This is a genomic window from Salinicoccus sp. Bachu38 (assembly GCF_038561955.2).
Classification (GTDB): Bacteria; Bacillota; Bacilli; order Staphylococcales; family Salinicoccaceae; genus Salinicoccus; species Salinicoccus bachuensis.
Genome location: NZ_CP138333.2, coordinates 1722012 through 1778075, shown reverse-complemented (window position 1 = coordinate 1778075; position 56064 = coordinate 1722012). Strand labels below are relative to the sequence as shown.

General features: G+C 49.6%; 52 protein-coding genes, 26 tRNA genes, 3 rRNA genes, 1 pseudogene and 2 riboswitches (2 of these 84 running past the window's edge). Of the genes and pseudogenes, 64 read left to right on the top strand and 18 right to left on the bottom strand.

Features of this window, described 5'->3' with window-relative positions:
• Together RQP18_RS09115 and RQP18_RS09110 are read left to right on the top strand one after the other, a co-directional pair.
• Positions 1–114 carry the 3' end of a hypothetical protein gene (locus RQP18_RS09115; protein ID WP_342387380.1) on the top strand. Its footprint begins 414 nt before the window's first position, so only the last 114 of its 528 coding nucleotides appear in the window; its start codon lies beyond the left edge, outside the window; it ends in the stop codon at positions 112–114.
• Between the two features lie 9 nt (positions 115–123).
• The gene (locus tag RQP18_RS09110) at positions 124–1056 is read left to right on the top strand and encodes an arsenic resistance protein (RefSeq protein ID WP_342387379.1); all 933 of its coding nucleotides are present in this window, start codon (positions 124–126) and stop codon (positions 1054–1056) included.
• Positions 1057–1382: 326 nt separating this feature from the next.
• Here the strand turns inward: RQP18_RS09110 and RQP18_RS09105 are convergent.
• Together RQP18_RS09105 and RQP18_RS09100 are read right to left on the bottom strand one after the other, a co-directional pair.
• A tRNA-Val gene (locus RQP18_RS09105) sits at positions 1383–1454 on the bottom strand.
• Between the two features lie 150 nt (positions 1455–1604).
• A complete protein-coding gene (locus RQP18_RS09100) occupies positions 1605–2063 on the bottom strand; it encodes a very short patch repair endonuclease (protein WP_342387378.1) in 459 nt (152 codons plus the stop codon).
• Positions 2064–2199: 136 nt separating this feature from the next.
• Positions 2200–2309: riboswitch (SAM riboswitch) on the top strand.
• A 67-nt stretch (positions 2310–2376) separates the two neighbouring features.
• Here RQP18_RS09100 and RQP18_RS09095 point away from each other — a divergent pair.
• The 5 genes from RQP18_RS09095 to acsA are packed head-to-tail and all read left to right on the top strand — an operon-like array spanning position 2377 to position 8548.
• Positions 2377–4176, top strand: coding sequence for a PLP-dependent aspartate aminotransferase family protein (locus RQP18_RS09095; protein WP_342387377.1), 1800 nt, complete (start codon positions 2377–2379; stop codon positions 4174–4176).
• 16 nt (positions 4177–4192) lie between these two features.
• Positions 4193–5206: an aliphatic sulfonate ABC transporter substrate-binding protein gene (locus RQP18_RS09090; protein WP_342387376.1), complete on the top strand. Its 1014-nt coding sequence runs from the start codon at positions 4193–4195 to the stop codon at positions 5204–5206.
• Between the two features lie 21 nt (positions 5207–5227).
• A complete protein-coding gene (locus RQP18_RS09085; RefSeq protein WP_342387375.1) occupies positions 5228–6076 on the top strand; it encodes an ABC transporter permease in 849 nt (282 codons plus the stop codon).
• A 10-nt stretch (positions 6077–6086) separates the two neighbouring features.
• Complete coding sequence (locus tag RQP18_RS09080; protein WP_342387374.1) at positions 6087–6842, top strand: ABC transporter ATP-binding protein; 756 nt, start codon at positions 6087–6089, stop codon at positions 6840–6842.
• A gap of 17 nt (positions 6843–6859) precedes the next feature.
• Positions 6860–8548, top strand: a complete 1689-nt coding sequence (acsA, locus tag RQP18_RS09075; RefSeq protein ID WP_342387373.1) for an acetate--CoA ligase — start codon at positions 6860–6862, stop codon at positions 8546–8548.
• A gap of 146 nt (positions 8549–8694) precedes the next feature.
• Here acsA and RQP18_RS09070 read toward each other — a convergent pair whose 3' ends face one another.
• From RQP18_RS09070 to RQP18_RS09060, 3 genes are all read right to left on the bottom strand, one after another.
• Positions 8695–9171: a DUF2975 domain-containing protein gene (locus RQP18_RS09070; protein ID WP_342387372.1), complete on the bottom strand. Its 477-nt coding sequence runs from the start codon at positions 9169–9171 to the stop codon at positions 8695–8697.
• Positions 9172–9247: 76 nt separating this feature from the next.
• Positions 9248–9469: a helix-turn-helix domain-containing protein gene (locus tag RQP18_RS09065; RefSeq protein WP_342387371.1), complete on the bottom strand. Its 222-nt coding sequence runs from the start codon at positions 9467–9469 to the stop codon at positions 9248–9250.
• A 9-nt stretch (positions 9470–9478) separates the two neighbouring features.
• Positions 9479–9955, bottom strand: coding sequence for a DUF2975 domain-containing protein (locus RQP18_RS09060; protein ID WP_342387370.1), 477 nt, complete (start codon positions 9953–9955; stop codon positions 9479–9481).
• A 189-nt stretch (positions 9956–10144) separates the two neighbouring features.
• Here RQP18_RS09060 and RQP18_RS09055 point away from each other — a divergent pair, with 189 nt between their 5' ends.
• The 5 genes from RQP18_RS09055 to RQP18_RS09035 all read left to right on the top strand — a co-directional run bounded on the left by RQP18_RS09055 (position 10145) and on the right by RQP18_RS09035 (position 16507).
• Positions 10145–11818 carry a choice-of-anchor I family protein gene (locus RQP18_RS09055; RefSeq protein WP_342387369.1) on the top strand — a complete coding sequence of 558 codons (1674 nt, stop codon included), beginning with the start codon at positions 10145–10147 and terminating at the stop codon, positions 11816–11818.
• A 220-nt stretch (positions 11819–12038) separates the two neighbouring features.
• Complete coding sequence (locus RQP18_RS09050) at positions 12039–13586, top strand: MFS transporter (protein ID WP_342387368.1); 1548 nt, start codon at positions 12039–12041, stop codon at positions 13584–13586.
• Between the two features lie 87 nt (positions 13587–13673).
• Positions 13674–15476 (top strand): beta-glucuronidase, encoded by a 1803-nt coding sequence (uidA, locus tag RQP18_RS09045; RefSeq protein WP_342387367.1) that lies wholly within the window; start codon positions 13674–13676, stop codon positions 15474–15476.
• A gap of 109 nt (positions 15477–15585) precedes the next feature.
• Positions 15586–16011: an Ohr family peroxiredoxin gene (locus tag RQP18_RS09040; RefSeq protein ID WP_342387366.1), complete on the top strand. Its 426-nt coding sequence runs from the start codon at positions 15586–15588 to the stop codon at positions 16009–16011.
• 121 nt (positions 16012–16132) lie between these two features.
• Entirely contained in the window at positions 16133–16507 is a 375-nt protein-coding gene (locus RQP18_RS09035; RefSeq protein WP_342387365.1) for a hypothetical protein, read from the top strand.
• Between the two features lie 34 nt (positions 16508–16541).
• Here RQP18_RS09035 and RQP18_RS09030 read toward each other — a convergent pair whose 3' ends face one another.
• Together RQP18_RS09030 and RQP18_RS09025 are read right to left on the bottom strand one after the other, a co-directional pair.
• Positions 16542–17918, bottom strand: coding sequence for a hypothetical protein (locus RQP18_RS09030; protein WP_342387364.1), 1377 nt, complete (start codon positions 17916–17918; stop codon positions 16542–16544).
• 146 nt (positions 17919–18064) lie between these two features.
• Entirely contained in the window at positions 18065–19105 is a 1041-nt protein-coding gene (locus RQP18_RS09025; protein WP_342387363.1) for an NAD(P)/FAD-dependent oxidoreductase, read from the bottom strand.
• 101 nt (positions 19106–19206) lie between these two features.
• Here RQP18_RS09025 and RQP18_RS09020 point away from each other — a divergent pair, with 101 nt between their 5' ends.
• A complete protein-coding gene (locus tag RQP18_RS09020; RefSeq protein WP_342387362.1) occupies positions 19207–19776 on the top strand; it encodes a DUF3267 domain-containing protein in 570 nt (189 codons plus the stop codon).
• Positions 19777–19838: 62 nt separating this feature from the next.
• Positions 19839–20906 carry a DNA polymerase IV gene (gene dinB, locus RQP18_RS09015; RefSeq protein WP_342387361.1) on the top strand — a complete coding sequence of 356 codons (1068 nt, stop codon included), beginning with the start codon at positions 19839–19841 and terminating at the stop codon, positions 20904–20906.
• On the opposite strand, the gene RQP18_RS09010 is transcribed toward dinB, so the two are convergent.
• Positions 20899–21930: an FUSC family protein gene (locus tag RQP18_RS09010; protein ID WP_342387360.1), complete on the bottom strand. Its 1032-nt coding sequence runs from the start codon at positions 21928–21930 to the stop codon at positions 20899–20901. The two genes, dinB and RQP18_RS09010, sit on opposite strands and share 8 nt — an antisense overlap.
• A 105-nt stretch (positions 21931–22035) precedes the next feature.
• Between RQP18_RS09010 and map the strand changes: the two genes are divergently transcribed.
• Positions 22036–22791 (top strand): type I methionyl aminopeptidase, encoded by a 756-nt coding sequence (gene map / locus RQP18_RS09005; RefSeq protein WP_342387359.1) that lies wholly within the window; start codon positions 22036–22038, stop codon positions 22789–22791.
• A gap of 77 nt (positions 22792–22868) precedes the next feature.
• Here the strand turns inward: map and RQP18_RS09000 are convergent, their stop codons facing one another.
• The 4 genes from RQP18_RS09000 to RQP18_RS08985 form a co-directional block, all read right to left on the bottom strand.
• Positions 22869–23063 carry a hypothetical protein gene (locus tag RQP18_RS09000; RefSeq protein ID WP_373446010.1) on the bottom strand — a complete coding sequence of 65 codons (195 nt, stop codon included), beginning with the start codon at positions 23061–23063 and terminating at the stop codon, positions 22869–22871.
• Positions 23064–23198: 135 nt separating this feature from the next.
• The gene (locus tag RQP18_RS08995; RefSeq protein WP_342387357.1) at positions 23199–23762 is read right to left on the bottom strand and encodes a beta-class carbonic anhydrase; all 564 of its coding nucleotides are present in this window, start codon (positions 23760–23762) and stop codon (positions 23199–23201) included.
• A complete protein-coding gene (locus RQP18_RS08990; RefSeq protein ID WP_342387356.1) occupies positions 23746–24789 on the bottom strand; it encodes a YihY/virulence factor BrkB family protein in 1044 nt (347 codons plus the stop codon). Before RQP18_RS08990 ends, RQP18_RS08995 begins: the two co-directional genes overlap by 17 nt.
• Positions 24790–24862: 73 nt before the next feature.
• Positions 24863–25186 carry a YtxH domain-containing protein gene (locus RQP18_RS08985; protein WP_342387355.1) on the bottom strand — a complete coding sequence of 108 codons (324 nt, stop codon included), beginning with the start codon at positions 25184–25186 and terminating at the stop codon, positions 24863–24865.
• Positions 25187–25343: 157 nt separating this feature from the next.
• Here RQP18_RS08985 and RQP18_RS08980 point away from each other — a divergent pair, with 157 nt between their 5' ends.
• From RQP18_RS08980 to RQP18_RS08945, 8 genes are all read left to right on the top strand, one after another.
• Positions 25344–25541, top strand: a complete 198-nt coding sequence (locus tag RQP18_RS08980; RefSeq protein ID WP_342387354.1) for a DUF1128 family protein — start codon at positions 25344–25346, stop codon at positions 25539–25541.
• A gap of 13 nt (positions 25542–25554) precedes the next feature.
• Positions 25555–26787 carry an aminopeptidase gene (locus RQP18_RS08975; protein WP_342387353.1) on the top strand — a complete coding sequence of 411 codons (1233 nt, stop codon included), beginning with the start codon at positions 25555–25557 and terminating at the stop codon, positions 26785–26787.
• Between the two features lie 73 nt (positions 26788–26860).
• On the top strand, positions 26861–27016 hold the full coding sequence (locus RQP18_RS08970) for a hypothetical protein (RefSeq protein WP_342387352.1): 156 nt from the start codon (positions 26861–26863) through the stop codon (positions 27014–27016).
• Positions 27017–27118: 102 nt separating this feature from the next.
• A complete protein-coding gene (locus tag RQP18_RS08965; protein WP_342387351.1) occupies positions 27119–27628 on the top strand; it encodes an acyl-CoA thioesterase in 510 nt (169 codons plus the stop codon).
• Between the two features lie 10 nt (positions 27629–27638).
• Positions 27639–28433, top strand: coding sequence for a RecX family transcriptional regulator (locus RQP18_RS08960; protein WP_342387350.1), 795 nt, complete (start codon positions 27639–27641; stop codon positions 28431–28433).
• Positions 28420–28722: a DUF1811 family protein gene (locus RQP18_RS08955; RefSeq protein ID WP_342387349.1), complete on the top strand. Its 303-nt coding sequence runs from the start codon at positions 28420–28422 to the stop codon at positions 28720–28722. Before RQP18_RS08960 ends, RQP18_RS08955 begins: the two co-directional genes overlap by 14 nt.
• A 4-nt stretch (positions 28723–28726) precedes the next feature.
• Positions 28727–30220: a hypothetical protein gene (locus tag RQP18_RS08950; RefSeq protein ID WP_342387348.1), complete on the top strand. Its 1494-nt coding sequence runs from the start codon at positions 28727–28729 to the stop codon at positions 30218–30220.
• Between the two features lie 10 nt (positions 30221–30230).
• Entirely contained in the window at positions 30231–30989 is a 759-nt protein-coding gene (locus tag RQP18_RS08945; RefSeq protein ID WP_342387347.1) for a hypothetical protein, read from the top strand.
• A 21-nt stretch (positions 30990–31010) separates the two neighbouring features.
• On the opposite strand, the gene RQP18_RS08940 is transcribed toward RQP18_RS08945, so the two are convergent.
• Positions 31011–31988, bottom strand: a complete 978-nt coding sequence (locus RQP18_RS08940) for a metal-dependent hydrolase (RefSeq protein ID WP_342387346.1) — start codon at positions 31986–31988, stop codon at positions 31011–31013.
• Positions 31989–32039: 51 nt separating this feature from the next.
• On the opposite strand from RQP18_RS08940, the gene mutY reads away from it, so the two are divergent.
• The 4 genes from mutY to RQP18_RS08920 are packed head-to-tail and all read left to right on the top strand — an operon-like array spanning position 32040 to position 36099.
• The gene (mutY, locus tag RQP18_RS08935; RefSeq protein ID WP_342387345.1) at positions 32040–33074 is read left to right on the top strand and encodes an A/G-specific adenine glycosylase; all 1035 of its coding nucleotides are present in this window, start codon (positions 32040–32042) and stop codon (positions 33072–33074) included.
• Between the two features lie 56 nt (positions 33075–33130).
• Entirely contained in the window at positions 33131–33676 is a 546-nt protein-coding gene (gene ntdP, locus RQP18_RS08930) for a nucleoside tri-diphosphate phosphatase (protein ID WP_040106366.1), read from the top strand.
• Positions 33677–33732: 56 nt separating this feature from the next.
• A complete protein-coding gene (locus tag RQP18_RS08925; protein WP_342387344.1) occupies positions 33733–35469 on the top strand; it encodes an ABC transporter ATP-binding protein in 1737 nt (578 codons plus the stop codon).
• Between the two features lie 15 nt (positions 35470–35484).
• The gene (locus tag RQP18_RS08920) at positions 35485–36099 is read left to right on the top strand and encodes a DNA-3-methyladenine glycosylase (RefSeq protein WP_342387343.1); all 615 of its coding nucleotides are present in this window, start codon (positions 35485–35487) and stop codon (positions 36097–36099) included.
• Positions 36100–36132: 33 nt separating this feature from the next.
• On the opposite strand, the gene RQP18_RS08915 is transcribed toward RQP18_RS08920, so the two are convergent.
• Together RQP18_RS08915 and RQP18_RS08910 are read right to left on the bottom strand one after the other, a co-directional pair.
• Positions 36133–37245, bottom strand: coding sequence for an FUSC family protein (locus RQP18_RS08915; RefSeq protein WP_342387342.1), 1113 nt, complete (start codon positions 37243–37245; stop codon positions 36133–36135).
• Between the two features lie 11 nt (positions 37246–37256).
• Entirely contained in the window at positions 37257–38549 is a 1293-nt protein-coding gene (locus RQP18_RS08910) for a glutamate-1-semialdehyde 2,1-aminomutase (protein ID WP_342387341.1), read from the bottom strand.
• Between the two features lie 144 nt (positions 38550–38693).
• On the opposite strand from RQP18_RS08910, the gene bcp reads away from it, so the two are divergent.
• The 3 genes from bcp (at position 38694) to perR (ending at position 40614) form a co-directional block, all read left to right on the top strand.
• Positions 38694–39143 (top strand): thioredoxin-dependent thiol peroxidase, encoded by a 450-nt coding sequence (gene bcp / locus RQP18_RS08905; protein ID WP_342387340.1) that lies wholly within the window; start codon positions 38694–38696, stop codon positions 39141–39143.
• Positions 39144–40088, top strand: a complete 945-nt coding sequence (locus RQP18_RS08900) for a D-2-hydroxyacid dehydrogenase (RefSeq protein ID WP_342387339.1) — start codon at positions 39144–39146, stop codon at positions 40086–40088.
• A gap of 82 nt (positions 40089–40170) precedes the next feature.
• Positions 40171–40614 (top strand): peroxide-responsive transcriptional repressor PerR, encoded by a 444-nt coding sequence (perR, locus tag RQP18_RS08895; RefSeq protein WP_342387338.1) that lies wholly within the window; start codon positions 40171–40173, stop codon positions 40612–40614.
• 37 nt (positions 40615–40651) lie between these two features.
• Here perR and RQP18_RS08890 read toward each other — a convergent pair whose 3' ends face one another.
• The gene (locus RQP18_RS08890) at positions 40652–41041 is read right to left on the bottom strand and encodes a DUF2614 family zinc ribbon-containing protein (protein WP_342387337.1); all 390 of its coding nucleotides are present in this window, start codon (positions 41039–41041) and stop codon (positions 40652–40654) included.
• A 401-nt stretch (positions 41042–41442) separates the two neighbouring features.
• On the opposite strand from RQP18_RS08890, the gene RQP18_RS08885 reads away from it, so the two are divergent.
• The 30 genes from RQP18_RS08885 to RQP18_RS08740 all read left to right on the top strand — a co-directional run bounded on the left by RQP18_RS08885 (position 41443) and on the right by RQP18_RS08740 (position 50814).
• Positions 41443–42996, top strand: a 16S ribosomal RNA gene (locus RQP18_RS08885).
• 159 nt (positions 42997–43155) lie between these two features.
• Positions 43156–43232 (top strand) — tRNA-Ile (locus RQP18_RS08880).
• 16 nt (positions 43233–43248) lie between these two features.
• A tRNA-Ala gene (locus tag RQP18_RS08875) sits at positions 43249–43324 on the top strand.
• 151 nt (positions 43325–43475) lie between these two features.
• A 23S ribosomal RNA gene (locus RQP18_RS08870) occupies positions 43476–46355 on the top strand.
• A gap of 81 nt (positions 46356–46436) precedes the next feature.
• Positions 46437–46551: ribosomal RNA gene (gene rrf, locus RQP18_RS08865) — 5S ribosomal RNA — on the top strand.
• Together the 16S, 23S and 5S rRNA genes with 25 tRNA genes alongside form the textbook arrangement of a ribosomal RNA operon.
• A 22-nt stretch (positions 46552–46573) precedes the next feature.
• Positions 46574–46649 (top strand) — tRNA-Val (locus RQP18_RS08860).
• A gap of 7 nt (positions 46650–46656) precedes the next feature.
• Positions 46657–46732: transfer RNA gene (locus RQP18_RS08855), tRNA-Thr, on the top strand.
• A gap of 15 nt (positions 46733–46747) precedes the next feature.
• A tRNA-Lys gene (locus RQP18_RS08850) sits at positions 46748–46820 on the top strand.
• 5 nt (positions 46821–46825) lie between these two features.
• Positions 46826–46907, top strand: a tRNA-Leu gene (locus RQP18_RS08845).
• Positions 46908–46913: 6 nt separating this feature from the next.
• A tRNA-Gly gene (locus RQP18_RS08840) sits at positions 46914–46988 on the top strand.
• A gap of 7 nt (positions 46989–46995) precedes the next feature.
• A tRNA-Leu gene (locus tag RQP18_RS08835) sits at positions 46996–47084 on the top strand.
• 23 nt (positions 47085–47107) lie between these two features.
• Positions 47108–47181 (top strand) — tRNA-Arg (locus RQP18_RS08830).
• A gap of 12 nt (positions 47182–47193) precedes the next feature.
• Positions 47194–47267 (top strand) — tRNA-Pro (locus tag RQP18_RS08825).
• Between the two features lie 14 nt (positions 47268–47281).
• Positions 47282–47357 (top strand) — tRNA-Ala (locus tag RQP18_RS08820).
• A 26-nt stretch (positions 47358–47383) separates the two neighbouring features.
• Positions 47384–47457 (top strand) — tRNA-Met (locus tag RQP18_RS08815).
• A 4-nt stretch (positions 47458–47461) separates the two neighbouring features.
• A tRNA-Ile gene (locus RQP18_RS08810) sits at positions 47462–47538 on the top strand.
• 22 nt (positions 47539–47560) lie between these two features.
• Positions 47561–47653, top strand: a tRNA-Ser gene (locus RQP18_RS08805).
• Between the two features lie 10 nt (positions 47654–47663).
• A tRNA-Met gene (locus RQP18_RS08800) sits at positions 47664–47737 on the top strand.
• Positions 47738–47758: 21 nt separating this feature from the next.
• Positions 47759–47834 (top strand) — tRNA-Asp (locus RQP18_RS08795).
• A gap of 14 nt (positions 47835–47848) precedes the next feature.
• A tRNA-Phe gene (locus RQP18_RS08790) sits at positions 47849–47924 on the top strand.
• An 8-nt stretch (positions 47925–47932) separates the two neighbouring features.
• A tRNA-Thr gene (locus RQP18_RS08785) sits at positions 47933–48008 on the top strand.
• A gap of 18 nt (positions 48009–48026) precedes the next feature.
• Positions 48027–48107, top strand: a tRNA-Tyr gene (locus tag RQP18_RS08780).
• 5 nt (positions 48108–48112) lie between these two features.
• Positions 48113–48186, top strand: a tRNA-Trp gene (locus RQP18_RS08775).
• Positions 48187–48189: 3 nt separating this feature from the next.
• Positions 48190–48265 (top strand) — tRNA-His (locus RQP18_RS08770).
• Positions 48266–48269: 4 nt separating this feature from the next.
• Positions 48270–48341 (top strand) — tRNA-Gln (locus RQP18_RS08765).
• A 6-nt stretch (positions 48342–48347) separates the two neighbouring features.
• Positions 48348–48421: transfer RNA gene (locus tag RQP18_RS08760), tRNA-Cys, on the top strand.
• Between the two features lie 15 nt (positions 48422–48436).
• A tRNA-OTHER gene (locus RQP18_RS08755) sits at positions 48437–48508 on the top strand.
• Positions 48509–48529: 21 nt separating this feature from the next.
• Positions 48530–48614 (top strand) — tRNA-Leu (locus RQP18_RS08750).
• A gap of 369 nt (positions 48615–48983) precedes the next feature.
• On the top strand, positions 48984–50162 hold the full coding sequence (locus RQP18_RS08745) for an alcohol acetyltransferase (RefSeq protein ID WP_342387336.1): 1179 nt from the start codon (positions 48984–48986) through the stop codon (positions 50160–50162).
• 43 nt (positions 50163–50205) lie between these two features.
• Positions 50206–50814, top strand: coding sequence for a DUF6320 domain-containing protein (locus tag RQP18_RS08740; RefSeq protein ID WP_342387335.1), 609 nt, complete (start codon positions 50206–50208; stop codon positions 50812–50814).
• 49 nt (positions 50815–50863) lie between these two features.
• Here RQP18_RS08740 and RQP18_RS08735 read toward each other — a convergent pair whose 3' ends face one another.
• A complete protein-coding gene (locus tag RQP18_RS08735; protein ID WP_373446009.1) occupies positions 50864–51037 on the bottom strand; it encodes a sporulation protein Cse60 in 174 nt (57 codons plus the stop codon).
• A gap of 109 nt (positions 51038–51146) precedes the next feature.
• Here RQP18_RS08735 and RQP18_RS08730 point away from each other — a divergent pair, with 109 nt between their 5' ends.
• Positions 51147–52835, top strand: a complete 1689-nt coding sequence (locus tag RQP18_RS08730) for a S9 family peptidase (RefSeq protein ID WP_373446008.1) — start codon at positions 51147–51149, stop codon at positions 52833–52835.
• 43 nt (positions 52836–52878) lie between these two features.
• Here RQP18_RS08730 and RQP18_RS08725 read toward each other — a convergent pair.
• A pseudogene (locus RQP18_RS08725) lies at positions 52879–53985 on the bottom strand (5-methyltetrahydropteroyltriglutamate--homocysteine S-methyltransferase).
• An 85-nt stretch (positions 53986–54070) separates the two neighbouring features.
• A riboswitch (SAM riboswitch) is annotated at positions 54071–54167 on the bottom strand.
• A 168-nt stretch (positions 54168–54335) separates the two neighbouring features.
• On the opposite strand from RQP18_RS08725, the gene RQP18_RS08720 reads away from it, so the two are divergent.
• From RQP18_RS08720 to RQP18_RS08710, 3 genes are all read left to right on the top strand, one after another.
• Complete coding sequence (locus RQP18_RS08720) at positions 54336–54866, top strand: YceI family protein (RefSeq protein ID WP_342387332.1); 531 nt, start codon at positions 54336–54338, stop codon at positions 54864–54866.
• Between the two features lie 154 nt (positions 54867–55020).
• A complete protein-coding gene (locus tag RQP18_RS08715) occupies positions 55021–55659 on the top strand; it encodes a YkyA family protein (protein ID WP_342387331.1) in 639 nt (212 codons plus the stop codon).
• A gap of 23 nt (positions 55660–55682) precedes the next feature.
• Positions 55683–56064, top strand: the beginning of a protein-coding gene (locus RQP18_RS08710) for a polysaccharide deacetylase family protein (RefSeq protein ID WP_342387330.1). Its footprint extends 503 nt past the window's final position; the window shows 382 of its 885 coding nt (coding positions 1–382); its start codon is at positions 55683–55685; the stop codon falls past the right edge of the window.

Below are 56064 nucleotides of genomic sequence, written 5' to 3'. Positions count from 1 at the left end.
GCGGACAGCCATCTGGATGACCATTCCATCAAATTCGGAATTCTTGTCCTCATGTACTTCATGTTCAAAGTCTATAAGCGGGAATCCTGGGATGTTGCCAATCTGCTGGCCTAGGGAGACATCATGAACAGCCTTGAAAAATATCAGCCGCTGATCCTGCTTACCGCTATACTTATGGGCATGCTGATGGGCGGCATCGACACCATCCAGCAGCATGCCGGCGCCCTCATCCCCCCTTTCCTCATGCTGATGCTGTATGGGCTGTTTCTGCTGATGCCATTGAAACGTGTATTCACTTCATTCAGAAAGGTGAAGTTCGTGCTCGTTTCCCTCGGCATCAATTTTTTATGGACCCCCGTCCTTGCCTATGTGATCGGCATGGTCTTCCTCTCGGACCATCCGTTGATATGGATCGGATTCGTCATGCTGACAGTGACTCCCTGCACCGACTGGTATCTTGTTTTCACCGGCCTGGCGAAAGGGGACACGGTGCTGTCGGCGTCCCTGCTGCCGATCAACCTGATACTGCAGCTGCTCCTGCTGCCTGCCTACCTCTATCTGTTCTTCGGATTTGAACAGGGCATCGGGCTGTCATTTTCAGGAATCATACAGAGTGTGCTGATTGTGGTGGGCATCCCCTTCGTGCTGGCACTGCTGACAAAGCGTGTCCTGCCTTCGGAGGGCAGGGTGGAGGGCTTCTTCGACACTTTCAATGTCATTTTTCTGGGGCTTGCCGTGACCGCGATGTTCGCTTCGGAGCGCGATACACTGCTCGGGAACTTTGACGTCGTGCTCCTGCTGCTGGGGCCACTGCTGCTGTTCTTTGCGATCACCTTCACGGTGGGCACCACAGCGGGCAGACTGTTCCGGTTCAGCCACAAGGAATCCGTCAGTCTGGTCATGATGACATTGGCACGCAATTCTCCGCTTGCACTCGCCATTGCCATCACTGCATTTCCGGATCATCCAGTGATCGCATTATCCCTCGTCATCGGGCCCATCATCGAGCTGCCGATACTGGGCCTTGCTTCTAGAATACTGATCAGACATAAATAAAAGGCAGGAAAAGAATTCCGAGTAGTCTAACGCAGTCGAACCTTTGAATGTAATACAGGAGAGGAGGTGCTCATCATCAAGTGGATTGGTTTAACTATAATGTTACTGGGCGCATTGATGTATTGGACCTCTGTAGCCAGTGGACCAGAGACCTTTTGGACCAGTGTGTCCATGGTGCTACTGTTTATTGGTGCTAACATACTGGCTGTTGGAAGCATAAGAGATAAGCGAAAGAAATAAAATTAAGTTATTGTTTTATCACTTGATATTCAAAAAATAAAAAAACATCCAGTCAATAGACTGGATGTTTGCGTTGTGGTGCTGGATGGTCTGTACTGGGATCGAACCAGTGACCCCTTCGATGTCAACGAAGTGCTCTCCCGCTGAGCTAACAGACCCTACTTTTATTTATCCGTCGGGACCCCGAAACAATAATTTCAACACCTGATGGACAAGTGCCTGTCTGATGGATCACGTTTTAAAAACTACATATTCAAATTTACAATGTTATCCCGGAATTGTCAATAATGAAATGGGGATTCCGGGCATTATTTTTTGCCTTTGGCGGCCTCGGACTTTGCCATTTCTATGAAAGCCGTCATCCTGTCCAAGGCCCCTTTGAAGTCCTCCTTGAATTCATGTTCCCACATACGCATGATATGCCATCCTTCTTTACGATAATGGGCATTCACTTCACGGTCCCGTTCCATGTTCCTCCCGAGCTTCCTGTTCCAGAATTCCTGATTGCTCTTCGGCCAGTTGCCATGGTCGGGGCACATATGCCAGAAACAGGAGTCGATGAAGATGACCACCCTGTATTTCTGGATTGCGATATCCGGAGACCCTTTCAACGTGCGTACATTCTTCCTGAACCGGTAGCCTTCAGCCCACAGGGCTTTCGTAACCCTGTTCTCGAGTTTCGACTGGGACCTGATCCGGCTCATCGTCCGCCTTCTCTTTTCTGTAGACATCATATCGGCCACTGTCGCCACCTCCCATCTTTCCATTCACCTACCCAGCTAGGGCGTTAAACATTCGTCATGAAAATTGATGGAGAGCAGAGTATTTTAAATTTGAAAAATGTTTTGACAAATATAATAATCCATAGTATTGTAGTATACATTATTAATAATACAGTTCTATCACTTATCCAGAGTGGCGGAGGGACAGGCCCTATGACGCCCGGCAACCATCAGGCAATCAAGTCTGATAAGGTGCTAATTCCTGCAGGAGATTTTCCTGGAAGATAAGAGGAGGCGGAGGCTCTCTTCTTATATAGGAAGAGAGCTTTTTTATTATTACAACCAGGAGGAGATTATATTGACAAAAAAAGAAAATGCAACTTATGACCTGGAGACGCTGTCGCTCCATGGCGGACAGGCGCCGGATCCGACAACAGGCGCAAGGGCGGTGCCGATCTATCAGACGACCTCGTACGTTTTCCATGACACGGACCATGCGGAGAGCCTGTTTTCCCTGGATGAACCGGGGAACATCTACTCGCGCATCGGAAATCCTACGGTGGAGGTGTTCGAAAAGCGCATGGCCCTTCTTGAGGACGGGGTGGCGGCAGTGGCGACTTCTTCCGGAATGTCAGCCATCACACTGTCCATACTGAACCTGGCAAGTGCGGGGGATGAAATCGTGGCGGGGTCGAACCTCTATGGCGGTACATACAATCTGTTTGCAGTCACTCTGCCCAGATACGGCATCAACGTCAAATTTGTCGATCCTGCCGACCCGGAAAATTTCAAGGCGGCGATCACAGGGCGGACGAAGGCTGTATTCGCCGAAACAATCGGCAATCCCGGACTTCAGGTCCTTGACGTTGAAGCAGTTGCCAAAGTGGCGCATGAAGCCGGCGTACCATTGATCGTCGATAATACGTTCGCCACACCGCACGTCTTCAAGCCGATTGAATGGGGAGCGGACATCGTCGTCCACTCGGCAACAAAATGGATCGGCGGGCACGGCACTTCCATAGGCGGGGTGGTCATCGATGGGGGGCGGTTCAACTGGAATACCGAAAAATTCCCGGAATTCACCGAACCCGATACGAGCTATAACGGCATCCGTTATGCTGTGGATTTCGGCACACTTGCCTTCATCACGAAAATCCGCGTGCAGCTGTTGCGGGACTTCGGGGCAAGCCTCAGTCCACAGAATGCCTTCCAGCTGATCCAGGGACTGGAGACTCTACATATACGTGTCGAAAGGCATAATGAAAATGCGCAGGAGGTTGCCCGCTTCCTGGAGGCCCATCCTGCGGTGGAGTGGGTGACATATCCCGGTCTGGAGAACCACCCGTCCCATGATATTGCGAAGAGGCAGTTCGAGAATGGATACGGTTCAATCATCACCTTCGGGATCAGGGGCGGAAAACCGGCAGGGAAGAAACTGATCGACAATGTCTCGCTATGGTCCCATGTTGCAAATGTCGGCGATGCGAAGTCACTGATCATCCATCCGGCGTCCACGACCCATCAGCAGCTGACGAAGGAACAGCTTGAGGAGACCGGCGTGCTGGAAGAACTCATCCGTCTGTCGGTGGGCATTGAATCCGTAAGGGATATCACAAAAGATCTGGGGCAGGCGCTGAAGAAGGCCACAGGAATCGGGGATGGATCAGCAGATGCGGCAGTCATCAATGACGAAGGGGTCATAAGATGGGCACTGGATTCCCCGACGGAGAAGATCATCGGAGAGAACGGAGAGGAGACGGTACGGCAGAAGACGCTGGCGGTGGTCGGATTGAGCGGCAAGGAAGCCAGACCGAGCTACCGCCTTGCACGGAAGATGCAGCGCCTCGGCTACCGGATCATTCCAGTCAATCCGAGGGAAACGGAGATACTCGGTGAAAAGGCCTATCCGGATCTCTCAAGCGTTCCCGATGCCATCGATGTCGTCCAAGTATTCAGAAGTCCTGAAGCGGCAATTGAAATAGCGAAGGAAGCGCTCGATGTGAACCCGAGGGTCTTTTGGCTCCAGGAAGGCGTCGTCTCTCCGGAAGCTGCGGAAATCGCAAGGGAAGGCGGCATACAGGTGGTGCATAACCGTTGCACATACAAAGAGGCACAGCGTCTGCGGGGCACGATTTCCACATACGCATGTGAAATATAGGATGGAGGTCATAAAAATGAAATCATCAATATTCAATCAGAGGGCATGGGCACTTATCGTGCTTGCCCTGGTGGCTGTCGTGGCCGGCTGTGGCTCAGGAGAGGCCGAATCGGCAGAGTCTTCGGGCGCTCCTGAGAAGATCAGACTGGACTATGCATATTACTCGCCTACAAGCCTCGTGCTGAAAGAGTTCGGATGGGCAGAAGAGGAATTCGAAGAAGAAGGGATAGAAATCGAATGGACATTGAGCCATGGAAGCAACAAGGCGCTTGAATTCCTGAATAGCGACAGTGTCGACTTCGGCTCGACTGCCGGTGCCGCTGCGCTGATGTCAAAGGCCAATGGTGCGCCGATAAAGAATGTATATATCGCCTCCAAACCGGAATGGACGGCTTTGGTGAAAACGGAGGATTCCGATATTGAAAGCATGGAGGATCTGAAAGGCAAAAAGGTGGCTGCGACGCTTGGCACCGATCCATACATCTTCCTGCTCAGGGCCCTGAATGAAGAAGGTGTCTCCCAGGATGATGTCGAGATTGTAAACGTTCAGCACAGCGACGGTGCCACTTCACTGACAAACGGCGATGTCGATGCATGGGCAGGACTTGACCCCCATATGGCCCGTCTGGAAGTTGAATCGGGTGCAGAGCTGTTCTACCGCAATCCGGATTTCAATACATACGGCTTCCTGAATGTAAGGGAGGATTTTGCATCGGATCACCCGGAATATGTAAGCCGTGTAATCGAAGCATATGAAAAAGCCAGGAAATGGATTCAGAAAAACCCTGAGGAGGCTGTGGAAATAATGGTGAAGGAAGCGCAGATCGAGCCTGAAGTGGCAAGGTTGCAGCTGGAACGCAACGATTTTTCAAACCCGGTTCCGGGAGCGGTCCATCAGGAAGCACTGATCGAATCGGGCAATATCCTGCAGGAAGTCGATGTAATCGATCCTGATGCGGATATAGATGCTCTGGTCTCCGACCTCATTGAGCCAAGTTTTGCCGAAGAGACGATAGAAAGTAAGGAATAGATGATTAAAGGAGTGAAGATGATGGAAAAAAGCGCTGGTCGATTCGTTGGGACGCAAGTTGCAGATGAAAGCAGTACGGACGCGAAGCGGGAACCCAGGGACAATAAAAGACTGCAGTCCATATTGCTCGGCAGTCTGCTGCCCGTTCTTCTTATTGCAGTGTGGGAAGTGCTGAGCCGCATCGGCGTCTTCCCTGCCTACCAGTTGCCTGCACCGACCACAATCCTTTCGACGATAAGGGAGATGGCCCAGGACGGCAGCCTGTACAGCCATGTCGGGATTACGACCTTCAGGGTGTTTGCGGGATTTGTCATAGGGACGCTATTGGCGATTGTATTGGGCTCGGTGGTAGGGTTCTATGAAAAGGCGGAGCAGATCTTCGATCCGATGATCCAGGCTTTCCGTTCCATCCCATCATTGGCATGGGTGCCCCTGTTCATACTCTGGATGGGAATCGGTGAGCCTTCCAAGGTGACCATGATTGCTGTGGGTGTGTTTTTTCCCGTCTACCTGAATGTAGTCAGCGGGATTGCCGGAGTCGACCGTAAATTGATCGAGGTCGGGAAGATGTATGGGCTGAACACTTTCCAGCTGATCAGAAGGGTCATCCTCCCGGCATCCATGCCCTCTTTTCTGACAGGGCTCAGAAGTGGGCTTGGACTGGGTTGGATGTTTGTTGTTGCCGCTGAACTCATGGGGGCGAGCACCGGTCTCGGATATCTTCTCGTACTTGGACAGAATACACTTTCACCGGAAATCATCATTGCCAGCATCATCCTGTTCGCAATCATAGGAAAACTGACGGATTGGATATTGAAGATTGTGGAGCAGCGTGCACTGCATTGGCAGGATGGCATGGTCAAATCATAGGAGGGATCGCATGAACTTGAACTTACAGGATGTCGGCAGGACTTTTGATGGCAAGGAAGTGGTCAGAAACGTATCTTTCATTGCGGAACCGGGTGAAATCATCGGGCTGCTCGGTACGAGCGGCTGCGGCAAAAGTACGATTCTGCGGGCGATTTCCGGCCTGGACGATGCATATGACGGCCGGATAGAAATCAATGGGAACGTCTCCAGGAAGGTCCAGGATACAACAGGTTTCATCTTCCAGGAGCCGCGTCTCATGCCCTGGCTGACCGTCCTTGAAAATGTCACTTTCGGTCTGAAAGGAAGCAGGGATGAAAAAGAGGCGGCAGGAAAAAGATATCTGGAAAGCGTCGGCCTCGGGGGGAGCGAAGCATTGTATCCAAGAGCACTTTCGGGCGGGATGGCCCAGCGCGTCGCCATTGCACGGGCGCTTGTCACGTCCCCTGAAATACTGCTTCTGGATGAACCTTTCAGTGCGTTGGATGCATTTACCAAGATGCAGCTCCAGGATCTCCTGATGGAAATATGGAAGGAATATCGGACGACAATCATTCTGGTGACGCACGATATTGACGAAGCAACTTATCTCTGTGACCGGATCATCACTTTGCGGGGTCAGCCGGGAGAGATGGACAGGGTGATTACGATTGAGCAGGAAAGGCCGAGAGAGCGGGGAAGCAGACAGCTGGCCGAGTATAAGAAAGAAATACTGGGCAGCCTGGATCTGAACCAGTCGACACAGTATGAACAGCAGATAAATTCATGAGGGAGGAAGTGCATATCATGTCACATAGAGTTTCGGAAGTCATCAATCCAATAGAGGATACATACAATCTGTCCAACTATGAGGAAATACGCCACTCGTATGAATGGCAGCAGGCCGGGGAGGGGCTGCGCTTCAAGGAGACCGGGAAGGTCAACATCGCCTATGAGACCATCGACCGTCATGTAGAGGATGGATATGGGGATAAGATCGCCCTCCACTATGTAGATGGGGAAACAAGGGTGTCCATGACTTTCAGGGAAGTCAAGGAGAAGACAGACCACTATTCCCGTATTCTGAGAAGCAATGGGGTCAAAAAGGGCGACCGCGTCTTCATCTTCCTTCCTAAAACGCCGGAATGCTACATCTCGATATTGGCGGCCATAAAGATAGGTGCGATTGCAGGACCGCTTTTCGAAGCCTTCATGGAAGATGCGGTAAGGGACAGGATCAACGACTGCAGGGGGACGCTGCTGATTACGAATAGGGACATGGTCTCCCGTGTGCCGCAAGATGACATCCCCTCGTTGGAGACCATACTGTATGCCGAGGACATCGAAGCGGCACCCGTGGAAAACGGTGGAGAACAGGTGGAATGGATGGATCTGGAGGATGGCATGCTGATCCATTATACAAGCGGCTCCACTGGAAAGCCCAAGGGCGTGCTGCATGCGCACCGTGTCATGACCCACCAGTACGAATCAGGGAAGTGGGTGCTCGACATCAGGGACGATGATGTCTACTGGTGCACTTCACATCCCGGTTGGGTGACTGGCAGCGTATATGGCCTGTTCGCGCCATGGCTGAACCGGGCGACGATCGTCATCCAGGGTGGGCGTTTCAAAGCGGAAAACTGGTACCAGCTCATAGCGGATCTGAAAGTGACGGTATGGTACAGTGCGCCGACGGCTTTCAGAATGCTCCTCTCCCAGGGAGATGTACTGAAAGACTATGACCTGTCCTCGTTAAGGCACATTCTGAGTGTTGGTGAACCGTTGAATCCCGAAGTCATATACTGGGCGTGGGAACGTCTCGGTGTCAGGATACATGACACGTGGTGGATGACGGAAACAGGTGCACATCTGATCGTGAATCTTCCGGGTGAAAAAATAAAGCCCGGGTCCATGGGACGGCCGTTCCCCGGCATAGAAGTCGGTATCCTCGATGAAGCGGGGAACGAGCTGCCGCGGAGATCTGTCGGGCAGCTTGCAGTCAGAACACCATGGCCGGGACTGATGAAGGAAATATGGGGAAACAGGGACAAGTTCGATTCCTATTTCAAGTATGAAGGGTGGTACGTATCAGGGGACCTGGCATACCAGGACGAAGAGGACTACGTCTTCTTCCAGAGCCGCGACGATGATATGATCAACTCTGCCGGTGAGCGTATCGGTCCATTCGAAGTGGAGAGCAAGCTGATCGAGCATCCAGCTGTACAGGAAGCGGGAGTGGTCGGAAAGCCGGACCCTGTGCGAGGAGAACTCGTCAAGGCATTCATCGTCCTGAGGGAAGGGTATGAGCAGTCCGACAGCCTGCTTGAAGACATCCGTATATTTGTAAGAAACCATTTGGCCGCGCACTCGGCACCGAGGGAGATAGAAGTGATGGAGGAACTGCCGAAGACTACAATCAGCGGCAAAATTTTGAGGCGTGAGCTGAAAAGGATGGAAATCGAAAAACAGAAAGAATCGGAGCTGAGAAAAGTATAGGATTATCCGATGGATTGGAGTAATATAGACTCCCTTCAAAATGGACATTTTCACCTGTCTGTTTTGAAGGGAGTCTTCTTATGTGTACTTGCATATTCTGGTTTTGGATTTGTTTCAGCAGGGTTATCGCTAAACGTATCGTCTGCTCACACGGTCAGCTCATTTTCGGACTCGATATTGATTATTTCGTGCAGCAGCTTCTGCAGGACAGCAGCAAACACCGCAATGACCAGTGAAGCGAATATCGGCACCATACCCATGATGATGAGTTCCGGAGTGTCACTCACTTCTGCTGCGATATAGACAAACGGTGCTATAAGGATGTAGAGCACACTGAAAAGAAAAGCGGACAGCTTGATCTTCTGTAAGGCACTGACGGAAAGCCCGGAGAATGCGTCGTCCCGATCGATATAATTCAGCAGCCTGAATGACTGGTACAGCGCGGATAGGTAGGGGAGGACCGACAGGAGGGCACCGATGGATATGGGATACAGCATCAGGGCATAATCGGAGTTGACCGGATTTCGCAATAGAAAGGAAATCATGACTACAGTACCTGTCAGGACGGGCAGGGCCATGCACACCAGGGCAGTTTTCAGGAAAAGGGATAATCCTCGTTTCATCTCATGCACCTCACACATTGATATTTTTACTCATTTTGCAGCTTCATTGTTCAAATCCACATAATGGTTTTCCTGTCTATTCTTCCATGTCCTCGTCGTTCACATACTCGAGTATATCTCCGGGCTGGCATTCGAGCGCCCTGCACAATGCTTCAAGTGTGGAGAAACGGATCGCCTTGGCTTTGCCATTTTTAAGTATTGACAGATTTGCCATGGTGATGCCCACCCGGCTGGACAGTTCCGTTACACTCATTTTCCTTTTGGCGAGCATTACGTCGATATTTATTCTGATTGCCATCATTACACCTCAGACCGTCAAATCGTTTTCGGATTTGATATTTATTGCTTCGTTCAGAAGCTTCTGCAGAACTGCAGCAAAGACGCCGACTACCAGGGCGGCAAAGATGGGTACCATTCCGACGAAAATCAGGCCGGGCGCGTCGTCAATCTCTGCGACGATATAGACAAAGGGCAAGATTACTGCATAGACCAGGCTGATTGAAAAAGCGGCGAGCTTGATCTTCTTCAGCGCTTTGACGGAAAGATCCGAGAATGCCTTTTTGCCATCAATGTAGTTCAGCAGCTTGAAAGACTGGTACAGCGCGAAGACGAAGGGGATGACTGTCAGCAGTACGCCAATGAATATGGGATAGAGTATCAGAGCGTAGTCCGGATTGACCGGGTTGCGCAGCAGGAAGGATATGGCGAATCCGGCACCCCCGAGGACGGGCAGGGCCATCAGGATGACAGCAGCTTTTAGAAATAATGATGATCCACGTTCCATTTCATACACCTCACAAGTTGTTATGCATATATAATAATATATTATTTATCGATTATCAATAAATAAATATTGAAAAGTGATAAAATTATAATCATGGGTTAATGATGATTTACATAAAATTAACACCTCCTTAACACCGCATTGTTACTCTCTTATATGAACGACATATATGTATAAGGAGAGATTGGAATGAAATCATTTTACAGACTGCTCGGTACGACAGCTTTTGCTTCTCTATTGTTTGCGGGACCACTGTCATCGGATACATATGGTGCTGGAGGTGGAAATCCTCCTGGGTTCAGCAATGCTTCTGAAAATGCGTTCAGCAATGCGGATGCACCGTTGAATGTGCAGCATATTGCGCGTTATACGAGTGGCGCAGCCTTTGACGAAGCTGGTACAGAAATCGTCAAATACAACTACAGAAATGGATATGCCTATTCTGTAAACGGTGCCGAATCTGCTCTGGACATCATCGACATTGCCGGGCAGCAGGATGGCAATATTGAACTTGTCAGGCGGATTGGGTTGGATACACTCGGCATACCGGCCGGGGATATCACGAGTGTTGCTGTGCATCCAAAAGGGAAATATATCGCGGTTTCTGTACCTGCAGAAGACCTGACTGAACCGGGTCATGTGATATTCATGGATGAGAATGGCATATATATGAACGACCTCACAGTCGGCAGTCTGCCGGATATGCTGACTTTTACCACTGACGGCAGGCAATTGCTCGTTGCAAATGAAGGAGAGCCGTCTGATGATTATCAGACGAATCCCGAAGGCAGCATCTCCATTATAGATATCACAGGAAATCCGAAAAATCTGGATGAGAGCCGGGTAGCGACACTGCCGTTCACCGAGGACCATGTTCCCCAAGATGTCCGCATCGTCGGTCCTGATCCAAAGACTGACCATCTGAATATGGAACCTGAATTCATTACGGTGGACGGCAATGATCGGTTTGCATATGTTTCCTTGCAGGAGAGCAATGCGATTGCCAAAGTCGATATGCAGAATAAAGAGATATCTGCAGTGAAGTCGATGGGCTACAAGGACCATTCCAAGGAAAGGAATGCGATGGATCCTTCGGATCGGGATGACAGGATGGGGTTGCGTCAAGTGCCGGTCCTCGGCCTGTATCAGCCGGATGGCATCACATCATTCGAGAAGGACGGAGAGACATATATACTGACAGCCAATGAAGGGGATGCCCAGGACTATGACGGTTACAGTGAAGAGGCGAGGGTTGCGGATCTCCAGGGTGCCATTGAGCTGGACGCAGAAAACTACGGAGGCTATACGCAGGAAGGGCTGGATGAAATGATGTCCGGGGACTTGTTCAGTGATGAAAACCTTGGCAGGCTTACAGTGACCAAGCAGCATGACTATAAGGATGGAAGCACGCATGAGGCGATTGTATCATTTGGCGGGCGCTCCTTTTCAGTATTGAAGGGATCCGATCTCAGTCAAATATATGACAGCGGCAATGAATTTGAGAGTATCATTCTGGATCAAGTGCCGGAAAGGTTCAATGGCGACTTCGAAAGTGCGGAATCATTCATCAAAGATGATCGCAGTGACAATAAGGGACCCGAGCCGGAATCCGTGGAAGTCGGAGAGGTGGGTGGAAAGACCTATGCTTTCATCGGCCTGGAACGCACAGGGGGCATAATGGTCTATGATGTGACAGATCCGGCAGCCCCGGTCCATGTCCAGTATATCCATGATGAATCGAACACTGACATTTCACCGGAAGGGATTGAATTCATCAGCAGTCAGGACAGTCCAACGGGCAGAGCGATGCTGATGGTCGCCAATGAACTTTCGGGCACAATCTCGACGTATTCACTTCAATAGCAACTGCAGACCAGGGTTCCATGGAATCCTGGTTTTTTGTATGTATAAAGATAGTCAATTAGTTTATCCGTAAAATCAACTATTTGTACTTTTTCTGATAATTATAAATAAAACGTTGTAAGCGCTTTTACATTGTGATATATTCTAAATATAATTAGTTTATCGTATAAATTAATTGTTTTTAAATCATGTAGGAATTTTACAAAGGGGAGCAGAGATCATGGACAGACCAAGAATAGAAGGTGAATTTTCAAGGGAGCAGTACCATACGGCGAAGCTGTGGCAGATTGCGGCTTTCGCATTGAACAACACTGCGACGAACATATTCCTGTTCGGTATGGGGTTTGTTACATATTATACAACCGGAGTCGCGGGCCTGACAGTGATGGTTGTCAGTACCATACTTGCGCTGATGCGGGTCTTCGACAGCATCACCGATCCGCTGATCGGCTTCATTATCGATAAGACCGAAACGAAGTTCGGCAAATTCAGGCCGATCATGGTATTCGGGAATGCGATACTGATTCTGACATTCCTGCTGATGTTCAATGTAATCCATCTGTTCCCGGAAAGTCTGCACTTCATAGTATTTGTCGTCCTGCAGTTCTTCTATATCATCGGCTACACGATGCAGACGACGGTGACACGGGCGGCACAGACGGTTCTGACCAATCACCCGAGACAGCGTCCTCTGTTCTCCATCTTTGATGCGATATTCACACTTTCACTATTCACGTTCGGCCAGCTCTATGCCTCCCAGTACATGATCGGCAAATACGGCGACTTCACGGAAGCCTACTTCACAGAACTGTCCTTCACTTTCGCCGCCATTTCAGTACTCTTCACAGTGCTTGCGGTAATCGCCATCTGGGGCAAGGATCGCAAGGAATTCTATGGAATCGAGGATGTCAACGTCAAGACACGGTTCCGTGACTACTGGCCTGTGCTGAAGCGCAACAGGGCCCTGCAGATGCTGGTCATTTCAGCGGCTACCGACAAGTTCGCCGCGATGTTCATGAACCAGCAGGTCGTGCAGGTGATGTTCTTCGGCATACTGATCGACAATTTTGCGCTGAGCGGGCAGTTCGGCCTCATTATCCTGATACCGAGTCTTTTCGTCGTATTCTTTGGTGTAAGATATGCCCAGAACCTGGGGCTCAGACGGGCCCTGATCCTATTTTCCTATATCGGTGCGATCTCCTTCACGATACTGTTTGTATTGATGCTGCTCTTCGACACTGAACAGTTTGCGCTCGGCAACTGGGGTGTGCTGTCCATAATGTTCCTGATCCTGTTTTCACTCGGACGTTCAGTCAGTGTGCTGACACCATCGATCGTCATCCCGATGATTGCGGATGTATCGGATTATGAAACGTACGAGTCAGGGAGATATATACCCGGCATGATCGCAGCACTGTTCTCCTTCGTCGACAAACTGGTTTCGAGTACAGCACCATTCGTCGTCGGTGCGCTTGTAGCCCTGATCGGTTTCGGCGACGAGTTCCCGACCGTCACGGACGGATTGACGACAGGCATCCTGTGGGTAGGTCTCATGACGGCGCTTGGCTTCCCGATACTCGGCTGGGTCATCTCGATCATCGCAATGCGGTTCTATCCGTTGACGAAAGAGAAGATGGCAGAAATACAGCTGGAACTCAACAATACGAAAAACTTCATATTGGATGCACGTGACCGTAAAATGGCGGAAGAAGACGGAATATCACTGGATGGAGAAACATCAGGAAACGACAGGAATGATCGGGAGTAAATGTAATAAGACAAAGTTTCGTTTCCCGGTCGAAGCACCTGGCTCATTCTGAGAAATACCAAAATAATTCTACAAGGAGAGATATTGATGCTTTATCCAATAACTACTGAAACGAGAAACCTGATCGATTTATCCGGAGTATGGAAATTTAAGCTGGATGAAGGACAGGGGCATGAAGAAAAATGGTATTCCGAAAAACTCGATACGAAGGAATATATGGCAGTGCCTGCGTCATATAATGATGCAGCTGTGTATGAGAAGACCAGGAACCATGTAGGTACGGTATGGTACGAAAAGGAATTCACACTGCCGAAACATATCCGTGAGGAAGAAATCATACTGCGTTTCGGTTCAGTGACGCATAATGCAGAAGTATATTTCAATGGAGGGAAGATTGCCGAGCATAAGGGCGGATTCCTACCATTTGAAGTGAAGATCAATGAGCATCTTGAAAAAGGAAAGAACAGGGTGACGGTCGCAGTCGACAATATCCTCGATGAATCCACACTGCCTGTCGGCATGTACAAGGAAGAGACGGTGAACGGCCGGACGAAAAAGTATAACGATCCGAACTTCGACTTTTTCAACTATGCCGGCATCCATCGTCCTGTCAAAATATATACGGTACCAAAAGTCCACGTCTCTGATCTGACTGTTTCTCCGGTAAATGAGAATGGCAGCTACGCTTTCGACTATGAAGTGGAAACGAGTGGTGAGGCGGAAAAGGTTGAAATTGTCGTACAGGATGAGGACGGCAATGTGGTATACGAAGGCGAAGGAAAGACCGGCAAGGCCAGCATTAAAGAGCCGAAGCTCTGGGAGCCGATGGACAGCTACCTGTATGATTTCAACGTCTATCTCAAAGATGGTTCCGGAGAAGTGTTGGACCATTACGTGCTGCCTGCTGGTATCAGGACGGTCGAAGTGGCAGATGGCCAATTCAGAATCAATGACAAACCTTTCTACTTCAAAGGCTTCGGCAAGCATGAGGATACCTACATCCATGGACGCGGCTTCAATGAAGCGGCAAACATACTCGACTTCAATCTGATGAAGTGGATCGGCGCCAACTCGTTCAGGACGGCACACTATCCATACTCTGAAGAGATGATGCGGCTCGCTGACAGGGAAGGATTCGTCGTAATCGATGAAACGCCGGCTGTCGGTGTCCACCTCAACTTCATGGCCACAATGTTCGGACCGGGCGAAAAGCGCAATACGTGGAAAGAGATCCAGACGATGGACCACCACAGGGAAGTCATCAAGGATCTCGTGAAGCGTGACAAGAACCATGCTTCAGTCGTCCTTTGGAGCATTGCGAACGAACCGGCTTCTGAAGAAGAGGGTGCCTATGACTACTTCAAGCCGCTCTATGACCTGACGAAGGAATGTGACCCGCAGAAGCGTCCGGCTACAGTGGTCACACACCTCATGGCGACACCTGAGAAGGAACAGGTGGCGGATCTTGTCGATGTACTCGCGATGAACAGGTATTATGGTTGGTATACACAGAGTGGCGATCTGGAAGATGCCAAAATCGCATTGGAAAATGAATTCCAGCACTATGCGGAAGCCTATCCGGACAAACCGATCATCATGACGGAATATGGGGCGGATACGGTAGCCGGCTTCCATGCGGTCGACCCGATCATGTTCACGGAGGAATACCAGAAGCTCTTCCTTGAAGCCAACCATGAAATCTTCGATAAGACGAAGAACTTCGTCGGAGAGCATATCTGGAACTTTGCCGACTTCGAGACGAGCCAGGGTGTCATCAGGGTCCAGGGCAACAAGAAGGGCATATTCACAAGAGACCGCAAACCTAAGATGGCGGCCCACTACATGAAGGAAAGATGGGAAGGCATCCCGCACTACAACTATAAAAAATAATGCCAAACGAAGGCGGATTATCCCTTGTCAGAATCATCAATCAGTTTATTTGATAGTCGGGCGAAACTCCAATACAATGTAGATAGACTATAAAAGGAGTTGAGCTTTAATGAAACCTTTATATGAGGTAACAATGATCAACACTGGCGGTAGAGAAGGCGAAGTTCATAGTGAAGACAATTCATTTTCAATGAATGTCAAGCAACCGAAGCAGATGTCGGGAGAAGATACTAAGGAAACGAACCCGGAACAACTTTTCGCAGCAGCATACAGTGCATGCTTCAACAGTGCGCTTGATGGTGTTCTGAAGAAGGCGAAAGAGGAAAATGCCGACCGTGTGGTCAAAGCGACGGCAAGACTCTTGAAGGACGAATCGGACGGCGGCTTCAAGCTCTCAGCTGAGATCGAAGTGGAATTCGATGGAGTGGAGCAGGACAAAGCCCAACAATATGTGGAAGACGCGCATGAATTATGCCCATACTCCAAGATGTCCCGTGATGGCATCGAAGTGGAGCTCAAAGGCACAACAAAATAAAAAACGAATGAACGGACGGGAAGCATCCATGCTTCCCGTTTTTAATTGTGAAAAATGGTATAATCGTACTGGATTGTTCACGGGCGGGTCGGGATGGTCCGCTAAAAAGGAGGAAAGCTGCATGATCTATTTTTTGAGCATCCTATACATGGCGGGCATACTGCTTTCTACATATCTGATGGCGCGGAAGGAGGAACCCAGGAGGAGAAGGGGGATTCTCGGATACTTCTCATTCATCACCGTGCTGTTTATCATCAGCCTCATCCTGATTGCCACAATGGATGTCAGCGGGGAGGCTGCCCGGCGGATACTGATCTTCGCCTATCTTTATGTGATTCCATTCATGATGCTGATTGGATACAAGCTGCTGGGCTTCATCAAGATGTATAGGAGATGGCAGATGGTCATACTCGGCATCGTGGGGCTTTTCAACCTGATGATATTCGGCTATCTGCTGCTGTTCATCTTCACGGTGCTTTTCCATTATCTGATATAGGCATGAAAAAAAGGAATCCTTGGATTCCTTTTTTTCATATCATGAGGGCGATCATTGCGATCAGTATGCCGGTCAGGCCCATCCTGAGCGAGAAGCCCATGTTCATTTTCGTGATCCTGTAGGGATTGATGCCCATGCTCTGGGCGGTCATGGTGGCATTGATGCCGTAGGGGGCGGCAGCGGATATGCCCATGCCGCAGACGACCATCACTATGCCGATGGAGAGGACATTCTCCGGGGTCATGACCGGGACGAGCACTTCCGCCAGTATGGCGAGTGTTGCAACGGGGTGGACGCCGAACATTGCGAGTCCATAGATGACGAACATGATGAGCAGAAGGATCAGTATGAGGAACGAATCGACATAGCCGAAGACCTGCTGCATCATACCCGGCACGCTGCTGCTGTTGAAGCCGCCGGAAAAGATGCCGAGTGACAGGAAGAGCACCGAGAAGTTCTGAAGATGGTTGTTGTGGTTCTTCCATGTAGCCCACCCTGTCCTGATGAATATGGGGAAGCGTTTCATGACGAATGCCGTGACGAAGGAGAACGGGATGATGATCAGTGCGACCGTCATGACGAACCCGAGATCCGAGTTCATATTGAAGATCATCACTACACTGAGGAAACTGATCAGCAGGATGACCATTTTTATGATGGACCGTCCGAGTGCCTGGCGGTCTATTTCATTGAACGGCGCATCGAGTGTGATGTCGTTGAACTCGCGCCGGGTCAGGAAGACTTCGGTCAGACCGACGATTATTGATGTCGTCAGCAGCCACGGGAAGAGCGTAAAGTAGGAGACGCCTGTCGAGTCGACCGTCAGACCGACGATGACCTCGAGCGGACTCCATATGACGGCAAGCGCAAATGCCCGGAGGGTGGATTTGATGATGAACTCATTCCTGAATCCGACCGTCGTCTTTTTGAACAGTTCGCGCAGGACCTGCTGGATGATGTAGATGGCAGACAGGTTCAAAAAGACCGCAAGGAAGTAGGAGGTGATGACGCTTCTGCCATAGATCTTCTCCACCCTGTTCGCCCTATCCTGTATCATCTCTGTAATGCTTTCATCGAGGCCGCCGACCTTTACGACTGTACCGATCCATGGCAGGGTGCTGAAGAAAAGCAGCAGGGGGAGGTTGCTTGTCGTATTGCTGATGATCGTCCCGATGCTCCCGCCGGCTGTCAGAGTGAATAGGATGCCCGCTGCAATGAAGAGACCCCCGATCAGTTTGAACAGCCTGGAGCTGAAGATCCAGGAGACGATGAGCACGCCGACGGCCAGATAGTCCACGAATCGTCCAAGCGCCCCGATGCCGCTGAAGAAATAGATGAGGAAAAGGATGAACAGGACGGCATATATGTAGAAGAAGTTCCTTAATATGGTCTGATTATATAGGATATTCAATGTAATACCTGCTTTCACGATAAATATGTATGGACAAGGTCAACCAATATATTCATTAATTATATGACAAATCAATTTACTTTGCCAAAGTTCTTTCACTTTTCTCACAAATCCACGGAAAATAAAAAGGCAGATGCACTCTGCCTTTAAATATATGAGTAGTCGCTTATGTCGAGCGTCGTTCCTTCACCGTTCAGATGCCTGGCGACTTCCCGGCCGACGAGGGGGCTCGCCGTCAGACCGGTCGCTCCCATGCCATTGATGACGAAAACGTCTTTTTCTATATGGCCGAGGAAAGGCAGGAAGTCCCGTGTATAGGGCTTGAGCCCGACCATCATTTTGACATCTTCGATTTCGGAATCGGGGAAGTAGCGGTGGGCGAGTCCCCGCAGGTATTCATAGTTCTCCTCGGAAGGTTCTGCCGAGAAGCTCTCGGTATCCTCATGTGTTGTACCGATTGCGTACTGGTTCATGCCCATCTCGACGATATAGATTGGACCGAGGGCCATGACGACAGGGGTGTGGTTTTCATTGTTTCCATCCTTGAGTCTGAAATGCAGAACTTCCGACCGCTGATGGCGGATTTTCGGATCTGTATCCTGTTCTATGCCCCATGCACCTGTGGCATAGATGACGGTGCCTTCGGCCTTTTCAGCATCGAAATCTGCAGTGATCCATTGGCCGCCATGTTTCAGGAACCCTGCCCTCAACGCCTTGAGCAGGCTGGCCCCCTTCACCTGTCCGCCGCCTTCGACGAATACGCCAGGGTAGAGGCCGGTCAGGTGTGGATGCATCCGCTTCACTTCTTCCCTCGAGACCATGCGGACCTCACCCATCTCCGGTGCATCCGGCTGTTTTGACCGGATCCTGTCGTAGGCGAGACTTTGTATGTGGTCATCCTTGAACAGGCTGATCGATCCTTCCCGCCGGTAGCCGGTATCGAGCCCCGTCTCCTCCTGGAGCCGTGCAATGAAATCAGGATAGTATTTGGCGCTTTCCTTGACCAGACGGTACCATTTCTTGTTTCTTCTCTGGCTGACCCAGGGGCATATGATTCCGGCGGAGGCATCTGTAGCCTGGCCGGTATCGGCGCGGTCATATACTGTGACCTGGTGTCCCGAGCTGGCCAGATGATAGGCTGTCGAGGCACCGGCGATGCCGCCGCCGACGATTGTAAAACTTGCCATTTGATTCACTCCTGTCAGTTGTTTGGACGATATCATTTATAGGTTAGTCTAACATTATTTGTGCCGGTTGTGTTACAGTGCTTTTGAAAGGGGGAGGGATATTGGAAAACAAATATGTACTCGACATCTTCAAGGACACGTCTGCCATGAAGGTGTTGAATATCCTGTCCATATCAATCACCATTCTGTCCTTCATAGCGTTCTACCTTATGGACCTCTTCCTGGTCGATGGTGCAGGGTCCGCTCTGATCGGAATGGAATATTTCGGTGTCGTCGGTGCGGTCCTCCTGATTATGGCGATCCTGTTTGCGATCATCACCATGCATGAAGGCATCCATGGCCTGTTCTTCAAACTCTTCGCGCCCAAAGGCAGGGTGCGGTTCGGCTACAAGTCTGGACTGTTCTATGCCACAGCGCCGGGGGAGATATTTACGAGAAGGCAGTTCGTGATCGTGATCCTGATGCCATTCGTCGTCATCACTTCTGTGATGCTGATCATGATGTTCACAGTGCCCCACGGGGCCTACAAATATCTGCTGGCACTCCATACGGGTGCTTGTGCGGGCGACTTCTACTATGTGTATCTTATAATGAAGCACCGGAATATGGAATATGTGGAAGACACCGAAGTCGGCATGACGATGTATGAAGCTTATCCTGCAGATTCATGATAGGAACGTCTGTTCGTTCTATGTTATAATTTAGGCAAATATTTTTTAAACAGGTGGATGCTATGGAGAGAAGAATCATTCATATCGATATGGATGCTTTCTATGCCCAGGTGGAGCAGCGTGACAATCCGTCATACCGGGGGAAACCGGTCATCGTCGGCGGCAAGTCCGCAAGCCGGGGTGTGGTGGCGACAGCGAGCTACGAAGCGAGGAAATTCGGTGTGCACTCGGCGATGCCGACAAAGCAGGCGTACAAGCTCTGTCCGGATGGTATATATGTCAGGCCACGGTTCGACCAGTACAAGGCGGTTTCAAAACAGATCATGGACATCTTCCTTTCCTATACTGAAATAGTGGAGCCCCTGTCACTGGATGAAGCATACTTGGACATCACCCACCTCGTTTCAAGGGATCGTTCAGCACAGTCGGTGGCACTGGATATACAGCGGGATATTTTTGATGCGACAAGCCTCACATCATCAAGCGGCATATCATACAATAAATACTTGGCCAAGATCGCCTCGGGCATGAACAAGCCGGCCGGTACGACGGTCATCCACTACGATAATGTACAGGACATCCTTTTTGGTCTTGATATCGGAGATTTCCCCGGAGTGGGGCGTGTGACCGAAGAAAAGATGAAATCACTGGACATCCATACAGGGGAGGACCTGTACCAATGGAGTGAAGCTTCGCTCATCCAGCAGTTCGGGAAGAAGGGGTCGAGCCTCCATCAGAAGGCCAGGGGCCTCGGCACCTCCGAACTCAAGGTCGAACGGATCAGAAAGTCGATCGGGAAAGAGACGACTTTCAATTATGACATCAATGACGATGAGGAAATATTGAGGGTGATTGGGGAATTGTGCCATAAGGTGAGTGACAGGCTCGAACTGCAACAATATGCAGGAAAGGTGGTCACCGTCAAAATGAAGACGGCAGACTATGTTACGCATTCCAGGCAGATGATGACGAACAATCCGGTCTTTACGGAAGACGAGGTGTATCGTTATGCCTATAGCCTCTATCATGAACTGAAAGACCCCGATGTGCCCATCAGGCTCATCGGGGTGACTGTGTCGCAGCTTTCTGACAGGACATACCGCAACTTGACAATCTACGACTTCATGTAGTTTTATTTTTGGGCCGGCTGTTGGTCGGCACCTTTTTATGTGCACTGGCACCTGCCTTATGGTGCTGCACGACCATCTGATAGATGATGATGATTTCGTAGAGGATATGGATCTTGAAGGCATCCACCTCTTCATCCAGATCCCTGATATGGCGTCTGATGAAGCGGACGGCGGAATTGGTCATCGTCAGTTCGTCAAGATCACGGTTGAGGTAGTCGATGATCTCTTCGACTGCCGCCGTTTCCTGGGAAGTGAATTTCATCGAGATGTCTTCAGGCAGATAGATCAGGTTGCCGAGATGGGTGAAATAGAGCTTTTTGAACTGAAGCTCGCGCTCCAGCTGGTTCATCAGGCGCATCTCTTCACGATTCGATTTGTGATACCGGTATTCATCCTGCTGATATTTGAGCAGTTTTTCGGCATCGGTGATGGCATTCTGTACTTTGGTATATGCCCTCTCGCTCCTATCCGATTCATAGTTGCCGGCAATCAGTTCCCGGAGCCTCTGGATCAAAAGACTATGGGTCTGCCTGGTCGTCGATTTTGTAATCTCCTCTATCTGCCCGGCATACTTCGGCGGCAGTATCAGAAAGTTGATCAGGGTGCTTGTCGCAAGGCCGATGGTCGTGGTTGCCAGTCTGGACAGGAAATTGAAGATATAGGCATCCTGCACCGAAGGCACCATGGCGACTGCAGTAATGGCTGCAACCAGGACGCCTGAATGCAGGTTCAGCCGATATGTGACGAGGATGGTCAGTGTCGCTGCCAGAGAATAGGTGAATGCATTCTCGCCGAAGATGTACAGGGACGCGACCGCAATGAAGGCACCGATGATGGATGCCGGGAAACGTACATATGCCTTTTTCAGGGAGGCATACGCCGTCGGTTCGATTGTGACGATTGCCGTGATGACGGCGAAGATCGGCGGCAGGTCGAGCGCCATGCAGATCAGGGCCGTCAGAAAGGTTGATAGTCCCGTTTTTATGATTCTTGGACCGATGATTTTACGGATGTCAAATTTCATATTCATACTTCTTTCAATAATTTTGAGTATACAATCTAGTATAGCACGAAGAGTTTGTTATAATAATTGATAGAAGAAAAATTTTTAAAGTAAGTAGGGTAGCAAATGATCATTAAAACTGATGAAGAAATGAAGCAGCTCGAAGAAATCGGGCAGATTTGCGGCAAAGTGCTGAAGGAACTTGTCGAAACGACGAAAGCGGGAATGACGACGAAGGAAATCGATGATCTTGGGGGCAGGCTCCTTGAAGAGATGGGCGCCGAAAGTGCACCGATCAGTGAATACGAATTTCCAGGCTACACATGTATCAGTGTGAACGAAGAGGTCGCACACGGCATTCCAGGCAATCGTGTCGTCAATGAAGGGGATATCGTCAATATCGACGTATCTGCCAAGAAGAATGGCTATTTCGCAGATACCGGCGTATCCTTTGTCGTTGGTACATCCACAGATCCATTGAAGCAAAAAGTTGTGGACGTGTGCGAGGCATCATTCGAGGAAGCCTTGAAGAAGATCAAGCCCGGCACCAAAGTCAGCCAGATTGGACGCGCCGTGCACAAAGTGGCGAGGCAGAACGGTCTGACGGTAATCAAGAACCTCACAGGGCATGGTGTGGGAAAAAGTCTCCACGATGCACCGAAGCATATAATGAACTACTATGAACCAGGAAACAGCGAACTGCTGAGGGAAGGCATGGTCATCGCAGTGGAACCTTTCATCTCCTCGAAAGCCGCTTTTGTCACAGATGGCAAGAACGACTGGGCATTTGAAACAAAGGATGGCAGCTATGTTGCCCAGAAAGAACATACGATTGTTGTTACAAAAGAAGGACCGAAACTGCTGACACTGATTGAAGACTAGAAAATAAGAAAGCGTGGCATACAGCAGTATGCCACGCTTTCTTTGCGGTAGGACGATCTTCTCCCGGCGGCCGGCTATCAGCCGGCTTCTTTATACTCTGGTGAAGCTTCGTTCTCTTCTGGATGAGACACAGCGTCATCAGTGTCATCCGGTTGGGGAGTTTCAATCTCATGATGTTCGTCATCGAAGTAGTGCAGGAAGCCGCCCCCGCCTTCATTGATCATACGGTCCACATCAACGTTCTGACTACCTCTTTTGTCCATGGTCATCATTATCCCCTCCTTTAGTTACATTATACTCTTTTCGGCCTAAATTACAAACCATTTAGTTGAATATTCCGTTATTTTCAGCATAAGAAATTCCCTCTGTCTGAACACATGAAGCTCAGGCAGAGGGAATTGATTCGTCTAGCTTTTGTATCCATTGACGACAAGGTCGACCTTCCCGTTTTCAGGATTGATGACCGTACCATGGACAGGAACATCAGCAACCATCAGGGGATGATGCTTGATCTTTCCAACGCTTTCCGTGATGCTCTCTTCGACGCTGTCAAAACCTTTCAGCCAATTTGTGATGTCTATGTCCGAATGCTCAAGCGTCTCGAAAGTCTCCTCGGTGATGCCGCGCTGCTTCATGTTGTCGATCATCGGTTCGGGTTTCAGTGCACCGAATCCGCAGTCGTGGTGTCCCATGACCATGACTTCATCGGCACCGAGCATATAGACGGCGACGAGTATGCTGCGCATTGTACTCCCGTATGGATGGGAGATGACCGCGCCGGCATTCTGGATATGCTTGATGTCTCCATTTTTCAGGCCAAGGGCTTTCGTCGAAAGCTCCGTAAGGCGCGTGTCCATGCAGGAGATGAGGACGAGCTTCTTGTCCGGTGATTTGGTCGTTACATATTTCTCGTATTCCTTGCTGTTTACAAACTGTTCGTTGAATTCAAGCAGATCATGCAGTAGACTCATTGTTCGCATTTCCCTCTCTTTGTTTTCTCATTGCACGCTTATGCATAATGGCGTTGATCTGGGCACCGAGTATGATGATGATCCCGGTGATATACAACCATAATATCAGAATGATGACACCAGAGATAGCACCGTATGTTGCGTTGTAGTTACTGAAGTTGGAAGTATAGATGCTGAATCCCCATGAAGCGAGCAGGAAGGCGATTGTCGTGAATATGGCGCCTGGTATGACCGCCTTGATCTGCAGCTTGATGTTCGGGGCTGTCGTATAGATGACGACGAAGACGATGAACACAAGCAGTACAGGAAGCAGACTTCTTACCCAGCTCCATACCGTCTGGAACTGCTGATCCAGCCCGATGGTTCCGAACATGAGGTTGCCGATCTGTTCTCCAAATACGATCAATACGAAAGTAAGTAATACGGATAATGAAAGAATGATCGTAAATACTATGGATAATGATTTCGCTACAAAGAAGTTCCTGTTGTCTTCGACATCATAGGCGACATTAAAGGAATTCATGAGCGCGGTCATGCCGTTCGATGCAGACCACAACGTCACAATCAGACCGACCGAGAGCAGGCCGCCGCTGGAACCGCTCATGACGTCGGAAATGACGCCTTCGAGCATGTCGGAAATCTGTGATGGTGCATAATCCTGTATGAATTGTGTAATCATCTGCTGGTCGATCTGGAACAGTGGCACCAGTGTCAGCAGGAAGATCAATAGCGGGAAGATTGCCAATAGGAAATAGTATGCAAGCTGGGCTGCCATCCCGGATGTATTATCCTTTGAAAATTGGAACATGAGACTTTGGAAGAAGTTTGGATTTTCCTTATACTTGGCAGGCTTGTTGATTTTCGAAACGTAGAAGGCTTCATCGGGTTTCTTGGAAGTCTTGGATTTGAACTCTACGTCTTCGACGAAAGTTTCTCCACTCTTGTTTTTCGACTTTTTGGCTTTTTCTTCTTTATTTTCCTGTTTGGCCTGATTCAGATAGTCCGAACTGCTCGATTTATTAGCCATATCCTCACTCCTTTAAAAACGGAAGGGCTAACCGATGTCAGCCCTTCCATATAATTATTGATTCACTTGATAATTATTGATTCACTTGCTTTTGTTCACGCTTCTTCTGGAATGTGTCTTTCGCATCCTTGATGGATTCTTCCAGTTCAGGGTTGTTCTGTCTGATTTCTTCGATTGTTTCCTTCCAGAACATTGCTTCATCCTTCAATGACTGCAATTTTGAAGACTGTCCGGAATCCGAGGAAAGTTTCTCCTTCGCTTCATCCGGGTTCTGGGCATAGTATTTCAAGTCCTTCGAGCGGCTGAGTACAGAGTTCCTTGTATTTTTGTCAATCAGGCTGAGTCCAGCACCTACTAGCGCTCCAATAAGAACGGCAGGTATCAATTTGTTTTCCATGTAGAATTCTCCTTTGTGTGTGATTTATAGTTGCTTATAACCATTCTAAACCAACTTCAAACTTTATTCGCCGAATTATTGGATTATAAATTTTATTATCATGGGAACTTTGATACTATTGTAATGACATTTAATATATTGGTATGGAGGAATTCAAATGAATAAGGCAGATATGCTGAAGGATATAGAAGAATCGCTGAATGTAGTAAACAAGGGGCTTTTCAATCCGGATGATTTCGATGATGAAAATACGGAGGAGATCAGGGAGATACATGAAATGGTGACGGGCAGGAACCAGATAACGGCCATCGAGCAGTCGGCGATCATCGAAGAGCTGTCAAAACTGAGAAAGTAAAGGAGAAATACATATGACACAATTTGAAGCGAAACTTGCAAGATATGCAGATCTTCTGGTGGATGTCGGACTCAACGTCCAACGTGATGGCCGCGTCTTCATCAGGGGCGCACAGGATGCGCTGCCGCTGATCAGGCTCGTAACCGAGAAGGCCTATCAGAAAGGGGCGAAGGAAGTGAAGGTCGTACTGTCCGATGACAGGCTGACCCAGCTGCACGCCGAGTACCAGTCGAAGGAGGAACTGAGTACGATACATCAGTGGTCGATCGATGAACGGATGTTCTATTCCGACGAAAAGGCCGGATTCCTGAGCATCACTTCCTCTTCCCCTGAGCTGTTGAAGGATGCGGATCCCGAGAAGCTGCAGGCAATGCAGGTGGCCTCAGGCCGGGCCTTCAAAGATTTCTCCAACCGCATCCAGTCGGATTATCACAGCTGGTGCGTGGCAGGCTATCCTTCTGTCGAGTGGGCGAAGCTGGTCTTTCCCGACAAGGACGATGAGGGAGCTGTCGACGCGCTGATGGACCTTATCTTCTATACTGTCCGTGCAGACCTCGAAGATCCTGTATCCGCATGGCAGAAGCATGACGAAACACTTCATGAAAAGGTCGACTACCTGAATGGCAGGAAGTACAGTGCCCTCAGATATGAAGCACCGGGGACGGACCTTACAATCGGTCTGCCGAAGGGGCATCTGTGGGCCGGTGCCTCCAGCCTGAACGCGGACGGCGAGAAGTTCATGGCGAACATGCCGACCGAAGAAGTGTTCAGTGTACCGGAGAGGACACGGGTGGATGGCCATGTCTCCAACACGCTGCCGCTCAGTCATGGCGGCAATGTGATCGATGATTTCAAGCTGACGTTCAAGGATGGCAAAGTTGTGGACTTCGAAGCGGGCAGGGGATATGAAGTGCTCAAGAATATTCTTGATACGGATGAAGGTGCGAGGCGCCTGGGTGAAGTGGCGCTTGTGCCGGATGATTCACCGATATCCAATGCGGGTAAATTATTCTACAACACTCTGTTTGATGAGAATGCATCCTGCCATATCGCCCTTGGCAGTGCCTATGCATTCTGCATCGAAGGGGGCAAGTCCATGTCCCGCGAAGAACTGGAAGAAGCAGGCCTCAACGATTCCATCACCCATGTCGACTTCATGATCGGTTCCAATCAATTGAACATATACGGCATCACCGATGAAGGCGAGGAAGAGAAAGTATTCGAAAAGGGCAACTGGGCGTTTTAAATTACCATAGTACAAGTGCGGCCTTTTATGTTAAAATATAATCAATAGGAAAAGTACCATAGGAGGGTTTTTCATGAGTTTCTTAATGATGTTTCTGGTAATGTTGGCATTTCTCTTTGCCATCTTTGCATTTGCCCTGGTGCTCCACCACTTCCTGTCCAAGGCGCTTCCAGGCAAGGATGCGCTCGTGATTGATACACCGGAAGAGGCGCTGGAGCGTCAGGACTAGCAGTTTCCAATAGGAAAAATTCAGGAAGGGATAATGATTATCCCTTCTTTTTTAGTGCCGAAAATGTGCTATTATAGTAGTGCTTGGAATGGAGGAAAAAATATGGAAAAGAAAATGTCGGAATCCTATACGGTGAAGACGTCAAATGTCATGCCACCGGATACGAACAACCATCACACGCTTTACGGAGGCAGGCTGATGGCATACATAGATGACGTTGCAGCGATTGCTGCACGCCGTCACTCGAGGTCGAAGGTGGTGACGGCTTCGATAGACTCGGTCGATTTTCTGGAACCCATCCATCTGGGGGACGTGGTCATCCTCGAAGCGCTCGTGACCCATACGGGAAAATCGTCCATGGAAATTCTGGTCAAAGTGTCGAAGGAGACGCTTGAGAACGGTACCGACAAGAAACTTGCCGCTTTCAGCTTCCTCACTTTCGTTGCACTGGATGATGACCTCAACCCCTTGGAAGTGCCGGGGCTGATCCCCGATAACGAGCGCCTGAAATGGCTCGATGAAACAGGAGAAGAACGTTCGGAGCACCGTCGTCACAGAAGGGAACGCTCCAAAGCACTGCGGGAGTTCTTTGCGACAGATCTTTTTGACTAGGAGGGATCGGATGCAGATAAAGAAAGTGGCGCTTCTGAAAAACAGCATGTATGAAATACACATGGATGACGGTACTTCATTCAAGGCACATGAGGAGTCGGTGGTGAAGTACCGGCTGATTCCGGAACGCGTGCTTGAATCGGATGAATACCAGCAGGTGCTTGAGGCCATCCAGTATGACCAGGCCTATGTCAAAGCACTCGGCTATATCAGCTACAAGCTGCGTTCCGAGTCGGAGATGAGGAAGTACCTGGCAGATGACTATCATCCCGAAATGATCGACAGGACCATCCTCAGACTCAGGGAGGAAGGGTATGTCAATGACGCCAATTATGCCAAAGCGCTGAAAAACACCATGGTGGCCACGACGGACAAGGGACCTTTTGCGCTGGAGCGGGAACTGAAGAAGCATCGCATCGATGAGGAGATCATCAGGGAGAATGTGGACGCTTTCAGCGGGGAAGTGGATGCCGGGCGCATGAACAAGCTCAAAGACAAGCAGCTGAAGAGGCACAAAGGATCCTATCGCCAGTTCAGGATGAAGCTGGCTGAGAAGCTGTACCAGAAAGGATATGGCAAGGAGCATGTCGGAATGATCGATTTTGAAGATGATTTTGACGAAACTTCGCATTTCGACAAGGATTTTGAGAAATACTTAAATAAATACCGGAAAAAGGAAACAGGCCATGCCCTGAAGCAGAAGCTGATACAGGCGCTCATGAGGAAAGGGTATGGCTATGATCTGATCCAGGAAAAGTTAGGCGGTATAGATGATGAGACCTTTGAACACTATGACGAGACGTGAACTTGAAGCGTATATTGCAGAGAAGCGGGAAGCGATGAGGAAAGCGGAGATGCTGGGTGTCGAAAATGAATACAGGGTCCTTGAGCGCCAGGTACTCATAGCCGAAAGCTATTTCATCGACCTCTCGCTGATCGAGCCGGGTAAAATCTATAAGATCATCAGCAACGAAAACCATTATTTCAAAGTGGAATACATCAAGGGCACCTTTGTCTGGGGATTCTTCGTCGGAGGAGAAGAGAAAGAGACAGCCATTCCTGTCAGCATGCTGCAGCTGAACAAGAGGGGATGATTGGATGCAGAACATCATTCTACTCAGGGCACTGAACCTGACATATGCCAAGGAATCGAAGAAATTCGCCGACCGGATGCTCGGCAGGGAGGAAGGTCTGCTGCTTAAAGACGTCACCTTCCACCTCTACAAGGGGGAAGTGCTCGGCATCCTCTCAGACTACAGGACACTGCACTATCTGAAAGAGATGGTCAATGGCAGCCTGGATCCCAAAGAGGGGAGGATAAAGACGGACAGCTCAATTCTGAGCCTGGATGTCCTCGACCACATCAACCATCCGCATCCTTTGAACATCTTCGTCTTTGAAATATTGGATGAGTATATGAGGACGGAGGATGTCGAAGAAGCGGTCGGCCAGATCGTGGCCCAGCCGCTGTTCAGAAAGTACTGGTCCACTCCGGTCAGGGAGCTGACACGGAGGGACATCGCCCTGATCCTGCTGGAGCTGTCCAGGTTCACTGATGCTGAAATCATCGTCTACTGCAACATGTACCGGCATCTGAAAAGCCAGGATACTGCTGTGTTCAAATCCACGATTAATGGGCAGGAGGACAAGGAGCGCGGTGTACTCCTGCTTGAGAGCAGCATAGAACCGATCGAGTCCCTGGCCAACTATTTCCTATGGCTGAGCTACGGACAGATACGCTATGACGGCAGTGTCAAGCAGGGAATCACGCAATATAATACCTATATGAAGCAGAAAAGCCAGCTCAAGAGTGTGGACGAAGAGGCACAGTTCGACCTCGAGTGGAAGCGTAATATAAATGAGTATGGAAGGTATGCACATGGTCTGAAGCGTCTCAGCAGGAAACAGGCGAGTCCGATTGATGGTCTGAACATAAGGAAGATCATCCTGTCCCTTGTCCTGATGTTTACGATGCTGATGGCGAGCGTCGTGATATTCATGGATATATCGTTTACGGGCTCGGCAAATACGGGGCAGGAACAGACCGTCGCCGTCCCGGAAACGGAAGTGGATGACCGCATCGCCTACGCTGTAAACGCCGAAGAAAGTCTCGAAGTGAATGGGGAAAGCCACCCCTACATGTCGCTCCTCCAGGTGAGTGACAGGGAAGAGGGGACATATACCATCGTAGACGGTGAAACGACGGTGGAGATGGATGCCTCATCCTTCATCTACTTCAACCCGGCGAGCCTGTACCCTGAAACGACGCTCGAGGCGTTATTGCCCTATACGGACGAAGTATTCGAGAACAACTACCTGTACTATTCAAGGGTCATGAACAGGGAATCGGGCGCAGTGACTGAGAGCATGAACCTGTCCGCCTCAAGCGACAGGCATGCTGAACTTTCAGGCATACCGATCTCCTACCAGTTCAGGGATGGCCTTGTATTCTCGATGTCTTTCCCGGCCCGGGGCATCGATGGCATGTATGAGGCTTTCGGCATAACGACAGAAGATGTGATATTCAGATTGCCCGATGGCTATATGATCCTCGATGCATCAAATCAGACATGGCTATATATACAGCGTTAGGAGAGGTGCTATGAATTACAAAATGAAATATCTGTTCCGCCACTTCTTCAAACAGACGGCCTATTTTTCCGCACACAACCTTACACCGCTTCTGATCTACACGATCGGACTCGTATTCCTGCTTGTTTCGATGCCGCTGGTGGATACCGGGGGCGTCATGGAATATCTGTACACACTGGTGGGACTGATGGCATCCGTATGGCTGTTCAGCATGACGGTGCTGAACAAGAACACGGCATTCTATAAGGATTCGGTACTCAAGGTGAGCTACATACCACTCTATATGCGCATACTTCCGACAATCGTATTTCAGACTTTCATTTTTCTCATGTATGTCGTGCTGTACAGTGCGCTCACCGCACTGGTCATCGATGATTGGCTGATAGACATATTCACACTGCTGTACTATGTACTGCTCGGGATGCTCCTGATCATTCCGTTTACACTGATGTATCTTTCAGTGAAGATGGACAGGATCGGAACAGTGAATATTTTTGTATTCATCATACTGGTGATCTCGGTACCGGTCCTGTATCTGCCTGAAAACATTTCCCCATGGCTGCAGCATCTGCTCAGTTTGAACCCGTTCTACTATGTCATCAATGGCCTCCAGGCAAACTCGGTGCACATCTCATGGAATATCAACCGCCTGCCGCATGACATACTGTTTTTCGCGCAGATCGTCCTCCTCTACTTGTGGATGTTCGAATACTACAGCAAAATGAAGTTCTCGATATACCACCATCTAAAAAAGCGACCGGGCGAATAGCCCAGTCGCTTTGTCTTTGCATCAGCTGTTCAGCAATTTCTTTTGAAGCTTGCTTTCTGAGAAGACCCATCCCGTATAGCTGTGCAGCACTTCATTGGTATTCTTGTCCAACAGCATGATGCATACGAATGGATAGTGGCCTTCCTTCAGGTATCTCAGGTCGATGTACCTGATTTCCTCCTGGTCTTCGGATATTTCCTGGGTTTCATAGGTGTAGATCGATGAGAAGAAGGTGAAGGCCTTGAAGTTCGGATCCTCCTTGATGCTCAGGAACTTCTCCTCGTCCAACGGACCGCTTTTGTTGAAGCGGTCATAGAATATGATGTTTCCCCGGAAACTGCGTCCGACATAATAGGCGGTCTGTGTCACCACGACAATCCGCCATTCGAAGAAATGGATGGTCGGCATGCAGAATGTGCGGGTCACATACTCATTCGGCAACCGCCTGTCCACCCTTGCCGTAATGGAGCGTTGCATGATGACCCTGATCATGTAGTATATGAAGAGCACCATATAGAGGGCGATGAAAAGGGGCACCGGTGCCGCCCCGAAATACCATAGGATGAAGTAGAGTACATGCATGACGATGATTGGTACATCCACCGTGTTGATGACGCTGAGCTGAATCCATGTATGACTGATGGGCCGCATCGCCTGGGTGCCGTACGAATTGAATATGTCCACAAATACATGGAGGAAGACCGCAAACTGAATCCACAGGTACATGTTCAGTGCAGGCAGGTCGAACAGAAGCACACTGAGTGCAGTAAGGAGCACTGGCCAGATGAAAAATGTAAATGGCAGCGAATGGGTGATGCCCCGGTGGTGGGTGATGTAGACTGCGTTATTTCTCATTTTCATGACCGTATCTATATCAGGTACAAGCGAAGCACCGACTACAGTTGTAATGAAACCGACGGAAATGGGGTCGATGGAAGGATCGATGGCAGCAAGGCCGACGATTGTCCCCCCCATTAATGTATGTGTTAAAGTATCCATGTTCATTCTCCCCGTTCAAATGGAATAATCAAGCAGAGGAAGGTGTCATTCATGCTGGAAAGTTCAGAATTCAATCATAACCTGTTGGACTGGTACCAGTCCAACAAAAGAACGCTGCCATGGCGGCAGACGAGGGACCCGTATCGGATATGGCTGAGCGAGGTGATGCTCCAGCAGACCCAGGTCACTACTGTTATACCCTATTACGAGAAGTTCATAACCAAATATCCGGATATAGACAGCCTGGCAGAAGCGGATGAAGAGGCGCTGCTCAAAGACTGGGAAGGGCTCGGCTACTACAACAGGATCCGTAATTTCCACGCCGCTGTGAAAGAGGTGAGGGATAACTACAATTCCACCGTCCCCGAGCGTCCGGAGACGTTTTTCAATCTGAAGGGGGTGGGCCCCTATATCGGGGGTGCTGTGCAGAGCATCGCATTCAACCACCTGCTTGCTGCAGTGGATGGAAACGTATTGCGCGTCATATCACGCCTTGATGCAGACGGCAGGGACGTGGCACGGGCGTCTGTACAGAAGGACATCAAGAAGCGGATAGAGGAGATCATTCCGCTTGAAGCGGGGGATTTCAATCAGGCACTGATGGAGCTCGGAGCGACCATATGTACTCCGCGGGCGCCCAAATGCATCATGTGCCCGGTACAGGAGCATTGTGAAGCCTATAGTCGGAACATCGTATCGGAGCTGCCGGTCAAGAAGAAGGCGAAAAGAAAGAACGAAATCTACTATAATGTATATTTCATCCTGAACGACCGGAATGAGATTCTGCTGAGGAAGCAGGAGGGCACACTGCTCCAGGGGATGTATGAACTGCCCAAGTATGATGTGGATACGTCTGTCGAGTCGATAGAGGAGGACCTCCAGCTGTCCATTGATACATCCGGGCGGCATGTCGGCAGCGGGAAGCATGTTTTCACCCATCAGGTCTGGTACATGGAAGGATATGTGCTCCACACCCGGGATCGGCATCCCGATTTCGTACCGCTGGAAGATGTGGGGGGCCTGCCGATGAGCAGGGCGATGCAGAAGATATATGAACAATTTGAAGTCCCGGCCGAAAGAATGTGAATATATTCCCACCTATGATATAATATAAAAGTATTATTTTAAAGGTGGTGTGGAATATGGGTTTGGAATCCATACCGAAAGAAGGCAGCAAGGTCAAGATACAGAGCTATAAGCATGACGGAAGCATCCACCGGGTGTGGTCCGAGACGACCATCCTGAAAGGGACGGACCATGTCGTCATCGGAGGGAACAACCGGACACTCGTCACGGAAAGTGATGGGCGCACATGGGTCACCCGGGAGCCGGCAATCGTCTATTTCCATGTCGACTACTGGTTCAACGTCATCTGCATGTTCAGGGAAGACGGGGTGTACTACTACTGCAATCTGTCATCCCCTTTCATCTATGATGAAGAAGCATTGAAATATATCGACTACGACCTGGATATCAAAGTCTATCCGGATGGCAAATACCATCTGCTCGATGAAGACGAATACAAGCTTCACAAGAGCCGCATGAAGTACCCGGAGGATATCGACAAGATACTCAGGCATAATGTGGATGTACTTCAGCAATGGATCGAAAGGAAAAAAGGGCCATTTGCTCCCGACTTCATAAAAGTCTGGCAGGGTCGTTTCAATAATGATTACAAATCATACTAAAGATCAATCAACTTAACCGGTTGGTTGTTTTTTATGTAAGAAAAGGAAGTTTTTTTGTGATTAGACGTTATATGCAATTTGTCAAACCGTATAAATGGCTGATCATCCTGACGATCATCATCGGCATACTGAAGTTCGGCATCCCTTTGCTGCTGCCGCTTCTGATCAAGTATACGATTGATGATATCATCATGCCTGATGGACTCACGACTGAAGACAGGATAAACATGCTGATCCAGGTGCTCCTGATCTTCTCCTTCATATTCGTCATCATCAGGCCGCCTGTCGAATACTTCAGACAGTATCTGGCCCAGTGGACGAGCAACAAGATACTCTATGACATACGGAAGAAGATGTACGGGCACCTGCAGATGCTGAGTGCAAAGTTCTACTCCAACAGCAAAGTGGGGGAGATCATTTCGCGCGTCATCAATGATGTCGAACAGACGAAGGACTTCATAATGACGGGACTGATGAACATCTGGCTCGACCTTGTGACGATCCTCATTGCACTTGCCATCATGTTCACCCTGAACGGGGAACTGACACTCGTATCGATCATCATCTTTCCATTCTATATTTTCGGCGTATGGTACTTCTTCGGCAAGCTGCGAAGTTTGACCAGGCAAAGGTCCCAGGCACTTGCTGAAGTCCAGGGCTTCCTGCATGAACGCATCCAGGGGATCAATGTCATCAAGAGTTTTGCGGTAGAAGGACATGAAGCGGAGCACTTCAACAAGAGGAACGGCAATTTCCTGAACAAGGCCACAGATCATGCCAAGTGGACGGCCAAAAGTTTTTCGGTCGTCAATACGATCACCGATATCGGACCGCTGCTTGTGGTCGGCTATGGTGCATACCAGGTCATCCAGGGCAATCTGACAGTAGGGACGCTGGCCGCCTTCATCGCCTATCTCGACAGGCTGTATGGGCCGCTGCGCCGGCTGGTATCCTCGTCCACGACACTGACGCAGAGCATCGCATCGATGGACAGGGTGTTCGACCTGTTCGATGAGAAGTACGATGTCAAAGACCGGCCGGGTGCCCGTGAACTCACGCATACTGACGGCAATATCGAATTCAGGGATGTCGGATTCGGATATAACGGCGAAGACACCAGTGCACTGGATCATATCAATTTTGACGTCAAAAGCGGAGAGACCGTTGCTTTCGTCGGCATGAGCGGGGGCGGCAAGTCCACCCTGGTGACGCTCATTCCAAGGTTCTATGATGTCACTTCGGGGAAAGTCATGCTCGATGGGACGGATATCAGGGATTATACGATTGAATCCCTGAGGAACAATGTCGGGCTTGTCATGCAGGATAACATCCTGTTCTCCGACACCATCAGGGAAAACATCATGCTTGCCCGTCCGGAAGCTACAGAAGAAGAGGTGCTTGGAGCAGCGAAGCGGGCAAATGCCCATGACTTCATCATGGGACTGCCCGAAGGCTACGATACGGAGGTCGGAGAACGCGGCGTCAAACTCTCAGGCGGGCAGAAGCAGCGTATTGCGATTGCCCGTGTCTTCCTGAAGAATCCGCCGATACTGATCCTCGATGAGGCGACGAGTGCACTCGATCTGGAGAGTGAGAGCATTATACAGGATACCCTGCTTGAACTCTCCGAGAACCGGACGACAATCGTCGTCGCCCACAGGCTTTCGACAATCACCCATGCGGACCGCATATTCGTCATGGTGGATGGACAGATCCGGGAATCCGGACCGCATGCAGAACTGATGAAGAAAAAAGGGGAATACTATAAACTCTATAGTATCCAGAATCTATAAGCGAAGGGTGTCATCATGGCTGATACATTGGACATAAAATTTTTGGCAGATGATACATTGGATGCCGCACGGAAACTGCTCGGTGTCGAGATCATCACATGTATCGATGGGGTGGAAACAAGCGGATTCATTACAGAAGTGGAAGCATACCTTGGACTTGATGACCGGGCTGCGCATACATTCGGCGGCAAAAAGAACAAGAAGAACAGCATGATGTTCAACGACTACGGCCATATTTATGTATACACGATGCACGGCCATCACTGCATGAATATATTGACGAAGGAGAAGGCGTACCCTGAAGGTATCCTCATCCGGGGCATCGAACCCCATGTCGGCAGGGAAACCATGATTGAAAGGCGGGGCCGGGAGACCGGCCTCACGGATGGCCCGGGCAAGCTCACCAAGTCCCTCGGCATCCGTCGTGAACTGCACAATGGCATGGAACTGAACAACGGCATCCTGACTTTGAAGCCCGGCAGGGTCCCGCTCGAAATCGAAGAGACGAAAAGGATAGGCATAGACAACAAAAAGGAAGCGGTGGATTATCCATACCGCTTCATCGTCAAAGGCAACCCGCATGTCAGCAGGTTCCGGGGCAGGCCGGCGGACAACAACGGCTGGAAATAAAACAGGCGCAGGGGATTTCCCTGCGCCTGTTTTTTATATATCCAGTGTTTCATCCTGTATGTTGATCTTGTTCTTATCCGCGTGGAAGCGGAAGAAGCTTGAAGCGAGCCGGTCGAGGCGGTCCAATGAATTGGAATATTCGTGTATGGACGAGATGAATTCCAGTATATTCTCATATTGGATCTTCTCTTCCGGGGTATCCGCTTCATAATAGAGGCGGACGAAATCATCCATCATGGAATGCTCGAATTGCTCATCGCTCTCATAGATTTCAAATGCGGCCTCGGGCCTGATCTTTTCGGTGATCTTCATGAAGATCTGTTCGTGGTAGGCCATGAGCTGATCCATCTCATGCCTGATGCGATACTTGAAGTCATCATCCAGGTGATTATAGTCATTTTCATACCGGTTCAGCTTCCTCAGCAGTTCAAATGCACGGCGGGTCGAGGCGATCAGGTGCCTGAACAGGATCTTGCGCCGTGCGTCGGCAAAGCTGCTCCGCTTGAAGTAGTTCTTCTCCTCCCGGTACCACAGGTACATCGTCTCCAGGGTGACGACACGTGTCCGCAGCGATTCGATATCCTTTTTGACGATCTGGTATTCGCTGACGGCGTTCAGTTCGAGTCGGATCCATTTGAATATGTCACTCGTGATATTGAAGCAGTTGTGGTACATCTTCGTTTCATACTTCGGCGGAATGAACAGCAGGTTCACCACGAGGGACGACAGCACACCGATCATGACGAGTGAAAACCGGATGCCGGCCGCTTCGAGGAAATCGACTGTGGTCGAATCTTCAAGGAGGGTCGGGGCATCCATGATCGCGATCATCGTCACGACAGCCAGTGTGGAGACACTCTGCAGATTGAAGAACAGCAGTATGGCGAGCACCAGAATGACGGTCAGTCCGATGACGATGACATTGTTGCCGAAGAGCAGCACCATGGCGATGGCCGATACGGCACCGAGTGCGTTGCCCTGGAACTGCTCCCATGTTCTCATGACAGACCGGTGCACATTGGGCTGGAGTGCAAACACTGCAGCGATGGCTGCGATGAGCGATGGCTCGAGCCCAAGCAGGTTGGTGATGAATAATGTAAGTACGACTGTTACACCGGTTTTGAATACTCTAGCACCAAATCGCACGGCACCATCTCCTAAAATTCATTTTTGAATACTTCCTCCACAATGGACAGTGTTTCTTTGATATCTTCTTCAGTATGTTCTGTCGTCAGGAACCAGGCTTCATATTTTGATGGAGCGATGTTGATGCCCCTTCGTATCAGCCCATTGAAGAATTTTGCGAACTGCTCGCCGTCACTTGCTTCGGCCATTGTGTAGTTGGTGACCGTCTCATCTGTGAAGTAGATTGTCAATGCACCGACAAGGCGGTTTATCGTTGCTTTAATACTATATTTATTTATCAGTTCTATCAAGCCATCTTCGAGCATGCCGCCGAGGCGGTCCAGTTCGGTGTATACACCGGGCTTTTCAAGCACCTCCAGGCAGGCGATGCCCGCTGCCATGCTGAGGGGGTTCCCCGCCATGGTACCGGCCTGATAGGCGGGGCCGAGGGGGGCCACGCTTTCCATGATGTCTTTCCTTCCGCCGTATGCGCCGATCGGTGTGCCGCCCCCTATGATTTTACCGAGCGCAGTCAGATCGGGTTCGACGCCGAGAAGGTTCTGGGCGCCTCCATACATGAAGCGGAACGCGGTGATGACTTCATCATAGATGACGAGGGAGCCGTTATCATGCGCAATATCGTTCACTGCTTCCAAAAAGCCCTCCATGGGCTCCACGATGCCGAAATTGCCGACGATCGGTTCGACGAGGACTGCTGCTATTTCATCACCAAAATGGGAAATCGCCGTTTTGAAGTCCTCCAGGTTATTGAAAGGCACAGTGATGACATCCTCTGCGACACCTTTTGGCACGCCTGCCGAATCCGGTGTGCCGAGTTGCGAAGGTCCACTTCCCGCTGCAACGAGCACAAGGTCGGAGTGGCCGTGATAGCATCCTTCAAATTTGAGTATCTTATTTCTGGATGTATAGGCCCTTGCCACCCTGATCGTCGTCATCACGGCTTCAGTGCCGGAGTTGACGAATCTGACGCGTTCAAGTGAAGGGATTGCGTCCCTTATCCTGTTGGCGAAGCCGATTTCAAGTTCTGTCGGTGTGCCGTAGAGGATGCCCTTGCTGCTCTGTTCTGCAATTGCTTCGTGGATGCGGGGATGTGCATGCCCGGTGATGATCGGGCCGTAGGCCGCCAGATAGTCGATGTAGCGGTTGCCATCCACATCATAGAAATGGGCGCCTTCGCCCCTGTCCATGACCACCGGGGCACCGCCGCCCACAGCTTTATATGATCGGGAAGGGGAATTCACTCCACCGAGGATCACATCTTCTGCCTGAGTTTGAAGTGTTTGAGATTTTTCATGACTGTACATATTTCCCATCCTTTGGTCAGTAATTTTTCACAATGAGTATTCTACCACATCCAGGGAACATAATTAAGGAAGACCCTTCTATTGAGAGCAGGGCTAGATTTGGGTATTATCAATATATACATATACAATCAAGGAGGCAGACATATGGAGAAATTTCCGGAATTTGAACTTGAAAACCAGGATGGAGAGAAAATAGGCAACAAGGATCTCGAAGGAAGGACGGTCATCTACTTCTACCCGAAGGATAATACACCCGGATGCACCACCCAGGCATGCGATCTGAGGGACAACCTGGACCATCTGAACGCGCTGGACGTGAAGGTCTATGGGGTGAGCGGAGATTCAAAAAGGAAGCATAAGAACTTCATTGAGAAGAATGACTTGAATTTCGACCTTCTCGTCGATGAGGAGTTCAGGCTCGCAGAAGCACTCGGTGTCTATAGGATGAAGAAGGTTTTCGGCAAGGAGTCGAAAGGGATCGTCAGGACGACTTTCCTTGTCGATGAAGACGGCAACATCCTGAAAAGGTGGGATAACGTCAAGGCCAAGAACCATATCGATGAACTGAAGTCTTATCTGGAAGAGGAAGCATAGATGAGGAATATATTATCGACAGTCAACCTGAAGCCGCACATGATCGATTACATCAACGAACACTACCCGGATATGGAGTACCGTTTTTCAAAGACACGCGACCTTACGGAAGCGGACAAGGAATGGTGTGAAATATTCATTACCTACGGTTCCAATTTCGGTTCGGAGGATGTTCGCCTGTTCAAAAACCTCAAATGGATGATGGTCATGAGTGCAGGGCTGGACGACCTGCCGCTGGAAGCGCTCGAGCACGTGCATATTACAAATGCCAAAGGCATCCACAAGATACAGATGACCGAGTATACTGTCGGACTGCTGCTCGATTTCTATAAGGATTTCCATCAGCTGAAGGTAGATCAGGAGAATGCGCATTGGAGGAAGAATGCAAAGACAGAGGAAATATACGATAAGGTCGTGCATATTCTCGGCACCGGAAGCATCGGTTCACATCTGGCGAAAGTGCTTGGGGCATTTGGCACACAAGTGGCCGGCTACAACACGACGGGACATGAGGTGGAAGCGTTCGACCATACTTATGCCATAGGCGAACTCGAAGATCATATCGGTGAAGCCGATATCGTCATCAATATTCTGCCAAGCACCGATAAGACGCGAGGACTGCTTGATGCCGATGTTTTTGATAGAATGAAGGAGACAGCAGTATTCGTCAATATCGGGCGCGGAGATGTCATGACGGACGAAACCATATCCAATGTCCTTGAACAGGGCATGATCCGCCATATGATACTCGATGTATTCAATCAGGAGCCATTGCCGTCGGATCATATCTTCTACACATATGATAATCTGACGATTACACCGCACGCCTCATCGAAGACAGAGGGATACTTGAAGCGGGGATTCGAGATCTTCGCGCACAACCTGCAGTATATGGAAGAAAAGGAATCCATGATGAATGTCATCGATAATAAAAAAGGATATTGATGAAAAGTGATTTGACAAACAATTTCAGTACAAAGTACAATATCTATATTACAGTAGTCTGTTATAGAAGGAAGGTATCAATATGAAGATGATGGATGCCCACGACCAGTTCACTGAATCGATCAATGCGCTGAAAAAGACGGGTGTACGCATTACACCTCAGAGAAAAGCAGTGCTCAGGTACATGATAGAAACAGAAGAACATCCGACTGCTGATGATATTTTCAAGGCGCTTTCTAATGAATATCCCAATATGAGTGTGGCCACTATATATAATAACTTGAAGCTCTTCAAAGAAACGGGGCTTGTAAAAGAGCTTACCTACGGAGATGCTTCAAGTCGTTTCGACTTCATTACTGATACGCATTATCATATCATCTGCAGCGAATGCGGAAAGATCACGGATTTCCACTATCCCGGCCTGGAGGAAGTGGAACATCTTGCTGGTTCGGTCACATCATACGATGTCAGCCATCACAGGCTGGAAATCTATGGTGTCTGTCCGGAGTGCCGCAAAGCGGAATAGTCCAAAAAGAAAAGTGAGCAGGGGAGTGATCCCCTGCTCACTTTTTCTGTTCGGCTTCCTTTTCTTCAAGCGCCTTTTTTCTGCGGTGTTCCACATTGTAGTCCAGAGAGAATTCCTCCCCCTCCAGCTCCTTGTCGATGGTCAGCGGCTCCTTGCAGTGCTGGCAAAAATCGACATGTCCCAATATCTTCGTGTGCTTCTCACAATTCGGGCACTGTACAGTGACTGCACGTGTGCTGATCAAGCCCACCCAGAAATAGATGACAAAGCTCAGAAGGATGGGGAGCAGTCCTATAAGAAGGAAGAAGCTGAACACCCATTGGTATTCCCTGAAGAATACGCCGAGATACATGGTTCCCATACCTATAAAGATCAGGGCCAGTGCATAGCCACGGATACGTAGTATTTTGTTTCCTGGTTTCTTCATAAAACATTTCACCTCTGAAATTCATTATATACAAGTTATAGCATTTATGATAATCTAATATTTAGCATTTGGTGAACAACACGCGCAAACGAAAAGAATTTAAAAAGTTTTCGAAAGCCGTTGACACCGGACAGCCAACTTGGTATGATATAAAAGTCGCTGATTTAAGGAACACATCAACAAGCGGCAACAGCAACAAAACATTTTATTTCAAAAAAATATTCGAAAGTGTAAAATTAACGCTTGAATAGTTTTGAGAAGTAAGGTAATATTGTAAGAGTGATTTCGAGAGAACATTGAAAACTGAATGACAATATGTCAACGTTAATTCCGAAAAAAACGAATGCTCCGGCATTCACTTGGGCGACAAGTAAAACCGCAACGGAGTCAGAGAACTTCCAATTATGGAGAGTTTGATCCTGGCTCAGGATGAACGCTGGCGGCGTGCCTAATACATGCAAGTCGAACGCGCGGATCAGGAGCTTGCTCCTGTGACGCGAGTGGCGGACGGGTGAGTAACACGTAGGCAACCTGCCCATCAGACCGGGATAACCACGGGAAACCGTGGCTAATACCGGATAATCCTTTTCCACACAGGTGGGGAAGTTGAAAGGCGGTCTTTTGGCTGTCACTGGTGGATGGGCCTGCGGCGCATTAGCTGGTTGGTGGGGTAATGGCCCACCAAGGCGACGATGCGTAGCCGACCTGAGAGGGTGATCGGCCACACTGGGACTGAGACACGGCCCAGACTCCTACGGGAGGCAGCAGTAGGGAATCTTCCGCAATGGACGAAAGTCTGACGGAGCAACGCCGCGTGAGTGAAGAAGGGTTTCGGCTCGTAAAACTCTGTTGTCAGGGAAGAACGCCGACGGGAGTAACTGCCCGTCGGGTGACGGTACCTGACCAGAAAGCCACGGCTAACTACGTGCCAGCAGCCGCGGTAATACGTAGGTGGCAAGCGTTATCCGGAATTATTGGGCGTAAAGCGCGCGTAGGCGGTTCGTTAAGTCTGATGTGAAAGCCCCCGGCTCAACCGGGGAGGGTCATTGGAAACTGGCGGACTTGAGTGCAGAAGAGGAGAGTGGAATTCCATGTGTAGCGGTGAAATGCGCAGAGATATGGAGGAACACCAGTGGCGAAGGCGGCTCTCTGGTCTGCAACTGACGCTGAGGTGCGAAAGCGTGGGGATCAAACAGGATTAGATACCCTGGTAGTCCACGCCGTAAACGATGAGTGCTAAGTGTTAGGGGGTTTCCGCCCCTTAGTGCTGCAGCTAACGCATTAAGCACTCCGCCTGGGGAGTACGGCCGCAAGGTTGAAACTCAAAGGAATTGACGGGGACCCGCACAAGCGGTGGAGCATGTGGTTTAATTCGAAGCAACGCGAAGAACCTTACCAAATCTTGACATCCTCTGACCACCCTGGAGACAGGGCTTCCCTTCGGGGCAGAGTGACAGGTGGTGCATGGTTGTCGTCAGCTCGTGTCGTGAGATGTTGGGTTAAGTCCCGCAACGAGCGCAACCCTTATTACTAGTTGCCAGCATTCAGTTGGGCACTCTAGTGAGACTGCCGGTGACAAACCGGAGGAAGGTGGGGATGACGTCAAATCATCATGCCCCTTATGATTTGGGCTACACACGTGCTACAATGGACAGGTTACAAAGGGCAGCCAGACCGCGAGGTTGAGCGAATCCCATAAAACTGTTCTCAGTTCGGATTGGAGTCTGCAACTCGACTCCATGAAGCTGGAATCGCTAGTAATCGTGGATCAGAATGCCACGGTGAATACGTTCCCGGGTCTTGTACACACCGCCCGTCACACCACGAAAGTCGGTAACACCTGAAGCCGGTGGGCCAACCCTTTGGGGGGGCAGCCGTCGAAGGTGGGACCGATGATTGGGGTGAAGTCGTAACAAGGTAGCCGTATCGGAAGGTGCGGCTGGATCACCTCCTTTCTAAGGATATTACAGGAGACATCTGCTCCGGCAGATGTAGCGGAACCGTTGACATATTGTATTCAGTTTTGAATGTTTTAAATTTCTACATATTAATGTAAAATTAATCCTTGAAATTTTCATTCACAATAGTATAATTAATTACCGTAAAATATGAATGGGCCTATAGCTCAGCTGGTTAGAGCGCACGCCTGATAAGCGTGAGGTCGGTGGTTCGAGTCCACTTAGGCCCACCATTTAAAATTTTATTACGGGGGCTTAGCTCAGCTGGGAGAGCGCCTGCTTTGCACGCAGGAGGTCAGCGGTTCGATCCCGCTAGTCTCCACCATTTTTTTAAAACATGTACATTGAAAACCGTATAGAAACAATGCGAAAAATGATTTTTAACCGAAAATCTAGCGTAGAAAACCGAGAACCGAAAGAGTTCAAAAAAACACGCGTTGTGTCAGCTTCGGCTGGCACACTCACAATTTCATTGCGATTAAGTAATGAAGGGCGCACGGTGGATGCCTTGGCACCAAGAGCCGATGAAGGACGGAACCAACACCGATATGCTCTGGGGAGCTGTAAGTAAGCGTTGAACCAGAGATTTCCGAATGGGGGAACCCCGCACGTTAGTGCGACTGTCCGGTGAATACATAGCCGGACAGAGGTAGACCCGGGGAACTGAAACATCTTAGTACCCGGAGGAAGAGAAAGAAAAATCGATTCCCTGAGTAGCGGCGAGCGAAACGGGAAGAGCCCAAACCAGCTTCGGCTGGGGTTGTAGGACACCGATGATACTGCGCATCGCGAGCAGAACGGTCTGGAAAGGCCGGCCATAGGGGGTAACAGTCCCGTATGCGTAGCGATGCAAGGTTGCGGTGGATCCTGAGTACGGCGGAACACGAGGAATTCCGTCGGAATCCGGGAGGACCATCTCCCAAGGCTAAATACTCCTTGGTGACCGATAGTGAACCAGTACCGTGAGGGAAAGGTGAAAAGCACCCCGGAAGGGGAGTGAAATAGAACCTGAAACCGTGTGCTTACAAGTAGTCAGAGCCCGTTTATGGGTGATGGCGTGCCTTTTGTAGAATGAACCGGCGAGTTGCGATTTCATGCAAGGTTAAGCAGAGGATGCGGAGCCGCAGCGAAAGCGAGTCTGAATAGGGCGTTTAGTATGGGGTTGCAGACCCGAAACCAGGTGATCTACCCATGTCCAGGCTGAAGTCCAGGTAACACTGGATGGAGGGCCGAACCGACTTACGTTGAAAAGTGACCGGATGAGGTGTGGGTAGCGGAGAAATTCCAATCGAACCTGGAGATAGCTGGTTCTCTCCGAAATATATTTAGGTATAGCCTCGTGTTAGCATCGTGGAGGTAGAGCACTGTTTGGACGAGGGGCCCATCCCGGGTTACCGAATTCAGACAAACTCCGAATGCCACAGATGTGATGCACGGGAGTCAGACAGCGGGTGATAAGGTCCGTTGTCGAGAGGGAAACAGCCCAGACCACCAGTTAAGGTCCCAAAATATATGTTGAGTGGAAAAGGATGTGGCGTTGCACAGACAACTAGGATGTTGGCTTAGAAGCAGCCATCATTTAAAGAGTGCGTAATAGCTCACTAGTCAAGTGACGCTGCGCCGAAAATGTACCGGGGCTAAACATATTACCGAAACTGTGGATCAATTATATTGATGGTAGGAGAGCGTTCCAATGGCAGGGAAGCATGACCGTGAGGACATGTGGAGCGATTGGAAGTGAGAATGCCGGTGTGAGTAGCGAAAGACGGGTGGGAATCCCGTCCACCGAATGACTAAGGTTTCCAGAGGAAGGCTCGTCCGCTCTGGGTTAGTCGGGACCTAAGCCGAGGCGGAAACGCGTAGGCGATGGACAACAGGCAGAAATTCCTGTACCGGTGATATGTGTTTGAGTGAAGTGGTGACGCAGGAGGAGAAGCAGAGCGTGCGGAAGGAAGAGCACGTCCAAGCATCGAGTCGGCAGGGTAGGCAAATCCGCCCTGTGCCAACGACGAGGTGTGACGGGGAGCCGAAATCTAGTAGGCGAAGCTGTGGATTCACACTGCCAAGAAAAGCTGCTGGCGAATATATCACTGCCCGTACCGCAAACCGACACAGGTAGTTGGGAAGAGAATTCTAAGGTGAGCGAGCGAACTCTCGTTAAGGAACTCGGCAAAATGACCCCGTAACTTCGGGAGAAGGGGTGCTCATGGAGACATGAGCCGCAGTGAATAGGCCCAAGCGACTGTTTATCAAAAACACAGGTCTCTGCCAAACCGAAAGGTGACGTATAGGGGCTGACGCCTGCCCGGTGCTGGAAGGTTAAGAGGAGCGCTCAGCGTAAGCGAAGGTGCGAATCGAAGCCCCAGTAAACGGCGGCCGTAACTATAACGGTCCTAAGGTAGCGAAATTCCTTGTCAGGTAAGTTCTGACCCGCACGAAAGGCGTAACGATTTGGGCACTGTCTCAACGAGAGGCTCGGTGAAATCATAGTACCTGTGAAGATGCAGGTTACCCGCGACAGGACGGAAAGACCCCGTGGAGCTTTACTGTAGCCTGATATTGAATCTTGACCTCACCTGTACAGGATAGGTGGGAGCCGATGAAGTGTGGACGCCAGTCTACATGGAGGCACTGGTGGGATACCACCCTGGTGATGTTGAGATTCTAACCCGCGCCCGTGATCCGGGCGGGAGACAGTGTCAGGTGGACAGTTTGACTGGGGCGGTCGCCTCCCAAAGAGTAACGGAGGCGCTCAAAGGTTCCCTCAGAATGGTTGGAAATCATTCATAGAGTGTAAAGGTATAAGGGAGCTTGACTGCGAGACATACAGGTCGAGCAGGGTCGAAAGACGGACTTAGTGATCCGGTGGTTCCGCATGGAAGGGCCATCGCTCAACGGATAAAAGCTACCCCGGGGATAACAGGCTTATCTCCCCCAAGAGTTCACATCGACGGGGAGGTTTGGCACCTCGATGTCGGCTCATCGCATCCTGGGGCTGTAGTCGGTCCCAAGGGTTGGGCTGTTCGCCCATTAAAGCGGTACGCGAGCTGGGTTCAGAACGTCGTGAGACAGTTCGGTCCCTATCCGTCGTGGGCGTTGGAAATTTGAGAGGCGCTGTCCTTAGTACGAGAGGACCGGGATGGACATACCACTGGTGGACCAGTTGTCGTGCCAACGGCATCGCTGGGTAGCTATGTATGGCCGGGATAAGTGCTGAAAGCATCTAAGCATGAAGCCCCCCTCGAGATGAGATTTCCCCATTAGATCCCTCAGAGATGATGAGGTGGATAGGTTCGGCGTGTAAGTGTGGCGACACATTCAGCGGACGAATACTAATCGATCGATGACTTATTCAATTAATGAAAACCGTGTTGGTTTTCTGCGCAGCGCATTGTTTCTATCCGGTTTTGAATGTATATCATTCAACCTGAATATTGTCCGGTGGCACTGGCGGAGAGGCCCCACCTGTTCCCATGCCGAACACAGCAGTTAAGCTCTCCAGCGCCGATGGTAGTTGGACTGACGTCCCGTGAGAGTAGGACGCCGCCGGGCAGTATATAATTTAATATTAAATGGAGAATTAGCTCAGCTGGGAGAGCATCTGCCTTACAAGCAGAGGGTCGGCGGTTCGAACCCGTCATTCTCCACCATTTAAATGCCGGTCTAGCTCAATTGGCAGAGCAACTGACTTGTAATCAGTAGGTTGGGGGTTCGATTCCTCTGGCCGGCACCATTTAATCATATGTATGAGCCATTAGCTCAGTTGGTAGAGCATCTGACTTTTAATCAGAGGGTCAGAGGTTCGAATCCTCTATGGCTCACATACGCGGGTGTGGCGGAACTGGCAGACGCACTAGATTTAGGATCTAGCGCCTTCGGGCGTGGGGGTTCGACTCCCTTCACCCGCATTATCTGCGGAAGTAGTTCAGTGGTAGAACACCACCTTGCCAAGGTGGGGGTCGCGGGTTCGAATCCCGTCTTCCGCTCCATTTTTTCGCCGGGGTGGCGGAACTGGCAGACGCACAGGACTTAAAATCCTGCGGTAAGTAATTACCGTACCGGTTCGATTCCGGTCCTCGGCACCAGTATAGGAACCATATATAATTATGCGCCCGTAGCTCAATTGGATAGAGCGTTTGACTACGGATCAAGAGGCTAGGGGTTCGACTCCTCTCGGGCGCGCTTTATTACTTACGGGAAGTAGCTCAGCTTGGTAGAGCACTTGGTTTGGGACCAAGGGGTCGCAGGTTCGAATCCTGTCTTCCCGACTCTTAAGAAAAATGGGGGCTTAGCTCAGCTGGGAGAGCGCCTGCTTTGCACGCAGGAGGTCAGCGGTTCGATCCCGCTAGTCTCCACCATTTTACTTGAAGCATATATTTTTCATGGCGGTGTAGCTCAGCTGGCTAGAGCGTACGGTTCATACCCGTGAGGTCGGGGGTTCGATCCCCTCCGCCGCCATATTGGACCTTTAGCTCAGTTGGTCAGAGCAAACGGCTCATAACCGTTGGGTCGCAGGTTCGAGTCCTGCAAGGTCCACCATCGTTTTATTTTCATATCATACGGAGGAATACCCAAGTCTGGCTGAAGGGATCGGTCTTGAAAACCGACAGGGGCTTAACGGCCCGCGGGGGTTCGAATCCCTCTTCCTCCGCCATTATTATTATCGCGGGATAGAGCAGTCTGGTAGCTCGTCGGGCTCATAACCCGGAGGTCGGTGGTTCAAATCCACCTCCCGCAATTTTATTTTTTATTTATATGTGGTCCCGTGGTGTAGCGGTTAACATGCCTGCCTGTCACGCAGGAGATCGCGGGTTCGATTCCCGTCGGGACCGCCATTTAAAATTTTAGTGGTTCAGTAGCTCAGTCGGTAGAGCATGTGATTGAAGCTCACAGTGTCGGCGGTTCGATTCCGTCCTGAACCACCATTTGTGTTGCCGGTCTAGCTCAATTGGCAGAGCAACTGACTTGTAATCAGTAGGTTGGGGGTTCGATTCCTCTGGCCGGCACCATTTTTAGATAGACATGATGGAGGGGTAGCGAAGTGGCTAAACGCGGCGGACTGTAAATCCGCTCCTTCGGGTTCGGCAGTTCGAATCTGCCCCCCTCCATATATAGGGGTATAGTTTAACGGTAGAATAAAGGTCTCCAAAACCTTTGGTGTGGGTTCGATTCCTACTACCCCTGCCAATGGCGGTTGTGGTGAAGTGGTTAACACACCGGATTGTGGTTCCGGCATTCGTGGGTTCGATCCCCATCAGCCGCCCCATTATTGGGCTATCGCCAAGCGGTAAGGCAATGGTTTTTGGTACCATCATGCGCAGGTTCGAATCCTGCTAGCCCAGCTTCAAGGCGCCATAGCCAAGTGGTAAGGCCGAGGACTGCAAATCCTCTATCACCGGTTCAAATCCGGTTGGCGCCTCCATTTAGTCTTTCATATGCGGAAGTAGTTCAGTGTTCAGAACATGCTTCTACCTGAAGCAAGACATAGGTTCAAATCCTATCTTCCGCTTTATAATTCTATTAATACTGGGCCACCGTGGCGGAATTGGCAGACGCGCTGGACTCAAAATCCAGTTCCCATTGCGGGAGTGTCGGTTCGATCCCGACCGGTGGTATAACCTGTTGTCCCAAACAATATAAATGATATGTTTAATAATTGCCTATGGCAGTCAGAATGAATCATTTCATCTGGCTGCTTTTTTGCGTCTTAACAATACAAGGAGGAGATAGTACGAGTAACAACGATAAAACGAAGAACGTTGCAGTTCTGGTAAAAGAAATATTGCAGAGAAGATGATATTTCTTTTCCAATCCATCATGAAAAAAGAGCATTTCTACCAATAATATGTCATACTGGCACGAAGGTCATATGGAAGAGGGAGTAGAGGATGTCAGACCAGTGGTATAGGATTGATAATACAGGCAAGATCTTTCATGCATTGTCGAATGCTGAGAATTCTTTTGTATTTCGAGTTTCTTTCATCATGAAAGAAAAAGTTGATAGAAACCTGCTGCAGGAAGCATTGGACCTGGTCATACACCGTTTCCCTACATTGACCGTATCGTTAAGAAAAGGACTGTTCTGGGACTATCTGGAGAAGAATGATGAAAAACTCATTGTCCAGAAGGAAGAGACATACCCATGTGCGCCAATCGACCCGAGGATGAACAGCGGCTACCTCATACGTGTCATCTATTATGGAAGAAGAATTTCATTTGAAGTGTTCCATTCATTGACCGATGGGAGTGGGGCCATGGAATTCCTCAAGACATTGGCATACCAGTATCTGATTCTGAAGGGGAATACAGTTTCTCCCGATGGGCTGTTACTGTTGCCGCAGGATGCGCCCGGGAGTGAAGAGGTAGAGGACAGTTTTGAAAAATATGCGTATAAAAACGACAAAAGAAACATACGGCTCAAGGATGGGGCGGCGTATCAGCTTACAGGTTCCGCTCTCGCGACGACGGGCATCAATATCATCCATGGCGTGATTGATGGTTCCGCCCTCAACCGCTTTACAAAAGAGTCGGGATCGACCATAACCGCCTTTCTGACAGCACTTCTGATCAAAGTGATCGGAAGCAGCCATTACTCCGCACGGGAGCCGGTCACAGTCGCCCTGCCTGTCAATTTGCGGCGGCAGTTTCCATCCGTGACGATGCGGAATTTTTTCCTGGTTGTGAATGTAGGGGCCGAAGTGAACGATGAGACACCTTTTGATGATGTATTGGAGGAAGTCTCGGGAAAGTTGAAATTCCGCACGGATAAGAAAAACCTGCAAATGGGCATCAACCGTCATTTCCAGCTTCAGCGGGGAATGATGACACGGCTCCTCCCGATCTTCCTCAAGTATCCTGCGATGAGATATGGATTCAATCATATTGGAGAGAGAACGAAGACGATGACACTTTCGAATATGGGAAACGTAAAGCTGCCTGAAACCATGGCACACTTTGTGGAACGCATGGATATTGCGCTGTATCCTACCAGAAAAAGTCCAATCAGCTGTGCGGTTGGGACGGTGAATGGCCGGATGACGATCACCTTCACACTGTCCATTTCCGAAACGGATATTGTGAGGGATTTCTTCAAGGAATTGGGAGATTTGACCGGATTGGATATCGAAATCTATTCTAACGAGTGGGGGAACAGCGATGAATAATTGTGAAGAGTGCAGGATAGCCACGAGGCATGGAATATGTCCATTGTGTAACGGAAGATTTTCTTCCAGCGACCCTGATCTGGAAGATGATTTCTATCCATCCTATGATGGAAAGGTTTTTGGCAAAAGGCAGGCACCACGAATTGCAGTGTTTGCAGGCATGGCCATCATACTGGCATGCATCTTCATCAATCTGATCGTCATGCCGCACTTCCTGTGGGTTTTCCATGCAACGGGGCTCGTAGTATACGGCATCATATCACTGAATCATACCATCCTGTCGAAGTCCCATCTGGGAAGCAAGATAGTCGGCCAGGTGGTCAGTCTGACGCTGCTGTTCCTATTGATGGATTCCCAGTCCGGATTCCTCAAATGGTCGATCAATTATGCAGTGCCTTTCCTCATTGTTGCAGGACTCGTCATGGTCACACTGTCCGTACTTACCAGTCGACTCAAATGGAAAGGGCATGTAAGCCTGACCACGATGATTGCATTGAGCTTCCTGCCTGCTGCACTGTACTTTTCCGGATATGCAACCGTCATATGGCCGAGTGCTTTCGCAAGCTTCTATGCTTTCATGCTGATCAGTGGCTTTGGAATGTTTGCACGCCAGACTGTATGGGCGCAATTGAGCAGAAGACTGCATATATAACGATATGGAAAAAGCCCTTCACTTCATGAAATTGAAGTGGAGGGCTTTTTTAGTCCCTGTAGATGACAAGGACGGCAAGTGTACTGCCATAGGAGAATTTGATGTCGATAATTTCTATCTGATGGTTTTCATAGAGGAACTCATTCACTTTCTTATCGAGCCCCTTTTCGGTCATAGCACTTAATGTCTTCACTTTCATGGTCGGATGCATCCCTTCATTCATATTTATCCATATTATCCACCAAAATTAACAGAAAAGTCACGTAATATAGTAAAATGGGGATGAAGTCATACATAAAGGGGAATGAAAAGTGGAAAATTTCATCAAATATATGAATTTAAAGTACAAGAGTGAAGACCAGGAACTTTATTTCATAAGCAGCGAAAGCGGCATGCACCAGCTATGGAAATACAATGCCTCAAAGGGCAGGAAAGTGCAACTTACCAGATCGGATCAGAACGTCAAGAACTATTGGCTGGAGAAGGAGCATGTGACGGTGGCTGTGGACTATCATGGAAACGAGAGGAACCAGTTCCATGTGATGGACGGCGATGACATGAAGCCGCTTGCCGAAAATCCCGACTACTTCCACCATTATGGAGAATATGATGATGGACAGAATATATATACCATGGTCCGCAACCATCATGAATCCTCTTCGTTTGATCTCTGCATCGTTCATGGCAAAGGCGCGTTCAAGGTGCTCGAAACCTTTGATGGGCCGATCCGTTTCATACACGAACTGTCGCCGGATAGGGTCCTGTTATCAAGGGATGTGGATAATATCGATGAAGCACTGCTGATATATGATTTGGATGAAGGTTCTACAGAGGCGGTGGCATTGCCTGAAGCCCGCTTTGCCTCTTTCAAATTCCATGACGACAGATGCCTGTGCCTAACCGACATGGAGGATGGATACATGAACGTCCATGAAATCAATATTGAAGATGGAAGCCATCACAGGCTAACATCATTCCAGTGGGACATCGAACATTTCAAAGTATCCGGCGACAGGTCGGAAGCCATTCTTTCATGCAACGAGAATGGACATTCCGTATTATATCGTATGGATCTGAGATCTTTGGAGACGGAAAAGCTGACAGCCATACAGGAGGGTGTAGTGCATTCACTGGACTATGGAGAAGGGCGGGAACTATTCCTGATCCACTCCTCGGTCGACCAGCCCCATCGCATCTGCCGTCATTCACTTGAAACCGGAGAAACTGAAACTGTGCTGGGGAACACCGGGGAGACGTCCGAAGTTTTATGGCAGATGTCATCCTACCGTTCATTCGATGGTCTGGAAGTACCATATTTTATATATGAGTCGGACGCGGAAGAGAAAAAGGCTGTCATTCATATACATGGGGGCCCCGAATCACAGGCCAGACCGGAATTCAATGCGCTCTACTACGATCTGAACAGGGCGGGCATCCAGGTGGTGGTGCCGAATATCAGGGGGAGCAAAGGGTATGGGCGCGCCTATCTTGAAGCGGATGATAAGAAGAAACGGCTTGATGCCATGAAGGATGTCATCGAATTGAGACGTCATCTCATTGATGATGACATCGCTCCCGAGTCCCGCATTTCGGTCATGGGCAGAAGCTATGGCGGACTGATGACGCTTCTTCTCGTTACCCACCACCCCGAATTGTGGGCATCAGCAGTGGATATCGTCGGCATCTCGCATTTGAGGACCTTCCTGGAACATACGCCACCATGGAGGAGGGCGTTGCGGGCTGCGGAATATGGTTCGATAGAAGAGGCGGGCGCATTTCTTGATGACATCTCGCCGCTCCCCAGAAGCGGTGACATATCGATTCCGCTCATGGTCTTCCACAGTCATCACGATGCCCGTGTCCCGTACAGCGAATCGGTCCAGATTGTGGAGGCTTTGAAGGAAAACGATCAGTATGTCGGATTCACTGCATATGAAAATGAAGGCCATACCTACATGCATCAGGAAAACATCGATGATATGAACAGCCAGATCCTCGAGTTTCTCAACCGGACATTGTAGTATGCCATAAAAATGAGGCACACCATTGGTGCGCCTCATTTTTCTATTGGCCCAGAAGCTTTTCGGAGAGTGAGACGATATATTCGAGCTTTTTCCACTGAGCATCTTCCGTGAGTTCATTGCCGTGGTGGGTGGAGGCGAATCCACATTGGGGACTAAGGCAGAGCTGATCTTTCGAGACATATTTGGATGCTTCCTCAATCCGTTCCCTGATAATTCCTTCGTCTTCAAGTTCGCCACGCTTTGAGGTGAACAGTCCGAGGACGACCCGGGGCCCTGTTTTCGGGATATATGAAAGAGGTTCGAAGTCTCCGGAACGGTCATCATCATACTCGAGGAAGAATCCGTCAACCTTCTCCTTGGCAAAGAGGACGGGAGCAATTTTGGCATAGCTGCCTTCGAATGCCCATTTTGATCTGTAGTTTCCACGGCAGAGGTGGGTGGTGATGACCATATCTTCAGGTTTTTGCTCGAGTACCCCGTTGAGTACCCTCAGTGCCAGTTGAATCAGGGATTCCCTGTCATATCCGCTGTCGTTGAATGGAATCTCCGGTGCATTGAGTCCTGCGATGTATACGTCATCGAACTGGAGGTAGCGGCACCCGGCATCGTAGAACGCCTGGACCGCATCCTAGTATGTCTTTATGACGTCTTTCGCATATGCCTCGACATCCGGATAAAACTCCTGGTTCCTGATGCCTGCATTGAACATCTGGTTCGGACTTGGAATCGTCTGTTTGGCCACTGCACGGTCTCCGACGATTTCCTTGAACTCGATGAAGTCCCTGATATGCGGATGGTCTTTATTGAAAGCAACCTTCCCTGTGACACGAACATCGTATCGTTCCGTCTCGATGCCATCGAACTGGAAGCCTGTATCAGGAACGTAGCCTTCCACGCCGGCCAGGTGTTCCAGGAAATCGGTATGCCAGAAGCGTCTTCTGAATTCCCCATCGGTGACGGCCTTGAGTCCCACTTCAATCTGCCTGTCGACCACATGTCTGATTTCTTCGGTTTCGATTTCTCGCAAGCGCTCGTAGGAAATCCTGTCCTCCTGATAGTCCGTCCGCGCCTTATGGATGCTTTCCGGGCGCAGCAGACTGCCGACATGATCGGCCCTGAATGGTGCTTTGAGTGCTGTTTTCGTCATCTGGATCCCTCTTTCACATAATATTAATATAATAAAATCCCCAATTGTCCGATGCGGATAAATTGGGGATGACGATCATCCATTTATCTCATCTTCGAGCAATGCTCCTGGAATTAGCACGGTACCAGCGGTCCGCTGCTGAGGATTCGGCGGGCCAGTCCCTCCACCTCTCTGGATAAGAATCTCAAATATTATATTATGAAGCACTTTAAATGATAAAGAATTTTCTGTCAAGTCGTATGGAGGCCATCTGCAAAATTCTAAATATAAACTACTTGCATAAAGTAAGTAAGTGATGTATCATTTAGTTATCTTGAATTGAAGATAAAAATTATTGGAGGTTTTTAACAATGACAACATTCGTAACAGATCCAGCCCACTCTGAAGTCGGTTTTCAGGTAAAACATATGATGGTCTCCAAAGTGAAAGGATACTTTGAGGATTTCCATTTCGAAGTGAAGACGGACAAGCTGGAGACTTTCGAAAATGCTGAAGTCTATGCTGAAATTGACGTCAACAGTATCAGCACGAAAAATGAAGACCGTGATGCACATTTGAAATCCGAGGACTTCTTCAATGTCGAGAAGAGCCCGAAAATTACATTCAAATCCAGCAATGTCACCAAATCCGGCGATACTGTATCGGTGACGGGTGAAACGACGATGAACAGCATCACCAAAGAGATGACGATCGATCTCCAGTATAATGGAAAGGGCACAAATCCATGGGGACAGGAAGTCCATGGCTTCGAAACTGAATTCACCATCAACCGGGAAGAATTCGGCCTCACATGGAACCAGAAGCTGGAAACAGGCGGCGTACTGGTGAGCAAGGACGTAAAGGCACAGCTTGAACTGCAGTTCTCAGAAAAAAGTGAATAGGTAAAGAAGCCACCGTGCAATGCACCAGCCGGCGCCCAGTCGTTTTAATGACCGGGCGCCGGTTTTTTCATAGTGGATGGGTCAATATTGAAATTTACTAAAATTGTATAAGCTGTTATACTTTATTGAAATTCAAATATAAAGGAGATGACCTATGTTCTCCCATTGTCGCAATACGGCAGTTGGCATTACGGCTTCATTATTAATACTTTCAGGATGCAGCAACGCGATCGAAGAGACGCAGACTTCATTGTCAGACATAGAGGCACAACAGGAGGCGGCGATTCAATCATTCACTCAGCTGGCTGATCTGGAAAGCCGTCTGCAGTCAGAATTTGAAACCGTATTGGAGGAAGACGAAGATCTAAGTACCCTATCTGACGGTTCTGCCCAAGTCCATACGAATATTGAAGAGAGGCGGGGGGCATTGGAAGCGCTGTCGGAGACCAGCGGGGAATTGCTCAGCCAGCACGAAGAGATGACGCAGATCGACAGCGATGAGATATCGGAGGAGGCGGTCAATGGTGTCCTTGATTCCCTCGATTCCGTGACAGGCTCGCTTGATGAGTTCACATCAGCCTATGAAGAGCAGCTGTCCTCCCAGACAGCATATTTTGAATCCCTGGGGCAGGATGACTCAAGCTATGAAACATTCCAGAAGGGAATCGAAGCGGTCAATGATGAAATGGAAGGCATCCGGGCACTACGGATTCAACTTGATGAGGAGTTTGTGGCGTTGGAAGAGGCCCACAGCACCCTATCTTCACAGTTGGAGGAGACATCGAATGAATAGCATGATCCTAAAGGAGGCACGATATGTTTAAAAAGCGGTTTCTATTGATGGCGTTATGCAGCAGCATGCTGTTGGCCGGCTGTCAGGCTGATGGCGAAGAGGCAGAGACGGACGTCGCCGATGCAGAGGAGCAGACGGAAAACCAGCAGGAACAGTCGGAACAGGAGAACCAGGCCCCGGCAACAGAAGAGGCGGAAGAAGCTGAAGCGCAACAGGAAGATGGCGGAGAAGAAGGCACTGAAGATGCAGCATTCCAGTACGAAGTCAATGCGGATACATATGCGGTCCAGCCGATTGAAAGCAGTGGTGCAGACCCGCAGGTCGCCCTGCTCACTTATGACGATGCTCCAGATGGTCATGCAGTGGAGATTGCAGAAATTCTGGCAGAACATGATGCCCCTGCCA

Bases quoted from the DNA above. Each gene is read 5' to 3' on its own strand.
- RQP18_RS08745 (WP_342387336.1), top strand. From the start codon at position 48,984: ATGAAAGAAAAAGTTGATAGAAACCTGCTGCAGGAAGCATTGGACCTG.
- RQP18_RS09050 (WP_342387368.1), top strand. From the start codon at position 12,039: ATGGACAGACCAAGAATAGAAGGTGAATTTTCAAGGGAGCAGTACCAT.
- RQP18_RS08950 (WP_342387348.1), top strand. From the start codon at position 28,727: ATGCAGAACATCATTCTACTCAGGGCACTGAACCTGACATATGCCAAG.
- RQP18_RS08730 (WP_373446008.1), top strand. From the start codon at position 51,147: ATGAATTTAAAGTACAAGAGTGAAGACCAGGAACTTTATTTCATAAGC.
- RQP18_RS08715 (WP_342387331.1), top strand. From the start codon at position 55,021: ATGTTCTCCCATTGTCGCAATACGGCAGTTGGCATTACGGCTTCATTA.
- RQP18_RS09065 (WP_342387371.1), bottom strand. From the start codon at position 9,469: ATGGCAATCAGAATAAATATCGACGTAATGCTCGCCAAAAGGAAAATG.
- RQP18_RS08965 (WP_342387351.1), top strand. From the start codon at position 27,119: ATGGAAAAGAAAATGTCGGAATCCTATACGGTGAAGACGTCAAATGTC.
- RQP18_RS08910 (WP_342387341.1), bottom strand. From the start codon at position 38,549: ATGTACAGTCATGAAAAATCTCAAACACTTCAAACTCAGGCAGAAGAT.
- RQP18_RS08980 (WP_342387354.1), top strand. From the start codon at position 25,344: ATGAATAAGGCAGATATGCTGAAGGATATAGAAGAATCGCTGAATGTA.
- mutY (WP_342387345.1), top strand. From the start codon at position 32,040: ATGCTGGAAAGTTCAGAATTCAATCATAACCTGTTGGACTGGTACCAG.
- RQP18_RS09080 (WP_342387374.1), top strand. From the start codon at position 6,087: ATGAACTTGAACTTACAGGATGTCGGCAGGACTTTTGATGGCAAGGAA.
- RQP18_RS08985 (WP_342387355.1), bottom strand. From the start codon at position 25,186: ATGGAAAACAAATTGATACCTGCCGTTCTTATTGGAGCGCTAGTAGGT.
- acsA (WP_342387373.1), top strand. From the start codon at position 6,860: ATGTCACATAGAGTTTCGGAAGTCATCAATCCAATAGAGGATACATAC.
- bcp (WP_342387340.1), top strand. From the start codon at position 38,694: ATGGAGAAATTTCCGGAATTTGAACTTGAAAACCAGGATGGAGAGAAA.
- RQP18_RS09100 (WP_342387378.1), bottom strand. From the start codon at position 2,063: ATGGAAAGATGGGAGGTGGCGACAGTGGCCGATATGATGTCTACAGAA.
- RQP18_RS09085 (WP_342387375.1), top strand. From the start codon at position 5,228: ATGGAAAAAAGCGCTGGTCGATTCGTTGGGACGCAAGTTGCAGATGAA.
- ntdP (WP_040106366.1), top strand. From the start codon at position 33,131: ATGGGTTTGGAATCCATACCGAAAGAAGGCAGCAAGGTCAAGATACAG.
- RQP18_RS09055 (WP_342387369.1), top strand. From the start codon at position 10,145: ATGAAATCATTTTACAGACTGCTCGGTACGACAGCTTTTGCTTCTCTA.
- RQP18_RS08940 (WP_342387346.1), bottom strand. From the start codon at position 31,988: ATGGATACTTTAACACATACATTAATGGGGGGGACAATCGTCGGCCTT.
- RQP18_RS08920 (WP_342387343.1), top strand. From the start codon at position 35,485: ATGGCTGATACATTGGACATAAAATTTTTGGCAGATGATACATTGGAT.
- RQP18_RS09110 (WP_342387379.1), top strand. From the start codon at position 124: ATGAACAGCCTTGAAAAATATCAGCCGCTGATCCTGCTTACCGCTATA.
- RQP18_RS08735 (WP_373446009.1), bottom strand. From the start codon at position 51,037: ATGAATGAAGGGATGCATCCGACCATGAAAGTGAAGACATTAAGTGCT.
- RQP18_RS08975 (WP_342387353.1), top strand. From the start codon at position 25,555: ATGACACAATTTGAAGCGAAACTTGCAAGATATGCAGATCTTCTGGTG.
- RQP18_RS08945 (WP_342387347.1), top strand. From the start codon at position 30,231: ATGAATTACAAAATGAAATATCTGTTCCGCCACTTCTTCAAACAGACG.
- RQP18_RS08900 (WP_342387339.1), top strand. From the start codon at position 39,144: ATGAGGAATATATTATCGACAGTCAACCTGAAGCCGCACATGATCGAT.
- RQP18_RS09025 (WP_342387363.1), bottom strand. From the start codon at position 19,105: ATGGCAAGTTTTACAATCGTCGGCGGCGGCATCGCCGGTGCCTCGACA.
- perR (WP_342387338.1), top strand. From the start codon at position 40,171: ATGAAGATGATGGATGCCCACGACCAGTTCACTGAATCGATCAATGCG.
- RQP18_RS09000 (WP_373446010.1), bottom strand. From the start codon at position 23,063: ATGATGACCATGGACAAAAGAGGTAGTCAGAACGTTGATGTGGACCGT.
- RQP18_RS08890 (WP_342387337.1), bottom strand. From the start codon at position 41,041: ATGAAGAAACCAGGAAACAAAATACTACGTATCCGTGGCTATGCACTG.
- RQP18_RS08955 (WP_342387349.1), top strand. From the start codon at position 28,420: ATGACGAGACGTGAACTTGAAGCGTATATTGCAGAGAAGCGGGAAGCG.
- RQP18_RS08960 (WP_342387350.1), top strand. From the start codon at position 27,639: ATGCAGATAAAGAAAGTGGCGCTTCTGAAAAACAGCATGTATGAAATA.
- RQP18_RS09010 (WP_342387360.1), bottom strand. From the start codon at position 21,930: ATGAAATTTGACATCCGTAAAATCATCGGTCCAAGAATCATAAAAACG.
- RQP18_RS09035 (WP_342387365.1), top strand. From the start codon at position 16,133: ATGATCTATTTTTTGAGCATCCTATACATGGCGGGCATACTGCTTTCT.
- RQP18_RS08720 (WP_342387332.1), top strand. From the start codon at position 54,336: ATGACAACATTCGTAACAGATCCAGCCCACTCTGAAGTCGGTTTTCAG.
- RQP18_RS09070 (WP_342387372.1), bottom strand. From the start codon at position 9,171: ATGAAACGAGGATTATCCCTTTTCCTGAAAACTGCCCTGGTGTGCATG.
- RQP18_RS08990 (WP_342387356.1), bottom strand. From the start codon at position 24,789: ATGGCTAATAAATCGAGCAGTTCGGACTATCTGAATCAGGCCAAACAG.
- RQP18_RS08995 (WP_342387357.1), bottom strand. From the start codon at position 23,762: ATGAGTCTACTGCATGATCTGCTTGAATTCAACGAACAGTTTGTAAAC.
- uidA (WP_342387367.1), top strand. From the start codon at position 13,674: ATGCTTTATCCAATAACTACTGAAACGAGAAACCTGATCGATTTATCC.
- map (WP_342387359.1), top strand. From the start codon at position 22,036: ATGATCATTAAAACTGATGAAGAAATGAAGCAGCTCGAAGAAATCGGG.
- RQP18_RS08970 (WP_342387352.1), top strand. From the start codon at position 26,861: ATGAGTTTCTTAATGATGTTTCTGGTAATGTTGGCATTTCTCTTTGCC.
- RQP18_RS09040 (WP_342387366.1), top strand. From the start codon at position 15,586: ATGAAACCTTTATATGAGGTAACAATGATCAACACTGGCGGTAGAGAA.
- dinB (WP_342387361.1), top strand. From the start codon at position 19,839: ATGGAGAGAAGAATCATTCATATCGATATGGATGCTTTCTATGCCCAG.
- RQP18_RS09090 (WP_342387376.1), top strand. From the start codon at position 4,193: ATGAAATCATCAATATTCAATCAGAGGGCATGGGCACTTATCGTGCTT.
- RQP18_RS09060 (WP_342387370.1), bottom strand. From the start codon at position 9,955: ATGGAACGTGGATCATCATTATTTCTAAAAGCTGCTGTCATCCTGATG.